Source organism: Legionella moravica DSM 19234 (assembly GCF_000423305.1).
GTDB lineage: Bacteria > Pseudomonadota > Gammaproteobacteria > Legionellales > Legionellaceae > Legionella > Legionella moravica.
Genome location: NZ_AUHS01000015.1, coordinates 115,343 through 165,075 on the forward strand (window position 1 = coordinate 115,343; position 49,733 = coordinate 165,075).

Sequence of the window (49,733 nt, forward strand, 5' to 3'; positions counted from 1 at the left end):
GAGATTGAAATTGTAAGGAGGGCGGTGGTGTGAGGCTTACAATAAGGGTGATGATAACTCCGAGTAAGCCAAACCCTGCCGATCCTATTATTTTTATTTTAGAGGATGATTTTTGGGTGATGACCAATTTAATCGCGCTGATAAAAAGCAGCAGATACATTAGTAAATTAACCTGAGTCGCCGCATTGAGCATGATCCAGTAGGACGCGTTAAGTGAGGGAACTATCACAAATAAGGTACTGATGATTGAGACGCAGAGAGCCTGAAGGATCAACAATCGGGCTGGAGCTTTATTATGATTGACTTCTGTTAATCGGGTGTCTAAAAATCCTTCTCCTGCAGCAAAGCCTAATCCCTTGATTGGTGCGATTAGCCAATTATTAGCCGCCCCGATGCAGCCAATTGCAATCAGACCATTGATAATAACCGCCAATTGGCTGCAATGCATTTTAGTAAAAAATAATTGAATTAATTGAGGGATACTGCTGATGAAACTTAACTGTTGGGGTGGGATGATCATTGCCAGTATAATGGACCCGAATAACATGGAAAGGAATATGACAAATACCGAAATAAACACAGCCTTGGAAAATGCCCCGGGCTTACTGTCTTCTGCATGTACCGCTGCAAGTTCTATCCCGCAAAATGAAAGAATTATTGCCGTTAAAGAGGTCCAGGAGTAGGAGTTATTTTGTGGTAGAAGGTTTTGTTGAGGCTCTGTTTGAGTTAGCCACCAATATAATCCCATGATAATGATGAGGCTGAACGGTACCAATAATCCCATAATGGAACACAATGAATTGAAGCGACTGGACAGTTGAATTCCTTTTAAATTGATCCAGGTTAATCCCCAGATAAGGGTGATGATAATGAGAAAAAGCGCTGTTTTATTATCTACCAGGACGGGAGATACACTGTAAAGTAGGGTGCCCGCAATAAAGCTCAGTAAAGTAGGGTATATCAATACATTTTGAACGCATTGAAACCATATGGCTAAAAATGCAGAACGTTTGCCCAGTCCCTGTTTTACCCAACCATAAACACCTTGTTGTGATTGATTAGAAAACCACATTGAGACAACAGCGCAGGGGATTAAGAAAAACAATAATGCCAGAGTAAAATAGTTGACTAATTGACTTCCCGCTAATGCGGCTGCCGGTAAATTACGTATGCTGTCAACAGAGCATACCGTGATCAGAGTCAGGCTAAATACAGATAATCTTTTTTTCATTAAAATCTCAAAGACAAACAGCTTAAGCCACCATCAATTTTTTTGAATTCGCTGACGTCTATTTCGATACAGGGAAATCCAAGCGCACTGATTTGTTTTTTGGTTTTAGGATAACCTTGTGCCAAAAGAACCGTTCCATTAACCATGATGCAGTTCGCAGCATAGGCTTCATCTGGATCAATAATGATTTGTTTTAAATGATTGAACGAAGGATGATTCACTAATTCACCGCTAACCAGTAAATACCCTTGATCCAGATAACTTACGCCAGTTTTGAGGTGAAGAAATTCATTTAACTGGATCGTTGATGCTGAATAACCGCGTTCGGTCAGTTCATGAATCATTTGCCTTGCGCCTTCTTGATTGGTTCTGGCGGATAAACCAATATAGAAATGGTTATTCACATTGAGGATATCACCCGCTTCGATAGTGCCGGGAGACTGAATCCGAACAATATTACCTTTATAAAAGGTATTGATGGTTTCTTCTATTGCTTTAACCTCTCCTTGCCTTGAAATTGCACCTGGCAGGGTAAGAATCGCTGTTTGATTGGTTAATAAAGCAACGTCCTCAACAAAACAACTATCAGGAAATTCATCAATTGGAGGAAGTGCGGTGACTTCAAGCCCACATTGAGCCAAGGCATTGATGTAGTTTTGATGTTGAATGAGCGCTAACTCATAATCCGGGACTCCCAGTGTTGCAGAGGTGGTTAAACCATGAATCAGTGATGCAGAAGGGGTTCGTACAATAGCATTGTGAAACATGATTAACTCCCGGAAGAAAAAATTTATCTTATCATATTTTTTGATTGGTTAAACAGTGTGCTTATTAATTAGATATCTTGCCACGTAGAGTGGTGGGGTGAATTGTCAAAAGCCCTGCTGGTAAAGGGCTTGCAGATTTATGTTTTGAGTATGGATTTAGACCCAAAAGATGGTTATGCTATTTTTTTTGCTCAATGGACTTAGACAAATGACAGCAAGTACTTATGATATTGTTCTCCTGACTCAACGTGATTATGTCAATCCCATTGAAATAACACCTTATATCGATCATGTGCTCACGGAAGATCGGCTACTCACTGAGGCGCTGGAACAAAGAGGCCTTCGGGTTACGCGAACTTTTTGGGATAATTCTGATTTCGATTGGAACAGCACGCAATTTGCCTTATTCAGGGCTACATGGGATTATTTTCATCGATTCGCCGAATTTCATCAGTGGTTGAACAGGATGTCCAGGAAGGTACAATTGATCAATCCTTATTCAGTTATTCGTTGGAATATGGACAAGCATTATCTTGGCATATTACATAATAGAGGAATCAATATTCCCCCAACCCTTTTTTTAAAACAAGGAAATAACACCTCTTTAAACCATCTGCTCATGCAAACAGGCTGGACTAAAGCCATTTTAAAACCAGCAATAGCTGGAGCAGCACGACATACTTATCTCTTTGATGCATCCAATGTCAATGAACATGAACTCATTTTTCAGCAGTTGATTGCTAAAGAAGCCCTGTTGCTGCAAGAATTTCAAAGTCAGATTGTTACACGTGGCGAGGTTTCTTTTATGGTTTTTGGGGGCAAATACAGCCATTCGGTTTTGAAACAGGTAAAAGAAGGGGATTTCAGAGTTCAGGATGATTTTGGGGGGACTGTACATTCCTATACTGCTTCAGTGGAAGAAATAAACTTTGTTGAACGAGTCATTGCTCAATGTGATGAATTACCCGTTTATGCTCGTGCTGATGTAATGTGGGATAATAACAATGAATTGTGTCTTTCTGAATTGGAGATGATTGAACCTGAACTTTGGTTTAGGCGGGATCCTGAATCATCTGCTTTAATGGCGGATGCTGTGTGTCATTACATGCGTCATTCGATTGCTGATCGTGGTGAAAAAAATAAGGTCACCAGTTCACTGGTGTATTGACGGACTATTTAACAGATGTGATGCTCTTTAGGGAGTATTTATTATCATATATTGCTGCGAGAGAAGTAGGGTGCTAAAGGATTTAGCTCTGTAATAATCAATTAGGAAGATGTTATGAACACAAGGATCATTTCTTTATTATTCATCAATTTGGTAACTGTAACGGCACAAGCCGCCTCAGAAAAAATTGTTTGGGGTGCTGATCGTCATATCTTAACTAAGTACCATGCGGCAGTGTCGGCCAAATCGGGTTTATTGAAGGCGACTGGTCCGGCAAAATCAATCAATTACCAGTTAAAACTAATAGAAAAAGAGTCAAACTCCAGTTTGGAACATGTTCGTTATCAAATCTATTATAAAAACATTCCTGTATGGGGTCATGAATTAATACACCATAAAGCAATTAATGCAAAAGAGTATCTGACAGGAGTCGATGTCTCTGGAATTGAAGACGATATAAAAGAAACAAACGGCAATTATACGGCAGAGGAGATTGAAACTAAGGTTTTGAGTACCAATACAGATAAAATAATGTATAAAAACAGTGAAAAAATTATTTATCTGGATTCAAAAAATAAATCTCATCTTGCCTATCATGTCTCCTCATACACCAATAACGTGATTCATTCTGTTGCAGCACCTAATTATATTGTTGATGCGCATACTGGAGAAATCCTGAAGCAGTGGGATGATTTAACTCATAAAAAAATTGGGCAGGGTCTTGGGGGAAATGTATTCATTTTGCCTTATAGATCGGGACTTTTTCAGCATGGAACTGTTCAAGAAGGAATTCCTTCTCTGGGAACATTTGATGTAACTGTGAAAGGAGGCAATTGCTATGTGGAAACACCAGAAATCAGAGTGATCAATGTAGCACAAACAGATATGGATAAAGCTTCTTTTCCTGTTTTGAGCCTGGTAGAAGTCTTTAAGAAGCCACCGACCTTTTACTATCCTTGCAGTCAAAAAACACATTATTTCAATAAAAATGATGGCGATACTGCTCCTGCTAATTACAGTTTTTCTTCAGTGAATGACACCATGTATTTTGCTGGAGTGACTATGGATATGTATAAAAAATATTATGGGGTAGCAAAACCTCTTGGAGATGATTTGCCCTTACGCGCTTATACCCATTTAAAAAATTTTGATAATGCGTTCGCTGTACCCTCCGTTAAAGTGAAAGGCTTGTATTTAATTCATCAACAAATTGTTATAGGGGATGGCGATACCTTGTTAACTGCGCCAGCTCAGGGAACATTGTCGCATGAACTCACCCATAATTTTACGCGTTTGTATTCCAATCTTATCTATTCAGGGCAGTCGGGTGGGATTAATGAAGCTTTCTCAGATATGGCTTCAATTGCCATGCTGGATTATTTACGTAAAGATTATCCTTGGTATTGGGACGGGTTTGATTGGTCTATAGGACGGGAGGCAACAATTGGTGGATTGCCTTTAAGATATATGGATGACCCGGTCAAAGACGGAATGTCCATTGATCATGCTCGTTCCTATAATGACAGCCTGGATGTTCATCAAACCAGCGGCGTATTTAACAAGGCATTTTATATATTATCGCAAAAAACAGATTGGTCCATTAGAAAGGCATTTCAGGTCATGGTTGACGCAAATATGAATTATTGGACATCAGGAACTCATTTTGAAGCTGCCGCTTGTGGTGTAATCCAGGCTGCTATAGATAGAAAATACACCAAGCATGCTGTTGTTGAAGCATTTGCTGAGGTTGGTGTTGTTTGTCCTTTAAATAGCCTGACGGTTTGAGACACCATCCAATAAATTTAGTTACCTGATATGTTTATTGGAATCAGACAGTGATAACATCCTTTGCGTTAACGCTATAAATAAGGATATACGTTCACATGAACAAGGGAATGAATTCATTTGTATTGGTTGTAGCCGTTATTGCGGGATTTGGTGGTTTTTTATTTGGTTTTGATTCAAGCGTCATCGCTGATGTAAAAGATCAGGTGGTGGAGCAGCTGAATCTTTCCGAGCTGCAATGGTCGGTGGTGGTAAGTATCAGTTTATTGGGGTGTGTTCTCGGCATTCCTTTAAGCGGTCTTTTCGCAGACAGGGTGAGCAGACGTTCTTTACTCAAAGTTGTGGCATTGGGATTCGTGGCAGGAACTGCCATTTGTGCTCTGACTCATTCTCTCTATCCCCTATTATTAGGACGTTTTATTATTGGTGTCTGTATCGGTATTGCCTCCTATATCGCTCCTTTATTTATCTCGGAAATTGCCCCTCCTCATCGAAGAGGTACATTGGTTTTAATCAATGGCCTAACTATTACATTTGGCCAGGCCATTGCCTATTTAATCGGATATCTGTTTCATGACTACTCATCCGCTAGTTGGCGCTATTTATTTTGGATGGGCAGCATTCCCGCTCTGATATTGTTTATTGGAATGTTTTTTGTGCCTCATTCGCCACGATGGATTATGAAAAAACAGGGCAGGGATGAAACCTTAAAGGCATTAAGGCGCATCCGGCCCGCTGAGTACAACATTCAAAAAGAGTTGGAAGATATTAACAGTCATTTAGATAATCAGAAACCTCAATTCAATATGCTTTTCAAGGCTCCAATTGCCGCTGTTTTAATGGTAGGTATCGGGCTTGGGTTGTTTCAACAATTTTCGGGTATTAATGCAGTGATGTATTATGGTCCGGTTATTTTTGAGTCTGCAGGTTTTTCTCCAGTAAAAAATGCCATTTTGGCAACCTTTTGTATGGGCGCAATCAATTTTTTGTTTACTCTGATTACCTTGTTGTGTATTGATAAATTAGGCAGGCGGGTGTTGCTTTTAAGCGGTACCTTGATTGCCGCTTTGAGCCTGTTTGCTGTGAGTCTGGTGTTTAATTATTCTCTACCGGGTCAAAAATACTGGATTCTCGGATTATTTACTTCTTACGTTATTGGTTATTGCATCAGTGTCGGATCATTATTTTGGGTTTTAATCTCTGAAATTTATCCTCTTCAGGTTCGCGGCCTAGCGATGAGTATTGCAACAGTCATGCAATGGGGGGCGAATTTTGTCGTCTCTATTTCGTTTCTGGCGGTATATCAATCCTTCGGTCAATCTCTTACTTTTTCCCTGTTTGGCTCCTTTTGTTTATTGGCATTTGCTTTCATTTATTACTTTGTACCCGAAACAACGGGGATTTCACTGGAGAAGATAGAGCAACAATTGATGGCTGGAATACGCGTTAGAGACATTGGACAACCGGTGTCAGGTAAAAGAAAAACCAAACAATTTGAATTACTTATGGATTAATTATGATGAATACTAAACTATGTCGTATTGGGATTATCGGGGCGGGCAGGATTGGCAAACTGCATGCAGAGCATATCAAGTATCATTTGCCACAGTTTGATTTGCAGGTGATAGCCGATCCTTGTCTGGATAGACAATGGGCTCAAAGACTGGCTGTTTCCAATTTATCCAATCAGATCGAAGACGTTTTGTTTCATCCTGATTTGGATGCCGTTTTAATTGCTTCACCGTCTACCCTGCATTTGGAACACATCAAAGCGGCAAGTGAGTCCGGGAAAGCGATATTTTGTGAAAAGCCTATTGGTTTGGATGAGCATGAAATTATTGACGTGCTTGAGTTGGTTAAATCCAATAACACATTGTTGCAAATTGGTTTTAATCGACGTTTTGATCCCAGTTTTGCCAACCTGCAACAACGAGTGCATGCTGGAGAAATTGGCTCAACTCATATAGTCAAAATCACTTCTCGTGATCCCGCTTGTCCTCCTAAAGAATATGTTGCTACCTCTGGCGGTATGTTTATGGATATGACCATTCATGATTTTGATATGGCACGTTTTTTAGCTCAATCCGAGGTCACTGAAGTGTATGCTACGGGAGCTGTGCTGATTAATCCTGAATTTGCAGAGTATGATGATGTAGATACTGCAATAATTCAGTTACGTTTTGCAAACGGCACTTTGGCGGTTATTGATAACAGCAGACAGGCTGTTTATGGCTATGACCAAAGAATTGAAGTCTTTGGTGAGAAAGGCATGTTATTGGCGGCGAATCAGCTGGAGAATTCAGTGCATCATTATTCGAAGAGCTCTACAGGACATGCTAATCCTCAGTATTTTTTCCTGGAGCGTTATCATCAGGCATTTATTGCTCAGTTGGTTTCTTTTTATGATGCCTGGATAAACAATAAACCCAGCCCTGTGTCAGGAGAGGATGGCTTACAGACATTGCGTATTGCCAAAGCGGCAAAACAATCTTTGGAAACTCGTTTACCAGTATGTTTAGATTAAGGAAAAAAGATGTACCCTCAATTTTATTATGATTCAAAACGTCCTGTCGATTTGATCTGTATGGGACGTGTTGCAGTGGATCTGTATGCAGAGCAAATAGGCAGTGCACTAAAAGATGCCCATTCTTTTAGAAAATATTTAGGCGGTTGCGCGGGTAATATAGCCGTTGGAACTTCACGGCTTGGTTTAAAAACCATGATGTTTTCCTGTGTTGGTCAAGATGAAATGGGTGCCTTTTTAAAGCAGGAATTAAGCAAGGAAGGAGTGAATACTGATTTGCTGTATGAAACAGCTCAGCATCTAACTGGACTGGTATTGTTGGGAGTTAAACCACCTCATGATTTTCCCCTGATATTCTACCGTAATCAGTGTGCTGATATGCAGTTAATGCCGGAGCAAATTTCCAAATCTGCTTTGGAGCAATCCAAAGCATTGTTAATTACTGGAACAGGTTTATCTACGGCCTCAATGCGAGAAACAACAGAGACGGTGATTCAGCTGGCCAGAACTGCTGAAACTTTAGTGATACTTGACCTGGATTATCGGCCTGTTCTTTGGGGATTAACTGCCTTGGGGAATGGTGAGACTCGTTATTGTCAAAGCCAGGAAGTAAGCAAAGCTTATCAGGAGGTACTTCCTTATTGCGATTTAATTGTTGGTACTGAAGAAGAAATTTGTATTGCAGGAGGGTACGATGATCTCTCCACTTCCTTAAATTACATCAGATCAGTCTCCACGGCACCTGTGGTAATTAAACTTGGTGAGCAGGGGGCATCAGTAGATTTTGGTGGTGGTATCCCGGTTTTAAAATCTCGACCTTTTCCAGTAGAGGTGCTTAATGTTCTGGGTGCCGGTGATGGGTTCATGTCGGGTTTATTGTCCGGCTTATTGCAAGGGAAATCCTGGGAAGAGGCAACGGCGTCAGGTAATGCTTGTGGGGCACTGGTTGTAACTCGGCATGGCTGTGCTCCTGCCATACCGTTCAAGGACGAGTTAGATTATTTCATCAAGGAGTACGATAGAGATCCCAATGTCTGGAACAGCAGCTATTTGATGCAACTGCATGACCAGCACCGGCAACTGGAATCGTCTTCTTGCCTGATCAAAAATCCTCAGGGTTTTATCAATGGCCTGAATCGTATCGTTAATATTAACCAAGCACATCATAATACGGGTATGCATTTTAGCTCTCTCAAACTCACTAGGGGTCAACAGTATTCGTTTGATGTTCATTATGAGTTTGCCGCTTTATTGCTCACGGGAAAAGTACAATTTCAGTTTGATAATCAAATCATCCAGGCAGAGCGCTTTGATTATTTTTCTCAAGCTCCAGTGGTTTTGCATTGTGCATCTGGTCAAATTGCTTCAGTTGTAGCACAAAGTGATTGTGAAATTTTACTCATTGAAACACTAAACGATCGTTATTTTGCACCAGTACTTTTTGATGAATCCAATCTATTGGAACTGGATGACAGAGGAAAAAACATTCTGGATGATACTTCTTATCGTATTGTCAGAACGGTATTTGATAAACGAAACAGACCTGAATCAAATCTTGTTGTTGGAGAAATTATAACGTTTCAGGGGCGGTGGTCGAGTTATCCCTCTCATTATCATGATCAACCAGAAATATACCATTACCGTTTTTCTGAGCCGCAAGGCTATGCTTTTGGCGAACATGGTAAAGAAGTGTTGCGGATCGAACACAATGATACCTATCAAATAGCTGATGGCCAGGAGCATGCTCATTGTGCAGCCCCGGGTTATGCGTTGTATACCCTATGGTTTATCCGTCATCTAAAAGATAATCCTTATGGCATGCCTACTTTTCGCAAGGAGCATGAGTGGACCAGGACAGAAAAAGCCAATCGAAGAGTGTGGAATAATAAATAAGATTCAGGAGTGCATGTAATGAAAGTCAGATTGACTATGGCTCAAGCTTTACTAAGGTTTTTAGCCAATCAATATGTGGTTATTGATGGTTCTGAGTATCGGTTTGTTAATGGAATAATGGGTATTTTTGGACATGGCAATGTGACCGGTCTGGGCGAAGCTCTGGAATATGCCGATTGTGGAATCACTTACTATCAAGGTCATAATGAACAGGGTATGGCACACGCTGCAACAGCTTTTGCCAAACAGAAAAATCGGTTGGGTATTATTGCCTGTACTTCGTCAATTGGTCCTGGTGCTACCAATATGATTACGGCAGCAGCCACAGCGACCACCAACCGTATTCCCTTGTTACTGTTGCCTGGTGATGTGTTCAGTTGCAGACAGCCCGATCCTGTTTTGCAGCAATTGGAAGTTCCTCATGATTACACCATTTCGGTGAATGATTGCTTTAAACCGGTGAGTAAATATTGGGACAGAATTACACGACCAGAACAGTTACTTACTGCGTGTATGAATGCGATGAGGGTATTAACCGATCCAATAGAAACCGGAGCTGTAACTTTATGCTTGCCTCAGGACGTACAGGCTGAATCCTATGAGTATGATCGTTCATTCTTTGACAAGCGGCTTTGGCACATCGAAAGAGAGCCCTTAAGTGATCGGGCACTTGCTGAGGCAATGCACGTTCTTGTGGCATCTAAAAGACCGCTTATTATCTCAGGTGGAGGAGTACATTACTCTTTGGCTACAGAGGTACTCTCTCAGTTTGCCTTGCGTCATGCGATTCCTGTAGCTGAAACGCAGGCGGGTAAAAGCAGTTTATCGAGCGACCATCCCATGAACGTTGGAGGGATAGGCGTGACTGGCTCGGAAGTCGCTAATATATTGGCCGCACAGGCTGATGTCATTTTAGTCATCGGATCTCGCTTGCAGGATTTTACTACAGCGTCAAAATGGGGGTTTAAAAACGGTAAGACTCAGTTGATTCATTTAAATGTATCTCGTCTTGATGCGATGAAAATGAACGCCTTGATGCTGAAAGGGGATGCCAAAACCGGATTGCAACAGTTAGACACCTGTCTTGGGGACTATCAAAGCCCTGCAGACTATCAACGATTAATTCAGCAGTATAAATCAGAATGGGAACAGGAAGTGCACCGTGTGTGTACACCTCCTGATTCAGGCAGTAAAGGCTTGCATCAAACCGCTGTATTGGCTGAATTGAATCGTTTTGCATCGAAAGATGATGTGGTTATTTGTGCTGCTGGCAGTTTACCGGGTGATTTGCATCGACTATGGAAATCAAAACAATCGAAAGATTATCATTTGGAATATGCTTATTCGTGTATGGGTTATGAAGTTGCTGCAGGATTGGGTGTTAAACTCGCTAAAGAAAACACACCGGGTGAGGTTTATGTATTGGTAGGTGATGGTAGCTTTATTATGATGCATTCCGAATTGTTAACCTGTATTCAGGAGCAAAAGAAAATTACGATTATTCTTTTTGATAATCATGGATTTCAGTGCATCAGAAATTTACAGGAGGGTAATGGAAGTAATGGGTTTGGTACTGAATTTCGGTACAGAAACCTGGAAACCAACCGCTTAACAGGTCAATATCTTCCTATAGATTTTTGTCAATATGCTGCAGCTCTGGGTGCTAAAACGTATTTTGCCGATTCATACCAGCACCTGGGGGAGGCCTTAAAAAAAGCCAAAGAAGATTTGCTTGCAAATGTTATTGTTTTGCCTGTGTTGCCAAAGACTATGAGTCAAGGATATCAAACCTGGTGGCGAGTTGGGGTTGCGGAAGTTTCCAGCTCCGATGCAGTCTCTAAAGCATATCAGCAAATGAATGAACAGCTTGAGCACGTCAGACTCTATTAATATCGACGCATGGAAATGGGGATTGTAATTGAACAATGCTCATTTTTAAAAGCTATGGCTGGTCGACACTGGTAACCGGTTGCCAAGTTGCCTGTGAAAGAGCACCAGTCTGAGATTAGACCTTTAGTATTAAGGAATACATTATGAATATTAAATTAGGCATTGCTCCCATTAACTGGTGTAATGATGACGATCCCAATTTAGGTAAAGACATCAGCTTTGAACAGTGCATCAGGGAAATGGCCCTGGCTGGGTATATTGGTACCGAATTGGGTAATAAATATCCACGGGACATTACAGTTTTAAAAGATGCTTTAGGAGCGCAAGGTCTTCAGTTATCCAGTGCATGGTTCAGTACCTTTTTTACTGATCCCAGCCAATACCAAAGTACTTTATCCCGATTTATGGATCATATGAGCTTCATGCGGGCAATGGGGGCATCTTATATTAATGTGTGTGAATGTGGGCATGCAATTCAGGGAACAGAACAAGCAATAATCAGCCCTTATAAACCCGAGTTCAGTCAGGAGCAGTGGGGGCATTTAATTAATGGGCTTCATGCCTTGGGCAGAATAGCTTATGACTTTAATATGACCATTGTTTATCATTATCACGCAGGAACTGGTGTGTATCATGAGCATGAAATTGATTATCTGATGCAGAATACCAGTCCACAACTCCTTTCTCTATTACTGGATACTGGTCATGCTGCTTTCGCAGGAATTGATCCATTAAATTTAATCGCCAAATATGGGGACCGGATTCGTTACGTCCATCTTAAGGACATACGCTCGGAAGTATTAAAACAAACAGAACAACAGCAATTATCATTTATGAATGCAGTGCGGTCAGGGGTATTTACCGTTCCAGGCGATGGAGCAATAGATTTTAACTCGGTTTTTAAAGCACTGAAGCAGGCTCAATATGAAGGATGGATGATCGTTGAGGCCGAGCAGGATCCAGGTAAAGCACCACCTTTGGAATACGCAAGAAAAGCTTTTGACTATTTAAGCGCGATCCTATAATTTAATCCTGTACTAATATTACATAGTGTTGACAATTGATCAATGCATTCCCAACGTCTGGCGACTTTGGGAATTAAGTGAGGCGTTGTCAATAATTGCTGTTATTCAATGAATCTGGAGGATAGGGATGCCCCCGTTAGAAAAAATAATTCACTCAGCCATGGCTGCATTTTTTGTTCTGGCTACCTCAAATAATGCTATGGCAGATACCACAGATCCAGCTTCTGCTACTGAAAAATGCTACGGAATCGTCAAGACAGGTATGAATGATTGCGCGACTGCTACGGCATCTTGTGCGGGTTCCGCAACGAAAGACAACCAAAAAGACGCTTTTTTGCTTATGCCAAAAGGGTTGTGCGAAAAAATTGTTGGTGGTTCCCTTGATGCTGGAAAATAAACTACACTCAGTCTAATCATAACTGTTCATAAGGAAATGCACATGAAACGATCGTTCTCTTCTTTAATCTTATCCATTCTGACTATGTGGTCATGCTCCAACATGGCTTTTTCAGCACCAGAGACGTTTACTCTGGATAATCAACACACCTATATTCTCTGGACTATTAACCATTTAGGTTTTTCCAGTCAGGCAGGTAAATGGTATGCCAGTGGCGATCTTGTACTTGATAAAGATCATCCAGATCAAAGTAAAGTGAATGTGACGGTTAATGTGGCGGATGTTGTCACGGGTATTCCTGAATTAGACAAACACTTGAAAGGGAAATTATTCTTCGACGTGGCTCAATTTCCCAAAGCAACCTTTGTAAGTAATAAAGTGGATGTATTAAGTGATAAAACAGCAAAAGTAGAGGGCACATTGACCTTACACGGAGTAAGTAAACCACTGACTCTTGATGTGACTCTTAATAAAGTGGGCGTGAATCCGATTAACAACAAAAATACGGTAGGATTTACTGCAACTGGAACGATAAAACGTTCCGATTTTGGTATGGATACTTTACTTCCCAATCTGGGGGATGAAGTGACTCTGCAAATAGGGGCTGAAGCGTATCAGGATAAAAAATAAGGTATTGTCATGCACATTAAAAATAGCAGATCAGGTTTTGGCATCGTTGCCATCTTTTTACATTGGGTTATTGCAATTCTGATCATTGGATTATTGATTTTGGGTTTGTATATGGTCAATCTTCCCATTAGTCTCGAGAAACTAAAGCTCTATGGGTGGCATAAAGAACTTGGTTTTCTGGTGCTGTTTTTGGCGATATTAAGAATCATCTGGCGTTTGAGCAATCAAATGCCAGAGCTGGCTATACCTCTACTGGAAAAAATAGCTGCACGAAGCATGCATTGGGCTTTTTATGTTTTTATGTTTGCCATGCCCATCAGCGGTTGGCTTATTACTTCTTCAGCTGGATTACCTGCCTCGTTCTTTGGTTTATTTACCTTGCCAAATCTTGTTGCACCAAACGAACAGAATAGACAGTTGTTTGAATGGATACACGAATGGCTTGGGTATGCTCTTATTCTTGCAATCATGCTGCATACCGCTGCAGCTTTAAAGCACCATTTTATTAACAAGGATGACATATTAAGGAGAATGTTGCCATGAAATCAGGCTTTTACTGGATTTTCGGTTTATTATTGGTTTGTTTCTCATATACTGTGACCGCAGCAACATCACCTCAATGGGACATCGTACCTGAAGAAAGTGAGCTAACCTTTACTGGTACGCAAAATAACGCTCCGGTTACTGGTTCTTTTAAAAAGTTTACCGGTGAAATTTTCGTTGATCCAGAACATTATAAAGCTAGTTCAATTCATATAGTCATTGATATGACATCAATTACAGCTTCTTATGCGGATATTACAACAACCCTGGAAGCTCCGGATTGGTTTGATGTAAAAGCGTTCCCGAAAGCGGAATTCAAAGCGACCCAATTTAATAAAATTGGTGAAAAAACTTATGAGGCAGATGGTATCCTCACGATAAGGGATAAGTCAGCACCAGTTACTTTAACATTTACTGCGGAAGAGTCACCCAAAAATCATGCTTTGGTGAATGGCACTGCGTCTATTAAGCGAAGTACTTTTGGTGTTGGTCAAGGTGAATGGGCCAGTACTGATGCAATCAAAGATGAAGTAACGGTGGCATTTAAAATAACTGCTAATCGTAAAAATTAGGGTATCCTTTGTATAATGGTATTGAAAGAACTGTTCTCTCACCCAGTCAAGCCCAAAGCCCATATTAGCGCAATGCTAGATGGGCTTTGGAGCCTTAAAATCCGCATCTATGAACCTTCCACAAGAATTCATTTCTTACTTAGCTCCAGGTCGAGGGTTTGCATGTTGGATGCTCTCTTCGATTTCATTCAGTTTTTTGGACGAGTCCGTTTGATGAACGTCTAAAAAGTTTTTATTATTTGCCAGGTTGACTGCTCCTTTGATAAGTAATCCCACGCCTAAAGTTGTGACTCCTATTACTAAATTAACTAAAAATTGAGACCACCCTCTGTGTTTGTCAAGAACTGGTCGCGCAGTATTAATATGTTCTTTGCAGTTCTTTTCAAAAAGCTCATAACTTTGTGGGGTTATCTCTTTCATAAAGCAGCTTTTTTCATGATTTAATTGTTCATAAAGCGTACTGGCTGTAATTACTGCCTCTTGCAGTGATCTGTAAGTCTTTGAGTCCTGTTTTTCTTCGTTCTTTCGATTTTTCAGCTGGTTAATTTTGTCCATAAACAGAATCATTGTCTTGTTAAAGTCTTCTAATAAAGATAATTCCACTGCAGATTCAGTTTTTAATGTTACTTTTTCTTGATGCAGGGTAGACAATTGTGGAATCTTTCGTTGCAATTGTTCGATCAAAAATACTTTATGTGGATGAGCTTCCACGTTGGGAAGCAAATAATCCAACATATTTTTGTTTGTCGAATCTTTTTTATAGATATTTGCACCTTGATCGATTAGTGTGTTAATTATGGCACAGGTTGTTTTTAGTTCACCCAGGTCCTGTGCTGTTTCTATTCGACGTGCTGCTTCAATCAAAGCTGTAGTTTTAGGTTGATTCGGTAAAGGTATCGCTGGGCGTCCGGGTAGGTACACGTTATGCTCCTGATCTAAATCAACCCTTTTGCCAATAATATAGCAAACGACATCGAGACGATTATGCTGTACCGCTTCAACCAGATAACTCTGAGACATAGAGTTGAGTTTCGTAATGTTAATTGAACCTCGTTGAATTATGCCTTTAATTTCATTTAAATCTTTATTTAATTTAATCGCCAGAGATAAATCTATCACAGGATTTGTTTGTGGAGCAGATTGAGGCTTCTGTACGTTCGGAGCAGGAGAAGTGGGCGATGGAGCTGACACTTTAGGCTGTTGAAAGGGAGGTATTATAGAGTTAAAGCTGGTTGTTGGAACTGCTTGTTGTGGGTTTTGCAGTATAGAGGGAGCTGGGCTGGTAAAATTGAAGGTTTGGGCTGCAGATTTAGCATCTGGTCGAGGTTGTACTGGTATCGGAGGTAAAAGAGAATGCCTCGAATAATTTTGATTTAATGCTGCTTGTTCAGCAGCTCTTAAAATATTAACTATGTTTGTATTGTTCCTTGAATTGGCCCATTCTGAGGCCAACAAGCCAGGTACTGGAGGCATGCGATGCCGCACCTGATTTTTATGCAGAGGATCAGCTCCGGCTTTCAGAAGCTCTCTGACCATATACTCATTACCTATAACAGCAGCAGTAATTAATGCATTAAATCCATTATTATCAATTGAATTCACATTAACCCCCTTTGTCATCAACTTGTCAAATAGGGCGTTATTATTTGCAGCAATCACAACCATTAAAAGGGAAATACCGTGATTAGAAACCGAATTAATATCAGCACCTGCGTCAAGCAAGGTATTAATTTTGTCCAAATCAATAGGTTCTTTTACCATTTCTGATTTTAATTGTTTATTGATTAGTTTGTGATGTTCTTCATTATGTTTTTTTCTGGGTGGTTCTTTGAATAATTCTGAGGTGATTCTATCATTTGGCATTTTACTTGCTCCTGTACGGCATCATAACACTCTTGTTCTATACGCTTTATCAGACCACGTGGTGTGAACATCTACTTGACGTCACAAGGAAAAGAAAAGATTTATGGTTGATTGCAAACTCTGTATACAACGAGCTGAACAACTCAAATAGTTATGATTCCTTTTTAAAAAAAGTACATATCAGAAGTATAGCCTAGTGTTTGTTGATATTGACAACTCATCCATTTATTCCTGCTTTCTTTGCTTTATGTCTAAACGATTTTTATATTTTAAGCTTAATAATGGTCTTGAATTAAACTTCATGATAAAAATCGGTCTTACTCGCGTAGGCTCAATAGTATCCGGGGAAATTGAGCTTCTTTCGATCAAATCCCCTCTCCACCGCGCGAAGCGTGGGGGAGTAATCAACGTGCGCGCAAAAGCGTGCTCATTAGCTAAGATATACCAGAGATTTTTTTCTCTTTACTGAGAAAGTTCGATTATAACCTATACTTTTTTATATAAGATTCAGTCAATTCAATAATCAATGAAGTACAACAGGGACTTGTTGACATGAAGCGTATTGTTTTCTGTATCTTTTTTTGTGTATGCATCTGTCAAAATGGATGGACTGGAAAAAGGGTTCCTGAACTTCATGACTTATATCGTATTGCTGATGTAAGTGAGCCGGATGTATCTCCCGATGGCCAATGGGTGGCCTACAGCGTCAGCCAATTAAATGAGGATACAGACTCGTCATTTAGTAACATATGGCGAGTATCTCTCGATGGACAACACACCGAGCAACTGACCCGTTCACAAGAGGAAACCAATTATCTTCCCAAATGGAGCCCAGATGGTACCTGGATAGCCTATCTTTCGGATGCCGGAGAGCAAAATACCACACAAATCTGGCTCATGCCTGCGAAGGGAGGAACGGGCCATCAATTAACTCATACTCAAGGTGAAATCAGCGATTTTGTCTGGTCACCTGATTCAAAGAGCATCGCTTTTATTGGTAATGAAACAGACAATTCAGATGATGAATTAGTAGACAAGCCGATAGTAGTGAACCGGTTTCAATTTAAAGCTGATGGAAGCGGTTATCTGACTGATGTTTATGATCATTTGTATCGGGTTGATATTGCTGATGGTCGAATTACGATGCTGACTTCTGGTGAACACGATGAATATCTACCCGCCTGGTCTCCCGACGGTAAGTACATTGCGTATGTTACAAAACGAGGAAAAGATGCTGACAGACATTTAAATTATGATATTTATATTATTGAACCGATCGCGCATGCCAAGGAAAAACAGCTGACTCATTATATGGGGAGTGATATGGACCCTGATTTGGAGTCCAACTTATCATGGAGTCCGGACAGCACTAAGATTGCATACTTACGCAGTAAAGAAGATAAATGGATTTATTATTCGCCAACGCAACTGGCTGTGGTTCGTGTCTCGGATGGCAGTGAATCGATCATTGCGCCGATGGATAAATGGTTCTATAAGCCTAAATGGTCACCTGATGGATTAAGTATTTATGCCTTAATCGAGGAAAGTAGAACTACGTCACTGAATAAAATTAACAGTGCAACCGGTCAGGTTACTCGGATAACCGATGGACAACGAACTGATATGGATTTTGTATTAGGAACAAATCAGATTATTGTGTTAAGTACGGATGATGTACATCCTGCGGAATTGTTTTTGACAGCTACTCCTTTGATTCCCTTAACTCAGCACAATAAAAAAATCTTGGATGAAGTACAATTTCAACCTGCAGAGGACATACAATTCAAAAGTTTCGATGGAACCCTGATTCAGGGATTATTGGTGAAGCCCATTCAGTATCAGAAAGGAAAGAATTATCCGGCGCTTTTAAATCTTCATGGTGGGCCTGTCTATCAATTCAGCCATGAATTCAATTTCGAATTTCAATGGTTTGCTGCCAATGGTTATGTGGTTATTGCCCCCAATCCTCGTGGTAGTTCTGGAAGGGGTTTTGATTTTGCCAAAGCCATCTATGCTGATTGGGGTAATCTTGATGTTAAAGATGTTTTGGCTGCTGTAGATTATGCCGTTTCTTTGGGAGTTGCTGATCCCGCACGATTGGCAGTTGGTGGCTGGAGTTATGGGGGAATACTGACTGATTATGTCATAGCCAGTGACACTCGGTTTAAAGCCGCATTTTCTGGTGCAGGATCAGCTAATGTTTTATCGGGTTACGGGGCAGATCAATACAGCCTTGAATATGAATTGGAACTAGGAAAACCATGGGAACACCCCGATTTATATATGAAATTAAGTTATCCATTTATGAAGTCGTATCGCATTAAAACCGCTACCTTGTTTCTATGCGCACAGCTGGATTTTAACGTACCTTGCCAAGGTTCAGAGCAATTGTATCAGGCATTGAAATCATTAAACATACCTACACAATTAGTGATTTATCCGAATGAATATCACTCCTTGTCTGTTCCCAGTTATTTGGTAGACAGACTGCAACGCTATACAGATTGGATGAACAAATATCTGAGATAAAGATCAACCAAATCATGATGTTGCTTCGTGATGAATACGCAAAAAAATGCAAACTGTTCTAGACTTTAAATACTGACAGGGATTGTGAGTATTGATATGGAAGAACTGAAAAATAATTATCATGAATTGGTAAAAACAGAATCTAATGTTCCCCTTCATCACATTTTACCGACATTATTCGAAGAGCATGTGGCTAACAGTCCGAATCATACCGCGCTTATACTAAATGACGAAAAAATGACTTATTCAGAGTTGAATGCAAAAGCAAATCAACTGGCACATCATTTGCGTCAACTCTCGGGCAATAAAAAAATGATGGTTGCCTTATGTATGAAACCTTCTTTTGATTTGTTCATCAGTATTTTGGGCATACTCAAAGCAGGCAGTACTTATATTCCTTTGGATCCTGATAATCCTGTTTCACGTATTCGATTCATTTTGGAAGATACCAACGCAGATGTGATATTGACTCAGTCTAGCGAGCTAAAGTTGTTTGACTCCATTAAATCCCGCAAGTGGTGTTTTGATCAACAGCGCTCCGAATTGAATCACTATTCGACAAACAATCCGACGGCTCTCAATCAACCTGATGATTTGGCTTATATAATTTATACTTCTGGTTCTACCGGAACCCCTAAAGGTGTCATGATTACTCACAGCAACGTCCTGTATTTTATTCACTGGTTCAGTAAGGCGCTGGCTGTGCATCAAAATGATGTGTTTGATTTTTCGTCGTCGGTTTCTTTTGATTTTGCAGTGGCAACGACTCTTTTTCCCATGATGCAAGGGGCGCGAATAGTCATATGTCCTACTGAAACAAAAAAAGATCCCTATTTGTATATGAACTTTTTAGAGCAGAATCAAGTAACAATAATTAAATCAACTCCGGGGCATTTTAGAAATTTAAAAGAGGCTGTTTTAAGTGAACAAAAACACCTTTCGTTACAATATATTGTCTTCGGTGGCGACTCACTTTTTGCTAAAGATCTTGAGGATTGGCTGCATCAATTTCCCGATCACATTATGTTTTGTGAATATGGGCCTACTGAAGCAACGGTAGCGACATCATGGATTAAAGTCGATAAAAATAATATTGCTCGGTTTAAAGATAAAATACCCATTGGCTGGCCTGCATTAAATACACAATTATATATTCTGGATGAATCTTTAAACCCTGTACCTCCTGGAGAAATTGCCGAATTGTATATTGGTGGTCAAGGTGTTGCAAAAGGCTATTTAAATCGTAAAGAAAGTACGGAACAGAAGTTCATTCGCGATCCCTTTAGTGATAACAGTTCCGACCGCCTTTATAAAACAGGAGACTATTGTCGCTTTTTACCCGATGGAAGTCTTGAGTTTGTCGAGCGTAAAGACAATCAAGTCAAGATTCGAGGTTTTAGAATTCAAACTGAAGAAATTGAATCCTGTATGATGAATTATCCGGGAATGAAAGAAGTGGCGGTTATTGCCAATACCTGGGATAGCGGGCCGCTTGTTGAAAAACAATTAATCGCCTATTGCGTCCCACAGCAAGGAATTGGGCTTAACCTGAGCGAGTTGCGTGCTTTTGTGGCAGCGCAACTCCCAGAATATATGATGCCCTCTTTTTTTGAGTTTTTAGAAGCTCTTCCCTTAACGTCTAACGGGAAGATAGATCGCTCAAAACTTCCAGTACCTCATTCATTCGAACAAGATGAGAAGCCCTTTTCAGGCACGGATTTAGAGCTCGTCCTTAAAAGGATTTGGGAGCAAGGACTTCATATACCGAATATTCATATTGATGATGATTTTTTTGATTTGGGAGGTAATTCTTTGGTTGCAGCACGTATTCTTACTAAAATTAGATCCAGTTTAAAAAAAGATATTTGGTTGAGGGATGTTTATAGTGCTCCAACCATCACGCAATTAGCTAAAAGGATTGAAAAGGCTCCAATTATTGGTGAATCACAGTCAATTCAGTCGGATATGGCTTCAGATTATCACGTCATTCCATTAAGCGAATTACAGTTTCTATTTTGGCTCATGAGAGCATTTTATCCCAAAGCGAAGATACTCAATATTATTGACAGAAAGCGTTTTCGAGGTTCACTCGATATAAACGTTATCAATACTGCATTAGAGAGTGTTTGTAAAACGGATCCGATATTGAGCTATCGTATTCACCGTTTTGCTCCCATTCAGCAAGGGCAAGAATTGCCTCCGCCTCAAGCAGAAGTCATTGATATTGGCAATTTGTCTTTTGAGCAGCAAGAAGCACAATTAAGTGAGTCTCTTGATGTGCTACAACACTGCTCCTGGAAAAGGGATAATCATTTATTCAGGCTAAGAATATTTCAATTGGGTGATGAATGTTTTGAACTGCAAATCGCTCTTTCGCATCTAATCAGTGACGAAGTTTCACCTGGAATATTTTGGATTAACATGTCCAATTATTATTTGGCGGCTTTGCATAATAAAGAAATAGCCTTGTATTCTGACCGAAGACAGTTCAAAGATTATGTTGTAAAGGATATTCATAGAACGCAAAAAGACTTGAAAAAAAATATGAATTTCTGGGAGCAGTATTTGGCGGATGTACCGTATTTATGTTTTCCGGAGGAGTACATCCTTAAAAAAGGTGGAGCAATCAATACCTCCTGTTTTACTATTTCTGATGAAATGGTTGACCAATTGGAAGCATACTGTTCCAGGCATCGTTTGTGTTTGACGGATAGTTTGACGGCCGCGGCTTCTGGTTGTGTCAGGCCTTATGTATTAAATAACGAAAACCAATTGATTGCCATTAATCTTGTAAAATCAACACGTGATAATGAAGAGTATGACCGATCCATTGGTCTATTTGTCCGTTCTGATATTCTCAAAATTAATTTAAATCATGCGTCGGATTTTTTGCACTTATCTAAAGAGGTACAACAATCCATTACTGCTACATCTCCTTATCAATCGTGTCCCATCATTGTCAAACTGGGGTGTTTATTAAAAAAGGGATGGGAAAATAACAAAATCAGTACTGCATTAACGGGTGGTTTATCGAGGATTTATTCGCGATTGTTCTCAAAATATCGATTGGACTATCGCATATTAAGCATGTTTTTTAAGGTGTTTATTGCCAGTAAAAAAAATTGCTTTTTTATTAATCTTAATATTATGAATAATTTTATTTCAAACCCGAACGACATGCCATTGTTTGCATTAGATTTGGTTCCGGTAAAAACACATCAAGGCGACAGGATGGTGGAGAAAAACATTTTAAATATTTGGTTCGAACGAGATAATGACAATAAAGCCCAACTCATTATTTCAGGTAATCTTAAAGCCCTATTTATTGAACGTTTGGGACACGATATTATCCAGACTATTGCTCAAATTAAAGTATAAATGCCCATTTAAATGGTTTATGTCGTTAAATAATGGTGTTTTCCTTTTCCATATATCAAAGCCTATCGTCCTATAAGATTTTGGTTGTTCTGAGATCTATCGCTTAGTTTGAACTATCTCATGATAGAAGTCATTAATTTGCCAGAAATCATCACAAGAAAGTGTTTTAATTAATGTCTAATTGATTTATAATAAACCCATGCGCCACTCATAGGTCTATAATTTAATTAATACAGTGAGAGGTAAAGCATGTCCAATCCAGGAACTACAGAATCTTTGGAAAGTGAAGATCAATCAGATCTTGATGGGTATTCGACTGGACCGCTTGATGCTGGTCCAATTGCTGATCCCTTGTCAATGAAAATTAGTAAGGCTAGAAGATCTTTACTCCAATCCTTGCAAAATCAATTAGAAACCTGTCTGGCTGAACAATTAAAACCGGAACAAACTGGTGTGCCTTTTGTGCGTATAGAAGACGATCCTGCTCAAATCGCCGCGCTTAAAAAGGTTGTTAATGCTCTGTATCATGCTGAAGAAGCTTTTAAAATTTGGGAAATTACAGATAACTCGAGCTTGAGAGCCAAGATAACAGGGGCGAAACAACATTATCAAGCTATAACGCAGGTATATAAGTCACTGGCCTCTCTGAATGATGCAACCCCTGAAATACAAGCGATCATTGCTGACAATTACAGTCTAATTGAACCGGTAATTACTGCAACTTATGATGCAATCAAAAATTCGGGTTGGGTGAGTGAATTTGCTGAGATGGAAGTCACTGAGCAAGCAAGTTATCTCATCAATCAAGGTACTGAGTTGATAGGGCCTGTACCAACAGATACAGGAACGAAATCCAATCCACTTTTAGATGCTTTTTCCAAATTAAATCGATTAATGAATGTTGCATCTGATTCTAAAAAGTCAGAGTTATCTCCAGAGTTAAAGCAACAAAGAACACAAGAATTTATTTCCTTGTTAAAAGACCTGGAAGGGAATTTATTTATTCAAAAATTAAGTGCAAAAAGTCTGGCTGAATCCAAAGCAATTAATGGTTTACTTGGATGGTTAAAAACTATTCAAGAGAATGAGTTTGAGTTTACCCGAGACTCGATACAAAAATATATCTCCTGGTCAAATCAGTATTTAGGTCCATTCATTCTGGCTGTTGATCAGTTTGAGCGTCAGAGCTATCTGAAATCAGGCTTGCTCAGCACCGCTTTATGTGAGTCAGCTGACCGCCTTGCAAAGGAGATTAACAAACAGCTTTCCGAATCTACTCTTGATATTGATGAACGAATTCAGACTATGGATTCTTTAAAACCAATCAGAGAACAAAGCATTGAAAGCAGTCAGATTGACAATTTACAGGCTATTGCTACAGCAACTGATCATATTGAATCCATTGGGCGCTTTTTTACACTATTGGAACAGTACAAGGGAAAATCATTCGCCGATATTTTAGAAGCTGATCGGGTTGAATTAAGACAAATTTATCCCGACATTCAATTTGCCTTGGCCCATTCCAATCTGGATCTCGAAAACAAACTCACTAATGTACTCAATACGGCAGGTCCCACATCTTCCTCATCTTCATGGTGGAGTTTGGCTGCAGGAGCAGTTAATTATGTAAGTGGATTTGTCAAAAGAGGGGAGATCGATAGTTTGTTTCTTCAGGAAGTGCCAATGCACCATTTTTATGTGGAGAAAATTCAGGCTGAGCATTTAAAATTCACTGTTGCTGAATCTGCGCGGGGTAAATTGGAGGAACATGCTGGATTAACAGATCAAACTACTCTGGATGAGCGAGTACAGAAACGAAGTCAAGCCCTACGACAGTACGTAAAACAACCTGCTGCAAAAGAACGGGTTCATCCTGGAGATCTCATTCCCGTCAAGGCAACTTCGTTAAACAATTTACGCGGAAATATCACCTATCTGCAAGAATTGCATTTATCAGAAAAAGTCGCAGATGTACGAATAAACATCAGAACATTATTGAGTCGCCATCTCTCTGATGGGAATAATGCCTATTTTACCGGGCAACCTCCCTACAGGATTGATAACAATGAACCCGAAGTTGTTGTTCATATTAAAAAGCTTGAAAATGAATTGCTAAATTTGCAGAATTCTCTGTTGAATTTTGAAAGTGCTAACAGTAATTTTGGTGTTATTAGTCAAGCAAAGTTATTTATTGCAATTGCCAAATCAAGTTATCAGTTAAAATATACCTTAACTGCACTGTCACCTGCAGCTCGAAGCACCTTGGCGCCTGTTATCAGTGAAATTACGGCGTTTAGTACAGTTTTATCGGGTCTCAACTACCGATCTTCGGATATGTCTGATGCGGGAAGATTACAGCAATTAGAACTATCTACAAATCCTTCTGCTAAGGAGGATGCCACTAACACAACAGCCCCAGTGGAAACTATAGTTGAGGAAACAACGGCGGAGTTAGCAACAATCGAGGCAACACCAGTTGAAGTATCGACTGCTGAAGTAACCCCACCAGTTTTGGTTAATTATGCAAAGCAAATTGCTGAAGCGAGATCACAATTCTTGGCTCACCTCCAGTCTTCGTTAACAGCACCTTTGGCTCGTTCTTTAGTTCCTCAATCCGATGGAGTTCCCTTTGTTAATTTTGATCAAGATCCTCCCCAGATAGTTGCAATAAAAAGAGTAATAAACAGTATGTACTATGCGGAGTTAGCGATACAGGTCGCTAACAAAATGAATACAGGCTCTGTTTCAACTATAGATAAAGTGGTTTTGGCTCATCAAGGCATGGTTGCGGTTTCTCATATTTACAAGTCAGTAGAACTGTTACGTAATGCAACTCCAGAAGTCAGAAGGCTAATTAAAAATAATTATGATTTCATTGACCCTATGATAAAAGGGGCAGAGAATCTCGTTAAAAATACAGGCTGGATAAATCAATTTACCATTCAAGGCACTGTTAAAAGCGTAGGTAGTTATGTAGGGCGAGGTCTTAATTTATTCCAATCCGATGGTGTTTATGTATCTGATTCCTCTTCTTTGGTTAACTTGTTTTCTGAAGTCCCATTAATATTAAACTCCTTGTCTAGATCTTTGGATCCCAACATTATCAGAGATGAAAGTAAAGTTAAAATAACTCAATCTCAAATTGATTCAATTACCTTGATTGCTGAGAAATTATTTGAAAAAAAAGGTACATTTTTCAATTATGTTCGAGGCACACATGCCTTGATTTCGTTCATTGAATTGTTTAAAAAAATCAATAATGAAGGCAACAAGCTGCAAAAGAAAACGCTAGAAGCATATCAACAATGGATGGAGCGCGAGTATCCGCAACTTATTTCATTAATTGATGAGTTAGAGGTTCGAAATTATTTAAATTCAGGTCTTCTTTCATCGGCTATCGTGACAGAAATCAATGCCATCAATCGTAAACTAAATGAAAAAATTGTATCGATGGATGATCCCAATCTTAACATGATTCCTCTTTCTTCTGATTTATCCAGTAAGAGGGATGCCAATCTTCAAAAAATTAAAGAACAGATTTGGATTGATCAGTTCCACAATGAAGAACAGAAACTCAGTGCCCGCACATTTTTTGACATCCTTCAACAATACAAAGAGGGCTTACTGAGTGATCTTAAGACAGAAGAACTTGCCCAATTAAGATTAGCATTTGCTCCTGTTCAAGAAGCAATGTCCCATATAAACACCGAGTTATCTAATGCGTTGGTCAATGGACTCAATCAACTTGAAAGCCCCCAGGCAGAAGGGGCTGAGAAAATACAACTAACCGTGAGCCAATTATTGAATCAAGAGCCATTGGTTCATCAATATCTGGAGGAGCAGAGTAAATTACATGAATTAAATATTCAGGTTATCGACGAAGCGAGAATTCAATTAAGACCTGATGCGTTGCCAGAGGAGCTTCTTCAATCTGACACAGAACTAAGATTTAAAACACAGGAGCGTTTTATTCTTGAGCAATCCAGCCGTAGATTGCCAGGACCTGGTGAATTAATATCAACTCAATCATCGTCAACTAATTCAGCGCGAGGTATGTTTTCATCTGTCCAGGAGTTGAAGTTGTCTTCCTATGCCCGGTTGATGAAAGAACAGTTTAATCAAATCACTAAAAATCAGATGTCGCCCCATGTGTTAAACTATTTGGTTAAGCCTGATGAACGGCCTTTACACGATATCAGCGAGAGCGACCCGGCTATGGTTCGTCAGATTAAAATGATAGACAATGGTTTATATCATTTAGAGCAAGCTTTAAATCGATTTGAGCAATTGAGTTACACTGACAGCCTGGTTTCTCAGCTAAAAAAAATTATGGAAATACAGAACGAGATCAATCAACTTAAGAGTGTATTGAGTGATGTTTCTCCAGAGATAAAAGCGCATTATGGAAAGTTAATTACCCAAATAATTGGTTTTAGCTCAGTAGTACAAAACATTGAGTACGATCAAGAAGACACTGCGGAATTACAGGATGTGTTAAAGCGTGCAAAAGTAGAAATATTAAGACCTGCTGATTTGAATGACCCACCAATACCCGTTGAACTAAATGAACAGGAGCATCCAACCGATGAGGTTGCTGAAGGCAGTTCAACAGCGGTACGGGGAATCAAGTTGGGACTTAAATATTTGCATTCCGCATCACCTAAATTAGAAAATGCCAGAGTCTACTTGCTTAACCGATATCCTTATTTTTTTAATGCACAACAGGAGACGCTCAGGGGCTTTTCTCGAGAACAGCTCGCAGATCCGGAGTTTATGCAGAATGAGGTGACTCGTTTAAATCAACTATTGAATAACAATTCGCTTGTAACCTTGAAAAATTATGGTGTTTTAAAAGAGTTGTCGAAGCAATTATTCAGAGTCGGTGCACAGTCTGGTGAAATTGCCGGAATGATGAATGCACTGGTGACTCTTGAGTACAGAACAATTAAAGAAGTGGCTTATAAAGAATACATACAGAAACTATCTCAAACGGAAGATCTTTTAGGCTTAAAACCAGGAGCCTTAATGAATCAGGGAATCGCAGTAGTTGATGAGTTTTTTTTATCTTCTGCTCTGGAATTGGATATGATTTTTGAGGACAAGCTTGCGTTAGTAGATGAAGCCTACTTCCTTAATGTTCTTTTAGAGCAAACTCAACAGGAACTGGATGACCTTGAGATGAAATTGAAACTAATGCCTTCACATGCTGACTTTGAAATGCTCATTGCAATTAAAAAAGATAAAATTGCATTTCTAAATGAACAAATTAAATCGTTTGAAGCCAAAGATCTCAAGGAAATAGTCGAGTTATTAGTTGATGATCAATTTGAAGTTGAGTTACGGAAAATACTGGCTAACTCATTTTTAGATAAACCCATAATGGAGCAATATGAACAGGCTATTAGAGCATTTTATAATACGAATAAAGAGTCCATTCTGGCTGCCAGTGATATTGGAACTGAACTTGCTCAGAGCTTGCATGAATTTAATGAGAATTCTGTAAAACCCTACAGGATCGTGTATCAAGGCCATTTTAGACTTAGCAAATTTGCTGACCGCTTACCTGCCGAAAACCAAAATGTAAAAGATTATATAAACGGCATAACTCGTGTTTTGGCAAATGGAGAGTCTCCTATCGAGGAGCGGGCTGATTTGGTTAAATCCTTACCTTCTAATTCGACATTTGTTGATACTATAGGCTCTGCAGTAGAGGGTGAAAACTTCCTGATCAAGTTTAAGCGATTTGTCCAAAGGGTAGTGTCCTCCGTTAGCGAAAGCCTGACCACTGGAGCGAACATAATCTCAACTTACCGTGAGATAAAATTGGAACAACAAATGAGGCATATTGAAAAATCACTGTCCTTTAAAGCCGGCTTGGTGGATATGAAAAATGGTGCAGTTGAGCCAGCGTCGGAATTAACCTCAGAGCACGAAGAGAATGTTGAGGCCAATGATGAGCCTCAACATAATCCTAATTGCAGCACGAGGTAACCTTGTTATACTTTCGAGAACAGTCATCGGGTCTTTTATAGAAAGAGAGAAAAAATACCCATAACAAGGAAAATACCCGCTGCGAAATAATGCACCAGCTTTAAAGGGACTTTAGTAGCAAACCTATTACCTATATAAACAGCCGGAACGTCCGCCAATAACATTCCCAAGGTAGTTCCTGCGATAACTAATAATGGTGCGCTGTAATGAGCGGTTAGTGCAACGGTTGCAATCTGGGTTTTATCTCCCATTTCTGCGAGAAAAAAGGTAAGAAAGGTCGCACCGAATACCCCCAGGCTATGCCCCAAATGCGTTTCATTTTCTTCAATTTTATCGGGTATTAGTGTCCAAATGGCCATAGCAATAAACGACAGGCCGAGTATCCAGTGCAGTATTGCCGGATCAACTAAATGAGTAATCCACATACCAACCGCTCCCGCCAGTCCATGATTAATTAGGGTTGCAAGCAGAATACCAAGAATTATGGGAAGAGGTTTTTGGAAACGTGATGCTAATATCAAGGCAAGTAATTGAGTTTTATCGCCGATTTCAGCCAAAGCAACGACACCAATTGATACAAATAACGCGTCCATATATAAATTATTATCGATTTAAAAAATTCATTATAATGACTTTAGGTTATAAAAGTGAATTATCATCGCTTTAATTGTTCCATTTCCGGATAAAATCAGAAAAGAGTATATAATTAGAATATTGTTTGGTAGTAATTAATCACCCGATTATGGAGATGAGTATGATTAATCCACTGCATTATAAGCCTAAAGGCGATAAGAAAAACTCCGACTATTTTGATGAATACAAAGTTAAAATTTATGAACGACGAATTGCTTCCGGATTAGAGGAATTATTTGGCGATATGTGCGCCGTTGTTATTCAGGTGCAAACAGGTGATGCAATAAAGTATTTGACCGAGCTGTACTCGATGACTCCATATCGTTATGCAAAGAGTTATATTAGCGATACTCATAAAATATATTGTTTAATCAATACAAAACAATCCCCTGCATTGCTGGTTTTAGAGCCGCTTGACCCAAATTTTAAAGATGATATTACTCGCTTTAATAAAATGTATCCCAATTCGCGAGAAAAATTTAATGCCCGTTACGTGGGTGAAATTTATCAATGCAAGAATAAGAAAGAAACCCTCAATATATTAGGCTCTCATGGTTTTAGATTTCATGATGCAGCACATGCTGAAAACAAATTTTATTGCAATAAACACATGGTTTTTACACGCATGTCTGATTTTACCTACAATAGTGTTGGGTACATTGAAAACTCTATTTTTGACCTGGATAGTTTAGAATTAGGACAGCGTTTTTATTTAACAAAAAAGCAGGAACACATATTAAATCAAGCGGATCAGATGAGTCAGGATAATGGCACAAAAGGATTGCTCAAAGGCATAGATCATATGGCAACTCGTATTTTGGCCGGGGAGAGAGAGGATGCCATATTGGAGTTTTTGTGCCTTTCAAAATATTATTTTTGGGGTGCCTATAATATCGCTGATATGAATTCCTCAACAAATGTCAATCGCATTCCCCATGGAGATGACATCAGATCACCAGCCAAGGTGTTTACTGCAAATAACATATCGTTTATGGTGAATTCTTTTAAAAATTTACCTATGCCTACAGAAACTTTTGTCCTTAATTATGGCAGAAGAATGCATCACATTGCTTATGAGGTAGTTGATGGTGATCATCCTTCAGGTAAAAAAAATATAGATTATGTCATTGAAACTTTGCGTGATGAAATGGACATTAAATTTTTAGCTCAGGTTTTTGGTGCATGCACCGATTCACCTGATTTAAAACAGATATTCTCCAAACATTCCCAATATTCCCTTTTAATTACAGAGTATGTTGAGCGCTGCCACGGATTTGACGGGTTTTTTACCAAAGAGAACGTTGCTGCATTAACCGAAGCAGCCAGTCTTGATGAGACTTTGGCACAACATCATAAAAAGGAAAGCATCATTGGTGATTAATAATTAAGCTAATTGGAGCGGCGAATCATGACGGTACGGAACAACCTGTTGATTGTGTTTCTTATGCTGGCAGCCATGACTGTTGCACGAGCAGATACCCAGTTTGATTTAAATAAAGAAGCCTGCGAGGCATTGAAAAAAGCTGATAATGAGTTGAATCAGGTGTACCAACAAGTTTTGGCTAAATATAAATCAGACAAGGTTTTTATAGACAGGTTTGTCAGTGCCCAAAGAAAATGGATTGAGTTTAAGGACGCTTATGTTGATTCCATGTACGTTCCTGAGTATCAAGATACTTATGGTTCAGTATTGCCGATGTGTCAATGTTACTTTATTGAAAAAATTACTGAAGATCGCACCAAACAATTAAAAGTCTGGATTGATGGAGTTGACGAAGGGGATGTGTGTACTGGAAGCGTAAGTCATTAAATAAATCAATAGATGATGCAACGCATTCTATGTACATGACAAAAAAATGGTCATGCCGGCGCAGTGCACATGTGTCCGAAGAAATTGAGCCTCTATCGATCCAATCTCCCGCGCGTAGGGTGGGGGAGGGTTTAGGTAGGGGGGTTAAAAATTTGCGCTCAAAAGCACGCTCATTATAACCCCCATTCCGCACCTGAATTCTGAATTACGTCGTTCCCGCCCATTCTGAGTTATCAACGAAGCCATTACTTGCAAGCAGGAATCTATAACCACACTTGAACGAAGCGGCTTTCTGCTTCTATATTAGCAAAGAACAAGGCCTGACCCTCTTAAGTATACTTATTTTAGATTCCGACCTAATGCAGGCATGAGTCTCTATGTTTTTGCTCAAATAGCAGGAATAAGCCCTCGTCAGATAAATCGTTATGAAAAAGAGTGTTAACAAAATTTTCATTCGAGTGTGTTAAAAACTATTCTACAAAAACAGGAAGTGGGTATTGATGAAAGTATTTTTGTGAGGTCGGGTAGTAAAAGTTCAAGAAAATCCTCTTAGCCTTCTTTTCAGTTTCCTTCATGTTCAGTACTATAGAATATTAAAGGGGAGGGAATTAGTATCTCCTGTATTTTTGGAGCGCTAGGTCTAAGGTAAAGCTTCAAGATCAGGCCTTGCTTGTTGCCCCCTGGTAAGGCCCCTAGCTAAGAGCAAGGCCTGTCCCCATAAGTGTGCTACTCAGTCGTTTCTACACTAACGGAGTTTTATTTTACCTCACCTATATTGCATAAGGACATAAAGAATGGAAGCACGTCGTTTAAGAAATGCACTGATTACAATGACTGGCGGATTGGTGCTAATGAATACGGCTTGGGCGGGGGCATCTGTATGGACTTTTGAACCCGTATCAGGATACCCGCCTTCGGTGAGTGTGAGTTCTTCAGGAATGGCAATCGTCAAATACACGGTCACCAATCAATCGCATAAATCCCATACACTAACGGTTAGGCCTATTCAGGGCATTACATCATCAGGGTGCACGTCAGCCTTAGGATATCATCAATCGTGTACCTTGACCCTGACCGTGGCTGGCAGTGGTTTAAATGGAGATGTGTTTGGAGGCCCTATACTTTGCGACCAGAACAATTCCAGTCAATGCTATCAACCAAGTCAGGCGAATAGTCTGGCCATTCGCCTGACGCAAATACCTCCCGTGCAACAATATACGGTTACCTCTTCTGCAGGCAGCAATGGGTCGGTTAGCCCCAGCGGTTCTCAAACGGTGAATCCCGGGACCTCACTAATCTTCACTGCAACACCTGATACTAATTATGGAGTGGGTCAGTGGCTGGTTGATGGTGCTCCGGTTCAACAAGGGGGTGCTACCTACCAATTAACCAATATCACCGCCAACCACACGGTAGATGTGACCTTCGGTACAGTGACACTGACACCAAGCGTATCCATGCTTGGGCTTTCGGTGAATTGCCCTGCCGCATCTATGTCTCCTGATTGTGCACAAAAAAACAATGCATTAACCGGAACTCCACGCCAAATTACGATAACCAACACCGGTTCCGGTGAGGCTACTAATGTATTGGTTAGTTCTTCTGGGTTGCCCTCTGATGCCTCCGTGTCGCCCTCCAGTTGCGCTACTCTTGCTGCTAATGGCGGACAATGTGTGATTACTGTAACCCCTGGAGCCATAGCAAGCGCTAATGCAAGCAGTGCTCTGTGCACTACAGGAGTGCAGCCCGAAGGGAGTGTCAGTGTGACTGCAGATGGCGGACTGTCTGCGTTAGTAAATGTCTATGTCCTGAGTTATGGTTGTATTTATCAAGGTGGCTTCATCTATTCCATAGATGACACAACAACAAATACAGGCAGTATAGGTGGAAAGACGGCAGCAGTCGGGGACACTTATCCAGGACAAACATCGGTTTCTTTAGCAACTCCTAATTGGGGGGGGGCGGGAACAAGTATTGGTTCTGCTTTATACGAAACCAGCTCTCAAGGTGCGAATAATGGCAGTGCCAATAGTACAGCCATCATCAGCGCATTAACTACAAACTTCAGCAGCCCGCCTTACAACGGTGCATCCCCCGTTCCTTTAGTTAATTACGCTGCAGGATTATGCAGTTTGTTGTCCGTTAACGCAGCAGGGGCTACATCCTGTACTTCCCCTAATACCTGTTACACCAATTGGTATTTGCCAGCCATTTGTGAGTGGGGGCCACTTGGCGCTATCTGTACTTCTGGGAGTACCAATATTCAACAGCAACTCTATGAAAATGTATTGATTCCAAGCGCTACTCTTGGGCTGGTAAGTTCAGGCTTCTACTGGAGTTCTACCGAGAACTCGTTCAATCCATTGAACACCGCGTGGTACCAGTTCCTAGGCGGCAGCTTTCGCAGTACGACCAACAAGGGCGCTCGAATTGGTATTCGGTGTTCTCGGGCTTTAACCCTTTAACCATTTATCCCTTTTCTTGTGACCTTGCTTTGCAAAATGTGCAAAGCGGGTCATTAATTTTTCGCCTCAATAGGAGCTGCAGAGAATGGCTTCGTTGATAACTCAGAATGGGCGGGAACGACGTAATTCAGAATTCAGGTGCGGAAGTATAGTTATAAAGGTCTCTTTTTGTCATACGCTCATAATATAATGCAGCAATCAATCTCACCAAAAGAACTTTGTACATGGGGTGAAACGATACAGGAAGATCATTTATTTTTATTTAAAAATAAAACGCTACGAGGGGGTATACGCAACTTATTTTAACCCCCACACCCTAAAACCTCCCCCACGCTACGCGCGTTGGAGAGGGGGGGGGATCGAAGGAAGCTCATTTTTTCTGGACATTAGTGAGCCTGCGCGAGGCATGACCGTTTTATTGTTATGCACAGAGCAGCGTATTAAAATCATGGGTATTTATTTTGTTTTATAATTCCAAAATTTGGGTAATGCGTAACAGGATAGACCGACACCCAGGATGCACAAAATCCCTCCCGATATCAGAGCTGTACTGATGCCAAAGCCAGCAGCTACAAAGCCTGCACGCGTATCACCTAGCCTTGGGCCGCTTAAATAGCTTATCATTTCAATTCCAGCCAAGCGTCCTCTCAGTTCTGTAGGTATTGTATTATTCCATAATGTACTGCGAAAAATTCCGCTTATTGCATCAAAGGCTCCAGATAATGCTAGAAATAAAAGCGCCAGCCACAAGGAGTTTGAAACCCCAAATCCAATGATTGAAGCACCCCAAAATGCAGCAGCAATGGCAATGGCTTTGCCATCATGTGATATTCTTGAGGTCCAACCACTGACAAAAGAAATAATCAGGGAACCTACAGCCGGTGCCGCATAAAGCAATCCTAGTGTTTTGGCACCTCCGTACGATTGTGCGATAGCAGGTAATAAGGCATTGGGCATGGCAAAAACCATGGCAATAAAATCAACAAAATAGCTCCCTATTAACTCTTGGCGGCTGAATGCGAATGAGAGACCTTGTTTTAAGGATGAAAAAATGGATGGATGCTCTTGTATAACCGGCTTTGGTATATTGTGCATAAGACCTAAACTGGTTAGGGAGAACATAAAAGTAAGAAAATCAATTAGGTACGTTACCATAATTCCTAACTGCGCAATAATGAATCCAGCAATTGCAGGACCGACAATCATGCAAAAACTGAATTTAAAACTTCCAAGCGCCCCTACATTCTTATAATCTTCCGTTTTGACAATTTGCTGTGTAATGCTGTCAAAGGCCGGACGATGAAGACCTGTAATTGCAGACATTAGTGACGCAACAAGAAAAATTATAATTAAACTCGGGTTATTGCTGGAGGCGTTTAATGCAAGAAAACAGCATCCAATGGCAAGGAGCAGTTCGCTAATAATAAGAAGGGCACGTCGGTTGTAACGATCAGCAAATACGCCGCCAACCAGAGCAGTCAATAATAACGGTAAGAGCTGAATGAGACTAAGAAGTCCAACCATTAATGTAGATTCAGTCATGTGATAGATCTGATAAGGCAGCGCGACAAAAGTAATCATTGTTCCTATAAAGGATATAAATTGTCCTGAATACAGTAGACGAAAATCGCGGTTTGTTTTAAGCAGGGATAAATCGATTAAATGGCTCATTGCACCATCCGTATGGAACGTGAAGGGAATTAATTGAAATAAACAGACATTCTATGTTCTTTTCATACTTTTGTACAGAACATGTACTGATACTTTGGGTAATAGTCAAGAATGAATATAAACTACTCGATTATCAGAATATGCCTCAATAATTATTCGGGATATTGCGAGGTGGAATGTGTATAAAAGATACATTCACACCAGGCCAGCATTGAGTTGAAAGAGCGTTTTAGGAATGATGTGCAAATACCCTAAAGAATATGCTTTCTCAATCAATTCTGATTTACTCGAACAACTGAGTTTATTTTTTATATTTTCCAAATAAGATTCGATCGTCCTAACCGACAGATTCAATTTCGTGCCTACGGCTTTTGCTGAATGCCCTCTTAACAAATAAAAAAAGCACTCCGTTTCTCGTTCAGAAAGACTTAGCTCGGGATAGTTATCTTCGATGATAAAACTTTTTTGACCCAGTGCTTTGTTTGATTTGGTTTTTGACAACGACTCAAATTCATAAAGCAGCATTAAATTAAAAACATTGGTATGAGTGACATCATAAAAATGCTGGGCAATAGAAGTTAACTCATTGTCTTCATTTTTTAGTGCGAATTTTTCGCCGTATATAATTCGCCAATTATCATTGTGGTAACAATAACTACCTAAAATTCTCAATGTTTTCTGTTGCTGGATAACCAGCCTATCCTGACGATAAAATTCTTCATGTTCCTCGGACGCTTTACATTTCATATCGCAATAAGAGTAACCCTGCATTTTATCCAAGGTTTGAAAGCCGGATACTTGGAGAGAAATTGAATTCCCGAACATAAAATTGGAATTGATATCTAAAATAGAAAAATAACCGGGAATTTGATCGATCAAATGGTTTGTAGGCATTTTATTTGTATTTCGATTCATTTATGGCTCTTTTGCTCATATTTTGTACTGTTATTTTCCATCAAATCAATAAAAAATGCAAGAGATATCACTTTTCAAGGCAAAAAAAAAGCAATAAAGACCGAAAGCAACCAACAATTAAACTTAATAAGTAACAGCACCCCAAAATGCATGTATGCATTTATTTGTCGACAGAATACCGTATTTTATACGCTTACCTAAGTATTTTGTTATCTATTACAATTCCTGCCTTTAATGTTGAAGAACAAGATGTGGATCATTCTACCAGGGGCTGTTGACAATGACTTGCTTACCCTATATTTCGAGTTTTATGCGCGGAATCGATTAATGAACGCATTTTAAGTGAAGAACCGACATAAAGTGTAGGAAGTTGAGGTAAATAGATTAGATGAACTATCAACAGAGACTAAAAGTTGATAACAAATCACCAAAGTAGGTTTGTCAGGCACATCAAACTCTGACCAGGTTAACCGCATTCGAATGGAACAAAATGAACAAAGTGTTAATTTTTCCTTAATGATCCCCTGATAAAATTGTTTTAATTCTGAACATTTTGCGTGGTGCGTTTGTGAGGATTATATGGAGCTATTAGGGGACTATCCAAAAGCAGTTGCAACAATTTGAGGAAAGCACTAAAAATTAACAAACCGAGATTGATTTGATTGAAGAAAAAACGCGCCAATTAGAACTGGGACTTGCAGAACTACTGGCACAATAAGTTGAAAGGGAAACTCGGGAAAAAGGATGTTTTAGCTGTAACATACTTTAGTTTTTAATGTTAAAATAAAGAGGTACTATGGACTATACGGAGTTCGGTGTCTCGCGATTTTGGAAATAAATTATGAGTAGTTAACAGCCACTAAACGTACTTGAGTTTAAACGGTTGCTAATAAGATTGTAACAGGAACTATGATGGAACGTGACGGATATCCTTCTAATTTAAATGACAGTGCCAATTTGACTCATCCTTGGGTTCAATTGCTTAAAAACAGACGTCATTCCCCAAGTGTATTTTGCTCATCAAGAGTATTCCTGCATGGCTATAGTACCTATCACAGGAAAAGCTTATATCGAGTCTGTTCAAGCTACGTGTTGTTTTTCAAAAACATTGGTGCTTGTTTGTCTTTTTTTATAACAAATAGAACTCAAGTCATGTTTTATGGATTTGCTCAATTGAGTCGGAATTTTTTCGCTAACGACTCTGATTTTTATAAAAAACAGAGGATTACCAATGACTAATTTATTATTCGAAGAAGGATAGCCTATGCCAGCCATTAAAATTACAGGAACCGGTAATTATTTACCTCTGAACAAGGTGTTTTCTACAGAATTGGATGTTCGTTTAGGTTTGCCACCTGGTACGGTGGAAAAAAAATCTGGACTTATTTCCAGACACTTTGCTTCACCTGAAGAAACAAGTTCTTATATGGGAGCACAAGCGGCATTAAAAGCCATTGAACAGGCCGGAATTCGTTTAACCGAGATTGATGCCATCATCAGTGCGAGTGGAGTAGGGGAACAACTGATACCATGTACTGCAGCATTGATCCAAAAACAACTGGGTCTCGAGGAGTCGGGAATCAGTTGTTTTGACATCAACAGCACGTGCCTGAGCTTCATAACCGCTCTTGATGTTGCCTCTTACCTGATTGACGGCGGCCGATTTAACCGAATTTTGATTGTTTCAAGCGACATTGCTTCTGCCGGTATTGATTGGACAGATTTAGAAACCTGCACCATTTTTGGCGATGGCGCAGCTGCTTGTCTGGTAGAAAAAAGCGATGGTTCCCAACGTATTTTAGGTTCGCATCTCATTACAAACAGCAATGGTTCAACTTATTGTCAGGTAATCGCTGGAGGGACACTGATACCACCTTCTAAAGCAGGTCGCGATCCGCGTTCTGATCTCTTTTACATGGATGGTAAAAAAGTATTTAAATTAGCCTCAAAATTAGTAGATCAATTGACCGATGAGTTAATGACGCGAGCAGGAGTGACACTGGCCGATATTGATTGGGTTGTTCCTCATCAAGCCAGTTTGCTTGCGATGCATCATATACGAAAACGACTTAATCTTTCTAAAGATAAATTTGTTGATATCTATGCACATCATGGTAACCAGATTGCTGCTTCAATACCCACAGTACTGAATCATCTTGTACGTAATGAAAAAATTCAACGAGGAGATCTGGTATTTTTATTGGGTACAGGTGCAGGATTGAGTGCTGGCGGAATCGTTTTGGAGTTTTGATATGCATTGCTTGGTCACAGGAAGTACTGGCTGTCTTGGAATGAATTTAACTCGACGGTTGCTCGAGCAAGGACATGACGTTCTCGCCTTGGGGCGAAATAAATTGCTGGGTGATCAACTTAATCAAATGGGTGCTCATTTTATTCCCCTGGATTTGAAAGAACGAGACTCCCTGAAAACTGTTGCAACAGGCGTGGATGTTATTTTTCATTGCGCAGCTTTATCAAGCCCATGGGGTACTTTTAAGGAGTTTTATGAGGCAAATGTAGTTGCAACCCAAAACGTAATTGACGCAACACCCTATGATGCTCGACTTGTTTATGTTTCATCACCCAGTATTTATTTTGATTTTAAAGAACGTTATAACATTAAAGAAGATGCTTTATTACCCCAAACTCCGGCAAACCATTATGTTAAAACAAAATTGTTAGCTGAATCCTTAATTGATGAGGCATATAAAGCCAAACAACTTCGCGTTATTACTTTACGACCAAGAGCTATTTTTGGGCCTTATGATCGTTCAATTATTCCTCGCATTTTAAAATCTGAAAAAAATGGAGTGCTTCCTATAATCGGGAGCGGAGATAATTTGATTGACATCACTTATGTGGATAATGTGGTGGATGGTTTGATTCTTGCCGCTCACGCGGATCCCCGTTTTTTTGGAAATAAATACAACCTGACTAATGGTGAACCCAAAACATTGATTGCAATACTTGATCTCCTATTCAACGCCTTAAAAAAACCGTTAACTGTTCGAACCGTCCCTTATTCAAAAGCTCATTTTTTGGCTCAATGCCTTGAGCTAATACACAGCCTTCCATTCATTAAAAAAGAACCGATTTTAACTCGATACAGTGCGGGAGTTCTTAATTTTGGACAGACTTTAAATATTGACGCTGCGATTAGGGATTTAAAGTACAGTCCTAATGTGAGCATTGAACAAGGTTTTGAATTATACGCAAAATGGAGCACTTCTTTATGATTGAATATCGATTGTTTGAAGCAGGATATTGCAGTCACTGCGAACGAATGACGCGGAGTAATGGACCGCTCAAGAAGTCAAAATATCCGGCATTATGTGCTCTGATAAAGCACCCGGAACAGGGTTATATCTTATTCGATACAGGATATAGTGATCGATTTTTTCAGCTGACTAAAAAATTTCCATTCTCTCTTTATAGGCATTTGACTCCTGTAGTTTTAAAACACTCTTTAAAAGAGCAACTAATACAGAACAACATCCTTCCGAAGGAAATCAAGTATATTGTGATTTCCCATTTTCATGCGGATCACATTGGAGGAATTATTGACTTTCCCAATGCACGCTTTATATGCCATCCTTCTGCAATTGAGGATGTCAGGAATAAAAAAGGAATTAGGGCGTTAATGCAAGGATTTTTACCAAAGCTATTGCCTGAAGATTTTTATCAACGAGTCATTACGTTAGACATGGATATCTCTCTTCCGGCCAGTTTGATGCCTTTTGCTTCCGGTTTTGATTTGTTTGGTGATGGTCAGCTTTTTGCCATCAGCTTGCCTGGTCACGCAAAAGGTCAAATTGGCTTGTATTTTCAATCAAAAAAAGAGACCTTTTTAATCGCAGACAGTTGCTGGCATCAAGAAACATACAAAAACCTGGTGTTTCCATCTGAGTTAACCTATCTCATTCACCACAATAAAAAAGAGTATCTTCAAACGATCAGAAGTTTAAATGCCTTAAGTAATCAAAATAAGGAAATAGACATTATTCCATCGCATTGCAAGATTATCTCTGAAACACTAGAAGGTAATGCCCGATGATAGTACGTATAGTGTATTACTATTTTAAAACTCTATTTTTACAGCGTTGGTTTACCTCAAGAGATCAACTTCTTCGTTACCAGCAAAAAAAATTTAAAGCATTGGTCAAAAACACCTTATCCAAATCTCCATTCTATAAAGACTATTTAGATAAACCATTTGAACAATGGCCTGTTATTAACAAAAACATCATGATGGAACATTTCGATTCAATTAATACCCTGAGAATAAAAAAGAGTGATGCGCTTAAGGTTGCTCTGAACGCAGAACAATCAAGGGATTTTTCAGCATTGATCGGTAACATTGCAGTTGGTTTGTCTTCTGGAACCAGCACTCAACGTGGTCTTTTTCTTGTAAGCAACAAGGAACGCAGCATGTGGGCAGGAATCTTATTGGCTAAAGTACTTCCTTCTGGCTTGAAAACCAATGAACGAATTGCTTTTTTTCTAAGGGCTAACAACCGACTTTATATGACGCTGAACAAAAGCAGGAGGATACAGTTCACCTTTTTTGACTTGCTTGATGACTTTGATACCCAAATCGATCAATTAAATACGCTGCAACCCACGATTTTGTCTGCACCTGCCAGTGTTCTGGTTGCATTATCAAGACAGATCATACGTTTGAATATTTCACCTAAAAAAATTTTTTCCGTAGCAGAAGTGCTTGATAAACACGATGAAGCCCTGATACAAAAAGCCTTCAAGTGCCAGGTATCTCAAGTGTATCAATGCACGGAAGGGTTTCTGGCTGTCAGCGATAAACAAACGAACCATTTAACCATGAATGAAGAGTTCCTCATTATTGAAAAAGAATGGGTGGATGAACATCGTTTTATACCAATTATCACTGATTTGCTGCGCACCACTCAGCCCATGATCCGATATCGACTCGATGATGTTCTTGTTGAAGATCAATCAGGTCATGTGTTTACCCGTTTATCAACAATTGAAGGGCGTGTAGGTGATATTTGTTATGGCGTGAAAGAAGATAAGGTCATACCTGTTTTTGCTGATTTGATAAGACAACAGATGGCCAGTTTTCCTTTCGATTTTGATGATTATCGAATTACACAGCATGCTTTCAATGAATTTAAGATACAAACGCTTCCTGAGATAAGTGAAAAAGAAGCGCTTGTACTGCATTTGAATCAGTTGTTTGAATCTAAAGGTTGTGAGTTACCTGTCTGGATCTGGAGCCAATTCGAAGACAATTCCAGAGGAGTCAAAACACGCCGTATACAGTGCATAATGGATAATAAGCCTCTGCAATGAACAAAACATGAATGTACCTGGTTGGCCTGTGAGTCAGCCTTATTCATCGAATGAATGGGATTATTCTTGCTTTATTGGCTCAATATCACCCGTTTTATTTGTTCTTTTTTCCTTTCTTTTTTCTTGCCAGGTTTCCAATAAGACATAAAAAACAGGAACAAAAACAACAGCAAGACAAGTAGATGCAATCATTCCGCTGGATACAGCAATCCCGATTGATCGTCGTGCATTAGCCCCAGCACCAGTTGCAAATACCAAGGGCATAACTCCCATAATAAACGCAAATGACGTCATTAAAATGGGGCGAAAACGTGTTTTTGCTCCCAGAACAGCTGATTCAAATATGGATTTCTTATGAATTTGGCGGTGCTCATGCGCCACCTCAATGATCAATATCGCGTTTTTCGTTGCCAAAGCAATTAAGAGTAACAAGCCGATTTGCGTATACATGTTATTATCCATACCCAGGCTGGAAAGAGCTAATACTGTTCCTATCAAGGTGAGGGGTACACTGAAAATGATGGAGGTAGGGATGAGCCAATTTTCATACTGGCCTGAAAGTATCAGATAAACAAGAACCAGTGATAACGCAAAAATATAATAACTCATATTCCCGGCAATTTTTTCTTGATAGGCTGTACTGGTCCATTCATAGGACAGTCCTGGAGGTAATTGTTCTTTGGCGGTTTGTTCCATGGCTTGGATTCCTTGACCTGAACTGAACCCTTTTGCGGAAATACCATTTATGTTGCTGGAGGGATAGAGGTTATACAGTGAGATAATCGCAGGACCAACAGCCGGACTTACATCTGTTAATGTGCCTAATGGAACCATTGAACCGGATTGATTTTTTACATAGTAATTCCTTAAGTCTTCAGCTGTGCCTCGTGATTTAGCATCGGCCTGAACGTAAACTTGAAATACTTGTCCAAACTTGGTGAATAAATTGACATAGGATGAGCCAAGATACGTTTGTAATGCATCAAACGCATCTCCTACCTGAACACCCAAAGCCTCAGCTTTTGTCCGATTAATTGGTGCGGAAACCTGGGGTACCTTGGAGCGAAATGAAGTTATCAAATTTTGTACGGCAGGCTGTAACATCCCTTGATTTATGAATTGATCTGTAACTTGTTGCAGTTTGTTATAATCAAAACTTCCATCTTGTAATTCTATTTGCATTTGGAAGCCACCAGAAAGACCTAATCCTTGTATAGAAGGGGGAACTACAACCATAACTTTGGCATCCAGAGTTTCTTTGGCTATGGCATTGAGTTTAGTGTAGAGCGCCATCAGATCTTCTGATTTTCCTCTTAAACTCCAATCCTTAAAGATTAAATACATCACTCCAGCATTTGAAAGACTTGAGTTATTGTCTAAAAGAGAGATCCCATCGATAGTAATAATATTTTCTATGCCATCAATACGTGATATTTTATCTCTTAATTCGTCAGTTACTTTGTTTGTTCGTCCGAGACTGGCACCATCGGGTAATTGGATGTTCAAGACAAGATAACCTTGATCTTCTATGGGTATAAAGCCTGTTGGAATACGTGTCAAACCAAAAATAGCCAGAAGAACCAATAACGCACCAACCAGACATACCACCCCGCTATGATGTACCAGGCGATCAATAAAACCTACATAGGCTTCCTCTAAGGGATTGTATATTCGATCAAAGGTTCTGAAAAAAATATTTTTAGGTTTTGAAGGATCTACAGGTTTTAGCCAGAGCGCACATTGAGTCGGTTTGAGTGTCATCGCATTAATGGCGCTAATAAAGGCAGTTGCAGCAATAACCAGAGCAAACTGGGCATACATGGCTCCAGTGAGTCCTGGCATAAACCCTGCGGGAACAAAAACGGCCATTAGCACCATGGTGATACCCATAATTGGGCCAAAAAGTTCTTTCATGGCTTTAATCGATGCTTCTTTGGGAGCCATTCCTTTTTCAATATGCTGGGTAACTCCTTCAACAATCACTATCGCATCATCTACTACAATACCAATTGCTAGAACCAATCCAAAAAGAGTAAGCAAATTGACGGAATACCCCATCAGCAATAAGGCAAAAAATGTTCCTATTATTGTTACCGGAACTGTGGTTGCTGGTACCAGTGTGGCACGAAAATTTTGCAAAAAAACCACAATAACGATTAAAACGAGTATGCCTGCTTCAATAAGTGTTTTATACACTTCACTGATTGACGCTTTAACAAACATGGTCGTGTCAAAGGGAATGTCGTATTGCAATCCCGGTGGGAATTTTTTAGACATTTTTTCTACTGTTTTTCTTACTTCGCTGGCAACGTCCAAAGCATTCGCGCCGGGTAACTGATAAATACCAATTGCCGCAGTGGGTTTCCCATTAAATTTGGCAAGCTGACTGTAACTTGATGAACCTAATTCAACACGTCCCACATCTTTTATCCGCACGATTTGAGCGGTGCTGCTGGCATTTGAGGTTTCGTTGGAGGATGTATCTATGGTTTTGATAATAATATTAGCGAATTGATTTACATCAGCAAGTTGGCCTGGCACATTTACTGTTAACTGATATGCTTGATCACCCATTGTTGGTGGTGCACCGAGCTGACCCGCTGAAACTTCTTTGTTTTGGTAACTGATTGCATTAATGACGTCGCTTGGATTTAGTGAAAATGCTTGCATTTTCCCTGGATCAAGCCAAATTCTCATGGCATAACTGCCTGCACCAAATACTACAACATTTCCGACACCTGGTAATCGTGACAATTCGTCCTGCATATTAATTTCTGCATAACTGTCTAGAAAAACTCCATCATATTCATTGTTTTTAGATGTTAAGGTTATGAATTGCAGGATTGCAGTGGATTTTTGTTGAACGACTACCCCTTGCTTTTGAACGGATTCAGGTAATTGAGCCAAAGCAGCTTGCACACGGTTTTGGACTAGTACCTGTGCATAGTTGAGATCGGTGCCGATCGCAAAGGTGACAATCAGATTATACGTACCGCTGTTTGTGCTTGTCGATTGCATGTACAGCATGTCCTCAACACCATTCACTTGTTGCTCAATCGGTAGGGCAACAGTATTGATCAGTGTCTTTGCATCTGCTCCTGGATAGTTCGCCGTGACCTGAATAGTAGGAGGAACTATGGCCGGGTATTGAGCCACAGGCAAAATATATATAGCAATTAACCCTATAAAAACAAGAAAGAGAGCAATTACATTCGCCAGCACTGGGCGTTCTATAAAAAATTTTGAAATCATTTAAATTGCTACTCTCCCTGAATAACCCTGATATTAAATTAATGATATTGAGTGTTACCTAATTCTTTTTTTGTAAACCATCATTCTGTGTTTTTGGCGATACCAGATGACTTGGAGTCGCATTCTGAAGACCAGAAACAATAATATTGTCCTGGGGATCAATCCCTTTAAGAACTGCCCGCATTCCATTATTCAAACTGCCTGTCTCAATGCGTTTAAGCACTACGTAATTATTTGAATCGACAGTCAATACATACGCTCCTATCTGATCGTATTGAATAGAGGTATCCGGTATGGTTAGTTTTTTAGACGGTTCCGATACTGGAATGCGTACATTTACAAAAAGCCCAGGAACAAGATCAAGTTGTGCATTTTCCAATAGTGCTCTGAATTCCATGGTGCCTGTTGATGAATTCAAGCCTGTATTGACGAAATCCAATGAGCCTTTGTGGGGAAAATCAGTTTCTGATTGCAATCCGACAAAAACAGGTACTTTGGGGAGAGAGGAGGCCTTTAATCCTCTTTTCTTGGCCGCTGCACGTATTTTGAGTAAATCCAGCTCATTGAGGTATATATAGACGTATATTGGTTTGATTTGTTCTATTGTAGCCAGTTTAGTTGCAGCGCCATTTCCTACGAGGTTACCTGGATCGACTAAATGACGTCCAATACGTCCATCAAATGGAGCAAGTACATGAGTGTAACTGTAAGTAATCGCAGCATTTTTGGCATCGGCCTCTGCTTTGTCAATTTCTGCTTTGGCCTCATCTTTTTTAGAGGCCCATTTTTCAACGCTTTTTAATGAAGTGGCGTTTTGTTTGTACATCAGTTGTTGGCGTTCATATTCTGTTTTGGCATAAGCATATGCTGCCTTTTGTGCTGCTACTGTAGCTTCAGCAGCTTTAAGTTGTTCGTAGTAGGGCTCAGGTTCTATAACAAACAACTCTTGTCCCTTTTTAACATAGGTGCCGTCTACAAATTTTTGTGAATCCAGATACCCATCAACTCTGGCAACCAAATCAACCGAATTATAGGCAACAGTGTTTCCCGTCTGGGTGATGTACTCTGTTACTTCCATTAGTTTGGGTTTTTGTATGATAACGACCGGAGGCGGAAGGCTTGGCGTATTGCTCTTGTGTGGGTGCATTACAAGATAGATAACACAAAGGATGGCTAATCCAATTGCTGCTTTTTTTAATAATTGCGATTTATTATCTAAATTCATAAAAATTACCAGGTTGGTAGATAAAGTTGTTTTATTTGTTGTTTGTTTGTTACTGGTTTTTGATGATTCGATTGTTTTAGTAAACTACCCCAATTGGTTCGCTCAGCCATTTCATTTTTTACCTGACTAGAAACAATATCATTACCATTTCGTATTTGCCAGCCACCGCCAAGTGAACGATATAGTGCTACCAAGGAGAGAGAGACGTCTCCCTTTGCTTTAGTCAATGAAGTCTGAACACGAAGTTGCTGCTGTTCCGCATTGAGAACGGTGGTGTAATCAGACTCTCCTTCTTTATAACGGATTATCGCTAATTTGGTTGATTGGATTGCTGAACCATTGGCTCGGGTCAGTAAATATTCTGTTTTTTGAGATTCGATGTATTGAGTTATATTATCTTGTACTTCTTGTTGAACTTTTAACACAAGATTCAAATAATTTAATAATGCTTGTTGGAATACGGCATCCTGCACACGGACCGAGTTTGTAATTTGGCCATAATTTAAGAATGGCCATATGATAGAAGGGCCTGCAGTAATGGTTCGATTTGACCAGTTAAACAGATCACTGATCGACGTGCTGCCTATATTGTTTGACGAAAATGCAAAAGAACCGTTTAATGACAAAGACGGAAAGAGGTTAGCCTTGATTGCACCTATGGCTTCGGATTGAGCAATAGCTTCCATCCTTGCCTGGTAAATATCGGGTCTGCGTGCAACGGCCTCTTTGGGTATACCTACAGCAACACGCGCTGAGGCTTTGGGAATACCATGACTTTTTTGGATGAGGGCATCTACTTTATTTGGAGTTGTACCTAATAAAACACCCAATACATCTTTTTGGTGTTGCAGTTCACTAATCAGTTGAGGAAGCTTTGATTGTGTTTCAGCCAATTCTGTTTCTGCTTGCTCCACATCAAGCAAACTGGTTTGTCCACCTTTATAACGAGCTTTAGCAATTCGCAAACTTGACGCCTGAACCTGAATATTTGTTTTGGTAATTTTAATTAATTCTTCCTGGGTACGAATATTTATGAAGGTACTGGCAATATCGGCAGTGAGAGTAACTAATGCTTGATCGTAAGCGGCTAAAGATGCAAGAAAAGCTGCATCGTTTGAGCGTATAGCTCTGCGGTATTTACCCCAAAAGTCGAGTTCCCAGCTTGCAGAAAAGCCTAGGGATGCAGTCAGAAAATCAGGAGGTAAAATATTTTGTAATTGACTGCCGCCAATCCGCCAATAGGTATAGCTTCCATTGAGTTCTTGTTGCTGAGGATACAACTCTCCAACTGATTGAGCGAGTTGAGCACGGGCTTGTAATACGCGTACCCCCGCAATTTGCAATGACAGATTGTTTTTGTATCCATTCTGAATTATTGAGGTTAATGTCTGATCATGGAACACATTCCACCAAGTCGCATTTTGAATTGGCGCTTGTTTTACTGACGGGTTGTTTTCCAGCCAATGTTCAGCAATTTTTTTTTGAGGCTCTTTAAAATTAGGTCCAACCATACAGGAGCTAAGTAAAAAGCAAATGATTACTGTTAGAGTCCTCAACATAAGTATTTGAATATCCCTATAGAATTATGGGTGTTCACCACATCTTTTTCTGTCACTTGGTGCAATGTGACCTACCAGTACTTCTTCAAAGAGAAAATGAGCCTTTGCTCATTGGTTGTATATTACTTTTTGCAAGAGTACTCGTAAGATAATAACGATGAATGCTCCTTGGAACAAGTCATTTAGGCAATGAATTTTGATTTTGCTTTTATTTAAAAACATGCCGTCCATTCATTCAATCTACATCTTGAGGCAGTAGACTAAACTTTATTTGATGGGGTTAGCCAGAGAGGCTGGTCTTTGGCCCTTAGCCTGACGGCTATGAGCCAAGGACAACCTTAAAAAGTGAGGAGTTCTCAGGAGTTGTTCGCAGTAAATAGGTCTGGAAAGAATGAAATATCAACAGATTCAAGTATTCCTCACATTTTAAAAGGTTATTTTAATGAAGCCGTTAGGAACAATGGTCATTACATCCTAAAGTTTGGCTCTGATTTGGAGGTGACTATCCGATGCTTTTAATAATTGAGATTCAGACTTAAAAAAGCCAAATTTAGTATCTTGATAAAACTTCACTTCGCCTGTAGAAATATCATGATTTCCTCCAATGATTCCGCATTTTCCTTTTTCAATCAGTTTTTTTAATATAGTGCTACGCTCCATAACTGCATGCACCGTTTTGCGCACATTAATAGCGGTCACTTTTTCTACAAACTCTTCATTATTTGAGGTACGGTCTTCGATTACTGTCTGTTCCGCACTAACCGCAGGTTGAATCTTGGTTAACAATGCAGTCAAATGACCCATTTCTACATGATCACAGGCCCCCTTAATGGCACCACACTTGGTATGACCCAATACGACTATGATTTTGGCGCCGGCAATTTTACAGGCAAACTCCATACTGCCTAGAACATCTTCGTTAATTATAGTTCCAGCAATGCGTACGCTAAATACATCACCCAAACCTTGGTCAAAAATCAATTCAACTGAAGTTCTTGAATCAATACAACTTAAAATAATTGCAAAAGGATGCTGTCCATCAGAGGTTTCATTGGCTTGTTGCAGCAGGTTGCGATTAATTTTTAGGTTATTGATGAATCGTTTATTGCCTTCTTGTAATAAATGTAGGGCAATTACGGGGGTAATCGCTTCTTGCATTTCTTTAGTCAATGTTTTCATTGTTTATCCTTATATAAGCGATCTGGAGTGTGGTTCCATAAGGTTTTCACTTCATTAACTGCAGATCGGATAGTTTCAGCTGATTTTAATCCTCCTTCAAGATAGGTCAGTCCTTGAAGAAGCCAATCAGCTAATTCTGGTTGTACCAATTGATAAAAAACCTGATTTCCATTTTTGCGTTGTTTGACTACCTTATGGGCTCTGAGTGTGGCAAGGTGTTGTGATACTACAGAGTGACTTGTTCCTAAAATAGTTTGCAAGCTATTGACGTTGTGCTCTCCGGTTTGGAGTTCTTCAATGATTCGTATTCGGTGTTGATGAGCAATAGCACTTAAGAACTCTGCCATTTTCTCTGAAATTAATGCTCTGGCTGGCATAATAAGTTCCAGTGTGTGTATATTAGAATATTTTAATATACTCATGTAACTTTACAACTGAATTTTAGTATTTAGGTAACTACCCATGTTATCCCGAACGCATTGCGCTATTGTCCGGGAATACTGAGCTTCTTTCGATCAAATCCCCTCTCCACCGCGCGTAGCGTGGGGGAGAGGGTTTAGGGTGAGGGGGGTAAAATACTTGCGTGCAAAAGCGCGCTCACTATAAATGTTTTTTTTTGTCACTCGCTTAAAAAATAATGCAGTTGCAACCAAGCTCACAAAAATCAACTTGGTAATTCGAGAAACGACATTGGAAGATCATTTATTGTTTTTAAAATAAAATGCTCCTTGGAGGCATGCGCAACCTATATCAACAGCTATTACGATGAATCAGTGTCAAAAGAGAAAGAAAAGAACCTATCATTGTAGTAAATAATTTAATTGAACGCGCGTTTGCGCGCAGGGATTTAACCCCCTCACCCTAAACCCTCTCCCCCACGCTACGCGCGGTGGAGAGGGGATTTGATCGAAAGAAGCTCAATTCTCCCGAACACCAATGCAGTGCGTTCAGGATGACGTGGGTAGTTGCGATTTTTTAATCTTGTAAAGTACGGAGTGCCACTTGATGAGCAAGGATAGATTCGTCATTCGCTTTTGCTCATTCCTCTCCGCTTTGCGGCGCGCTAAAGCGCGTCCAAAATGCTTCGCCGCGCTGTGCGCTCTTCGCTGCGCATTTTGTCGAACCTCATCGGTTCGAACCCTTCCGGGAAACGGAGTTTTATTCTTGTTTGGTGGTTTTATCTCGGTACATGACAAAGAAACTGTCATGCCCGCGCACTGATATATCCCCTCAAATTTGCTAAAAATAATTGCAGTAAAGTTGAAGTCGTGATCTAATTTTCCCCAACAAATTTGTTTGGGGAAAATGATGGAACCTATCGATTTACTACATGACCATCTCATGGAGGAATGTCCTTTTATCCATGGCAAACGTTTACAAGCATTAATGGATGTAGCATGTTCACTACAAAAGAAGCAAAACCTATCGCTGACAGCAATAGGCAAAGGATTAACTGGAAACAGTTCATTAAAACACAAGATTAAAAAGGTAGATCGTCTTGAGGGCAACA

32 protein-coding genes and 1 pseudogene (1 of these 33 cut by a window edge) are annotated in these 49,733 nt (G+C 39.8%); 22 read left to right on the forward strand and 11 right to left on the reverse strand.

The features are described from left to right. Both G543_RS0104460 and G543_RS0104465 read right to left on the reverse strand, forming a co-directional pair. Nucleotides 1-1,231: the 5' portion of an APC family permease gene (locus G543_RS0104460; protein WP_028383473.1), read on the reverse strand. It extends 98 nt beyond the left edge of the window; the window shows 1,231 of its 1,329 coding nt (coding positions 1-1,231); it begins with the start codon at nt 1,229-1,231; the stop codon falls past the left edge of the window. Beyond that, nucleotides 1,231-1,998 (reverse strand): dimethylarginine dimethylaminohydrolase family protein, encoded by a 768-nt coding sequence (locus G543_RS0104465; RefSeq protein WP_028383474.1) that lies wholly within the window; start codon nt 1,996-1,998, stop codon nt 1,231-1,233. The genes G543_RS0104460 and G543_RS0104465 overlap by 1 nt, the downstream gene beginning before the upstream one ends. Nucleotides 1,999-2,206: 208 nt before the next feature. Between G543_RS0104465 and G543_RS17040 the strand changes: the two genes are divergently transcribed. From G543_RS17040 to G543_RS0104520, 11 genes are all read left to right on the forward strand, one after another. Beyond that, nucleotides 2,207-3,166 carry an ATP-grasp domain-containing protein gene (locus tag G543_RS17040; RefSeq protein WP_051190579.1) on the forward strand — a complete coding sequence of 320 codons (960 nt, stop codon included), beginning with the start codon at nt 2,207-2,209 and terminating at the stop codon, nt 3,164-3,166. Between the two features lie 114 nt (nt 3,167-3,280). Next, nucleotides 3,281-4,951, forward strand: a complete 1,671-nt coding sequence (locus G543_RS0104475) for a M4 family metallopeptidase (protein WP_028383475.1) — start codon at nt 3,281-3,283, stop codon at nt 4,949-4,951. A gap of 98 nt (nt 4,952-5,049) precedes the next feature. Beyond that, nucleotides 5,050-6,465: a sugar porter family MFS transporter gene (locus tag G543_RS0104480; protein ID WP_028383476.1), complete on the forward strand. Its 1,416-nt coding sequence runs from the start codon at nt 5,050-5,052 to the stop codon at nt 6,463-6,465. Between the two features lie 5 nt (nt 6,466-6,470). Continuing rightward, nucleotides 6,471-7,475 carry an inositol 2-dehydrogenase gene (iolG, locus tag G543_RS0104485; RefSeq protein WP_028383477.1) on the forward strand — a complete coding sequence of 335 codons (1,005 nt, stop codon included), beginning with the start codon at nt 6,471-6,473 and terminating at the stop codon, nt 7,473-7,475. 9 nt (nt 7,476-7,484) lie between these two features. After that, nucleotides 7,485-9,368 carry a 5-dehydro-2-deoxygluconokinase gene (iolC, locus tag G543_RS0104490; protein WP_028383478.1) on the forward strand — a complete coding sequence of 628 codons (1,884 nt, stop codon included), beginning with the start codon at nt 7,485-7,487 and terminating at the stop codon, nt 9,366-9,368. An 18-nt stretch (nt 9,369-9,386) separates the two neighbouring features. Continuing rightward, the gene (iolD, locus tag G543_RS0104495) at nt 9,387-11,258 is read left to right on the forward strand and encodes a 3D-(3,5/4)-trihydroxycyclohexane-1,2-dione acylhydrolase (decyclizing) (RefSeq protein ID WP_028383479.1); all 1,872 of its coding nucleotides are present in this window, start codon (nt 9,387-9,389) and stop codon (nt 11,256-11,258) included. A 143-nt stretch (nt 11,259-11,401) separates the two neighbouring features. Continuing rightward, nucleotides 11,402-12,283 (forward strand): myo-inosose-2 dehydratase, encoded by an 882-nt coding sequence (iolE, locus tag G543_RS0104500; protein ID WP_028383480.1) that lies wholly within the window; start codon nt 11,402-11,404, stop codon nt 12,281-12,283. 127 nt (nt 12,284-12,410) lie between these two features. Next, nucleotides 12,411-12,680 (forward strand): BufA1 family periplasmic bufferin-type metallophore, encoded by a 270-nt coding sequence (locus G543_RS0104505; protein WP_028383481.1) that lies wholly within the window; start codon nt 12,411-12,413, stop codon nt 12,678-12,680. 42 nt (nt 12,681-12,722) lie between these two features. Next, a complete protein-coding gene (locus G543_RS0104510; RefSeq protein ID WP_028383482.1) occupies nt 12,723-13,310 on the forward strand; it encodes a YceI family protein in 588 nt (195 codons plus the stop codon). 9 nt (nt 13,311-13,319) lie between these two features. Beyond that, nucleotides 13,320-13,853: a cytochrome b gene (locus tag G543_RS0104515; RefSeq protein ID WP_028383483.1), complete on the forward strand. Its 534-nt coding sequence runs from the start codon at nt 13,320-13,322 to the stop codon at nt 13,851-13,853. After that, complete coding sequence (locus G543_RS0104520; RefSeq protein ID WP_028383484.1) at nt 13,850-14,425, forward strand: YceI family protein; 576 nt, start codon at nt 13,850-13,852, stop codon at nt 14,423-14,425. Before G543_RS0104515 ends, G543_RS0104520 begins: the two co-directional genes overlap by 4 nt. Nucleotides 14,426-14,560: 135 nt before the next feature. On the opposite strand, the gene G543_RS0104525 is transcribed toward G543_RS0104520, so the two are convergent. Further along, nucleotides 14,561-16,288, reverse strand: coding sequence for an ankyrin repeat domain-containing protein (locus G543_RS0104525; protein ID WP_028383485.1), 1,728 nt, complete (start codon nt 16,286-16,288; stop codon nt 14,561-14,563). A 552-nt stretch (nt 16,289-16,840) separates the two neighbouring features. Between G543_RS0104525 and G543_RS0104530 the strand changes: the two genes are divergently transcribed. The 3 genes from G543_RS0104530 to G543_RS17045 all read left to right on the forward strand — a co-directional run bounded on the left by G543_RS0104530 (nt 16,841) and on the right by G543_RS17045 (nt 28,186). Then, the gene (locus G543_RS0104530; protein ID WP_028383486.1) at nt 16,841-18,817 is read left to right on the forward strand and encodes a S9 family peptidase; all 1,977 of its coding nucleotides are present in this window, start codon (nt 16,841-16,843) and stop codon (nt 18,815-18,817) included. A gap of 96 nt (nt 18,818-18,913) precedes the next feature. Beyond that, nucleotides 18,914-22,195, forward strand: coding sequence for an amino acid adenylation domain-containing protein (locus G543_RS0104535; protein ID WP_028383487.1), 3,282 nt, complete (start codon nt 18,914-18,916; stop codon nt 22,193-22,195). 249 nt (nt 22,196-22,444) lie between these two features. Beyond that, nucleotides 22,445-28,186 (forward strand): hypothetical protein, encoded by a 5,742-nt coding sequence (locus G543_RS17045; protein WP_051190577.1) that lies wholly within the window; start codon nt 22,445-22,447, stop codon nt 28,184-28,186. A 35-nt stretch (nt 28,187-28,221) separates the two neighbouring features. Here the strand turns inward: G543_RS17045 and G543_RS0104545 are convergent, their stop codons facing one another. Continuing rightward, complete coding sequence (locus tag G543_RS0104545; RefSeq protein WP_028383488.1) at nt 28,222-28,779, reverse strand: TMEM165/GDT1 family protein; 558 nt, start codon at nt 28,777-28,779, stop codon at nt 28,222-28,224. 161 nt (nt 28,780-28,940) lie between these two features. Between G543_RS0104545 and G543_RS0104550 the strand changes: the two genes are divergently transcribed. The 3 genes from G543_RS0104550 to G543_RS18310 all read left to right on the forward strand — a co-directional run bounded on the left by G543_RS0104550 (nt 28,941) and on the right by G543_RS18310 (nt 33,094). Beyond that, complete coding sequence (locus G543_RS0104550; protein WP_028383489.1) at nt 28,941-30,200, forward strand: hypothetical protein; 1,260 nt, start codon at nt 28,941-28,943, stop codon at nt 30,198-30,200. Between the two features lie 27 nt (nt 30,201-30,227). Then, nucleotides 30,228-30,629, forward strand: a complete 402-nt coding sequence (locus tag G543_RS0104555; protein ID WP_028383490.1) for a lysozyme inhibitor LprI family protein — start codon at nt 30,228-30,230, stop codon at nt 30,627-30,629. A 794-nt stretch (nt 30,630-31,423) separates the two neighbouring features. Continuing rightward, nucleotides 31,424-33,094 carry an InlB B-repeat-containing protein gene (locus G543_RS18310; protein WP_028383491.1) on the forward strand — a complete coding sequence of 557 codons (1,671 nt, stop codon included), beginning with the start codon at nt 31,424-31,426 and terminating at the stop codon, nt 33,092-33,094. Between the two features lie 456 nt (nt 33,095-33,550). Here the strand turns inward: G543_RS18310 and G543_RS0104570 are convergent, their stop codons facing one another. Further along, nucleotides 33,551-34,765 carry an MFS transporter gene (locus G543_RS0104570; RefSeq protein WP_028383493.1) on the reverse strand — a complete coding sequence of 405 codons (1,215 nt, stop codon included), beginning with the start codon at nt 34,763-34,765 and terminating at the stop codon, nt 33,551-33,553. A 195-nt stretch (nt 34,766-34,960) separates the two neighbouring features. Further along, complete coding sequence (locus tag G543_RS18315; protein ID WP_028383494.1) at nt 34,961-35,680, reverse strand: PAS and helix-turn-helix domain-containing protein; 720 nt, start codon at nt 35,678-35,680, stop codon at nt 34,961-34,963. A gap of 1,264 nt (nt 35,681-36,944) precedes the next feature. Here G543_RS18315 and G543_RS0104585 point away from each other — a divergent pair. From G543_RS0104585 to G543_RS0104600, 4 genes are read left to right on the forward strand one after another with little or no spacing between them, the layout of a single operon-like run. After that, entirely contained in the window at nt 36,945-37,931 is a 987-nt protein-coding gene (locus G543_RS0104585; RefSeq protein WP_028383496.1) for a beta-ketoacyl-ACP synthase III, read from the forward strand. A 1-nt stretch (nt 37,932) separates the two neighbouring features. Beyond that, nucleotides 37,933-38,916, forward strand: a complete 984-nt coding sequence (locus tag G543_RS0104590; RefSeq protein ID WP_028383497.1) for an NAD-dependent epimerase/dehydratase family protein — start codon at nt 37,933-37,935, stop codon at nt 38,914-38,916. Next, nucleotides 38,913-39,734: an MBL fold metallo-hydrolase gene (locus tag G543_RS0104595; RefSeq protein ID WP_115343511.1), complete on the forward strand. Its 822-nt coding sequence runs from the start codon at nt 38,913-38,915 to the stop codon at nt 39,732-39,734. The genes G543_RS0104590 and G543_RS0104595 overlap by 4 nt, the downstream gene beginning before the upstream one ends. Next, nucleotides 39,731-41,008: a F390 synthetase-related protein gene (locus tag G543_RS0104600; RefSeq protein WP_028383499.1), complete on the forward strand. Its 1,278-nt coding sequence runs from the start codon at nt 39,731-39,733 to the stop codon at nt 41,006-41,008. The genes G543_RS0104595 and G543_RS0104600 overlap by 4 nt, the downstream gene beginning before the upstream one ends. Nucleotides 41,009-41,068: 60 nt before the next feature. Here the strand turns inward: G543_RS0104600 and G543_RS0104605 are convergent, their stop codons facing one another. From G543_RS0104605 to G543_RS0104625, 5 genes are all read right to left on the reverse strand, one after another. Further along, nucleotides 41,069-44,260 carry an efflux RND transporter permease subunit gene (locus G543_RS0104605; protein ID WP_028383500.1) on the reverse strand — a complete coding sequence of 1,064 codons (3,192 nt, stop codon included), beginning with the start codon at nt 44,258-44,260 and terminating at the stop codon, nt 41,069-41,071. Nucleotides 44,261-44,318: 58 nt separating this feature from the next. Then, nucleotides 44,319-45,485, reverse strand: a complete 1,167-nt coding sequence (locus G543_RS0104610) for an efflux RND transporter periplasmic adaptor subunit (RefSeq protein ID WP_028383501.1) — start codon at nt 45,483-45,485, stop codon at nt 44,319-44,321. Nucleotides 45,486-45,490: 5 nt separating this feature from the next. After that, nucleotides 45,491-47,044 carry an efflux transporter outer membrane subunit gene (locus tag G543_RS0104615; RefSeq protein WP_028383502.1) on the reverse strand — a complete coding sequence of 518 codons (1,554 nt, stop codon included), beginning with the start codon at nt 47,042-47,044 and terminating at the stop codon, nt 45,491-45,493. A 474-nt stretch (nt 47,045-47,518) separates the two neighbouring features. Then, nucleotides 47,519-48,223: a carbonic anhydrase family protein gene (locus G543_RS0104620; protein WP_028383503.1), complete on the reverse strand. Its 705-nt coding sequence runs from the start codon at nt 48,221-48,223 to the stop codon at nt 47,519-47,521. Continuing rightward, nucleotides 48,220-48,600 (reverse strand): ArsR/SmtB family transcription factor, encoded by a 381-nt coding sequence (locus G543_RS0104625; RefSeq protein WP_028383504.1) that lies wholly within the window; start codon nt 48,598-48,600, stop codon nt 48,220-48,222. The genes G543_RS0104620 and G543_RS0104625 overlap by 4 nt, the downstream gene beginning before the upstream one ends. A gap of 928 nt (nt 48,601-49,528) precedes the next feature. Between G543_RS0104625 and G543_RS18925 the strand changes: the two are divergent. After that, nucleotides 49,529-49,733, forward strand: a pseudogene (locus tag G543_RS18925) (IS4 family transposase); the annotation flags it as partial.

Coding starts and splice junctions, on each gene's coding strand:
- G543_RS0104465 (WP_028383474.1), bottom strand. CDS start 1,998: ATGTTTCACAATGCTATTGTACGAACCCCTTCTGCATCACTGATTCAT.
- G543_RS17040 (WP_051190579.1), top strand. CDS start 2,207: ATGACAGCAAGTACTTATGATATTGTTCTCCTGACTCAACGTGATTAT.
- G543_RS0104475 (WP_028383475.1), top strand. CDS start 3,281: ATGAACACAAGGATCATTTCTTTATTATTCATCAATTTGGTAACTGTA.
- G543_RS0104480 (WP_028383476.1), top strand. CDS start 5,050: ATGAACAAGGGAATGAATTCATTTGTATTGGTTGTAGCCGTTATTGCG.
- iolG (WP_028383477.1), top strand. CDS start 6,471: ATGAATACTAAACTATGTCGTATTGGGATTATCGGGGCGGGCAGGATT.
- iolC (WP_028383478.1), top strand. CDS start 7,485: ATGTACCCTCAATTTTATTATGATTCAAAACGTCCTGTCGATTTGATC.
- iolD (WP_028383479.1), top strand. CDS start 9,387: ATGAAAGTCAGATTGACTATGGCTCAAGCTTTACTAAGGTTTTTAGCC.
- iolE (WP_028383480.1), top strand. CDS start 11,402: ATGAATATTAAATTAGGCATTGCTCCCATTAACTGGTGTAATGATGAC.
- G543_RS0104505 (WP_028383481.1), top strand. CDS start 12,411: ATGCCCCCGTTAGAAAAAATAATTCACTCAGCCATGGCTGCATTTTTT.
- G543_RS0104510 (WP_028383482.1), top strand. CDS start 12,723: ATGAAACGATCGTTCTCTTCTTTAATCTTATCCATTCTGACTATGTGG.
- G543_RS0104515 (WP_028383483.1), top strand. CDS start 13,320: ATGCACATTAAAAATAGCAGATCAGGTTTTGGCATCGTTGCCATCTTT.
- G543_RS0104520 (WP_028383484.1), top strand. CDS start 13,850: ATGAAATCAGGCTTTTACTGGATTTTCGGTTTATTATTGGTTTGTTTC.
- G543_RS0104525 (WP_028383485.1), bottom strand. CDS start 16,288: ATGCCAAATGATAGAATCACCTCAGAATTATTCAAAGAACCACCCAGA.
- G543_RS0104530 (WP_028383486.1), top strand. CDS start 16,841: ATGAAGCGTATTGTTTTCTGTATCTTTTTTTGTGTATGCATCTGTCAA.
- G543_RS0104535 (WP_028383487.1), top strand. CDS start 18,914: ATGGAAGAACTGAAAAATAATTATCATGAATTGGTAAAAACAGAATCT.
- G543_RS17045 (WP_051190577.1), top strand. CDS start 22,445: ATGTCCAATCCAGGAACTACAGAATCTTTGGAAAGTGAAGATCAATCA.
- G543_RS0104545 (WP_028383488.1), bottom strand. CDS start 28,779: ATGGACGCGTTATTTGTATCAATTGGTGTCGTTGCTTTGGCTGAAATC.
- G543_RS0104550 (WP_028383489.1), top strand. CDS start 28,941: ATGATTAATCCACTGCATTATAAGCCTAAAGGCGATAAGAAAAACTCC.
- G543_RS0104555 (WP_028383490.1), top strand. CDS start 30,228: ATGACGGTACGGAACAACCTGTTGATTGTGTTTCTTATGCTGGCAGCC.
- G543_RS18310 (WP_028383491.1), top strand. CDS start 31,424: ATGGAAGCACGTCGTTTAAGAAATGCACTGATTACAATGACTGGCGGA.
- G543_RS0104570 (WP_028383493.1), bottom strand. CDS start 34,765: ATGAGCCATTTAATCGATTTATCCCTGCTTAAAACAAACCGCGATTTT.
- G543_RS18315 (WP_028383494.1), bottom strand. CDS start 35,680: ATGAATCGAAATACAAATAAAATGCCTACAAACCATTTGATCGATCAA.
- G543_RS0104585 (WP_028383496.1), top strand. CDS start 36,945: ATGCCAGCCATTAAAATTACAGGAACCGGTAATTATTTACCTCTGAAC.
- G543_RS0104590 (WP_028383497.1), top strand. CDS start 37,933: ATGCATTGCTTGGTCACAGGAAGTACTGGCTGTCTTGGAATGAATTTA.
- G543_RS0104595 (WP_115343511.1), top strand. CDS start 38,913: ATGATTGAATATCGATTGTTTGAAGCAGGATATTGCAGTCACTGCGAA.
- G543_RS0104600 (WP_028383499.1), top strand. CDS start 39,731: ATGATAGTACGTATAGTGTATTACTATTTTAAAACTCTATTTTTACAG.
- G543_RS0104605 (WP_028383500.1), bottom strand. CDS start 44,260: ATGATTTCAAAATTTTTTATAGAACGCCCAGTGCTGGCGAATGTAATT.
- G543_RS0104610 (WP_028383501.1), bottom strand. CDS start 45,485: ATGAATTTAGATAATAAATCGCAATTATTAAAAAAAGCAGCAATTGGA.
- G543_RS0104615 (WP_028383502.1), bottom strand. CDS start 47,044: ATGTTGAGGACTCTAACAGTAATCATTTGCTTTTTACTTAGCTCCTGT.
- G543_RS0104620 (WP_028383503.1), bottom strand. CDS start 48,223: ATGAAAACATTGACTAAAGAAATGCAAGAAGCGATTACCCCCGTAATT.
- G543_RS0104625 (WP_028383504.1), bottom strand. CDS start 48,600: ATGCCAGCCAGAGCATTAATTTCAGAGAAAATGGCAGAGTTCTTAAGT.